Annotated in this window: 56 protein-coding genes, 3 tRNA genes and 2 pseudogenes (1 of these 61 only partly in view); 22 read left to right on the top strand and 39 right to left on the bottom strand. The window is 52.7% G+C overall.

All coding sequences use genetic code 11. From position 1 onward, the window contains the following. The first annotated feature begins 403 nt into the window (after window positions 1-403). Complete coding sequence (locus tag SD961_RS12250; RefSeq protein WP_318790640.1) at window positions 404-958, top strand: cytochrome b; 555 nt, start codon at window positions 404-406, stop codon at window positions 956-958. Between the two features lie 23 nt (window positions 959-981). Then, window positions 982-1554: a YceI family protein gene (locus SD961_RS12245; protein ID WP_318790741.1), complete on the top strand. Its 573-nt coding sequence runs from the start codon at window positions 982-984 to the stop codon at window positions 1552-1554. 61 nt (window positions 1555-1615) lie between these two features. Here SD961_RS12245 and SD961_RS12240 read toward each other — a convergent pair whose 3' ends face one another. Next, a complete protein-coding gene (locus SD961_RS12240) occupies window positions 1616-2665 on the bottom strand; it encodes a rhodanese-related sulfurtransferase (protein WP_318790639.1) in 1050 nt (349 codons plus the stop codon). 215 nt (window positions 2666-2880) lie between these two features. Between SD961_RS12240 and SD961_RS12235 the strand changes: the two genes are divergently transcribed. The 3 genes from SD961_RS12235 to SD961_RS12225 all read left to right on the top strand — a co-directional run bounded on the left by SD961_RS12235 (window position 2881) and on the right by SD961_RS12225 (window position 5846). Further along, on the top strand, window positions 2881-3975 hold the full coding sequence (locus SD961_RS12235) for an NADH:flavin oxidoreductase/NADH oxidase (RefSeq protein ID WP_318790638.1): 1095 nt from the start codon (window positions 2881-2883) through the stop codon (window positions 3973-3975). Window positions 3976-4131: 156 nt separating this feature from the next. Next, window positions 4132-5052, top strand: a complete 921-nt coding sequence (locus SD961_RS12230; RefSeq protein ID WP_318790637.1) for a Kdo(2)-lipid IV(A) acyltransferase — start codon at window positions 4132-4134, stop codon at window positions 5050-5052. Between the two features lie 395 nt (window positions 5053-5447). Continuing rightward, window positions 5448-5846 carry a MysB family protein gene (locus tag SD961_RS12225; RefSeq protein WP_306206450.1) on the top strand — a complete coding sequence of 133 codons (399 nt, stop codon included), beginning with the start codon at window positions 5448-5450 and terminating at the stop codon, window positions 5844-5846. A gap of 50 nt (window positions 5847-5896) precedes the next feature. Here SD961_RS12225 and SD961_RS12220 read toward each other — a convergent pair whose 3' ends face one another. The 3 genes from SD961_RS12220 to SD961_RS12210 form a co-directional block, all read right to left on the bottom strand. Then, window positions 5897-6136, bottom strand: coding sequence for a YceK/YidQ family lipoprotein (locus tag SD961_RS12220; protein ID WP_318790636.1), 240 nt, complete (start codon window positions 6134-6136; stop codon window positions 5897-5899). 165 nt (window positions 6137-6301) lie between these two features. Then, window positions 6302-8860, bottom strand: a complete 2559-nt coding sequence (mdoH, locus tag SD961_RS12215) for a glucans biosynthesis glucosyltransferase MdoH (protein ID WP_318790635.1) — start codon at window positions 8858-8860, stop codon at window positions 6302-6304. Further along, a complete protein-coding gene (locus SD961_RS12210; RefSeq protein WP_318790740.1) occupies window positions 8853-10391 on the bottom strand; it encodes a glucan biosynthesis protein G in 1539 nt (512 codons plus the stop codon). Before SD961_RS12210 ends, mdoH begins: the two co-directional genes overlap by 8 nt. A gap of 270 nt (window positions 10392-10661) precedes the next feature. On the opposite strand from SD961_RS12210, the gene mdoC reads away from it, so the two are divergent. Continuing rightward, window positions 10662-11786 carry a glucans biosynthesis protein MdoC gene (mdoC, locus tag SD961_RS12205; protein ID WP_318790634.1) on the top strand — a complete coding sequence of 375 codons (1125 nt, stop codon included), beginning with the start codon at window positions 10662-10664 and terminating at the stop codon, window positions 11784-11786. Window positions 11787-11839: 53 nt separating this feature from the next. On the opposite strand, the gene SD961_RS12200 is transcribed toward mdoC, so the two are convergent. Then, window positions 11840-13312, bottom strand: a complete 1473-nt coding sequence (locus SD961_RS12200) for a phospholipase D family protein (RefSeq protein WP_318790633.1) — start codon at window positions 13310-13312, stop codon at window positions 11840-11842. A 154-nt stretch (window positions 13313-13466) separates the two neighbouring features. Here SD961_RS12200 and SD961_RS12195 point away from each other — a divergent pair, with 154 nt between their 5' ends. Further along, entirely contained in the window at window positions 13467-14651 is a 1185-nt protein-coding gene (locus SD961_RS12195; protein ID WP_318790632.1) for a beta-glucosidase, read from the top strand. 30 nt (window positions 14652-14681) lie between these two features. On the opposite strand, the gene SD961_RS12190 is transcribed toward SD961_RS12195, so the two are convergent. The 22 genes from SD961_RS12190 to SD961_RS12085 all read right to left on the bottom strand — a co-directional run bounded on the left by SD961_RS12190 (window position 14682) and on the right by SD961_RS12085 (window position 36730). Next, a complete protein-coding gene (locus SD961_RS12190; protein ID WP_318790631.1) occupies window positions 14682-14822 on the bottom strand; it encodes a hypothetical protein in 141 nt (46 codons plus the stop codon). 365 nt (window positions 14823-15187) lie between these two features. Then, window positions 15188-17395 (bottom strand): TonB-dependent siderophore receptor, encoded by a 2208-nt coding sequence (locus SD961_RS12185; RefSeq protein ID WP_318790630.1) that lies wholly within the window; start codon window positions 17393-17395, stop codon window positions 15188-15190. A gap of 875 nt (window positions 17396-18270) precedes the next feature. Then, window positions 18271-19503: a beta-ketoacyl-ACP synthase gene (locus SD961_RS12180; RefSeq protein WP_318790629.1), complete on the bottom strand. Its 1233-nt coding sequence runs from the start codon at window positions 19501-19503 to the stop codon at window positions 18271-18273. Continuing rightward, on the bottom strand, window positions 19500-20231 hold the full coding sequence (locus tag SD961_RS12175) for a 3-ketoacyl-ACP reductase FabG2 (RefSeq protein WP_318790628.1): 732 nt from the start codon (window positions 20229-20231) through the stop codon (window positions 19500-19502). The genes SD961_RS12180 and SD961_RS12175 overlap by 4 nt, the downstream gene beginning before the upstream one ends. Then, complete coding sequence (locus SD961_RS12170) at window positions 20228-20701, bottom strand: hotdog family protein (RefSeq protein WP_318790627.1); 474 nt, start codon at window positions 20699-20701, stop codon at window positions 20228-20230. Before SD961_RS12170 ends, SD961_RS12175 begins: the two co-directional genes overlap by 4 nt. Then, complete coding sequence (locus SD961_RS12165) at window positions 20694-21851, bottom strand: beta-ketoacyl-[acyl-carrier-protein] synthase family protein (protein ID WP_318790626.1); 1158 nt, start codon at window positions 21849-21851, stop codon at window positions 20694-20696. Before SD961_RS12165 ends, SD961_RS12170 begins: the two co-directional genes overlap by 8 nt. After that, entirely contained in the window at window positions 21848-22417 is a 570-nt protein-coding gene (locus SD961_RS12160) for a DUF3261 domain-containing protein (RefSeq protein ID WP_318790625.1), read from the bottom strand. The genes SD961_RS12165 and SD961_RS12160 overlap by 4 nt, the downstream gene beginning before the upstream one ends. Continuing rightward, complete coding sequence (locus SD961_RS12155; RefSeq protein ID WP_318790624.1) at window positions 22414-24732, bottom strand: MMPL family transporter; 2319 nt, start codon at window positions 24730-24732, stop codon at window positions 22414-22416. The genes SD961_RS12160 and SD961_RS12155 overlap by 4 nt, the downstream gene beginning before the upstream one ends. Further along, entirely contained in the window at window positions 24704-25303 is a 600-nt protein-coding gene (locus SD961_RS12150) for an outer membrane lipoprotein carrier protein LolA (protein WP_318790623.1), read from the bottom strand. The genes SD961_RS12155 and SD961_RS12150 overlap by 29 nt, the downstream gene beginning before the upstream one ends. Next, complete coding sequence (locus SD961_RS12145) at window positions 25300-25722, bottom strand: thioesterase family protein (protein ID WP_318790622.1); 423 nt, start codon at window positions 25720-25722, stop codon at window positions 25300-25302. The genes SD961_RS12150 and SD961_RS12145 overlap by 4 nt, the downstream gene beginning before the upstream one ends. Then, window positions 25716-27422: a glycosyltransferase family 2 protein gene (locus tag SD961_RS12140; protein ID WP_318790621.1), complete on the bottom strand. Its 1707-nt coding sequence runs from the start codon at window positions 27420-27422 to the stop codon at window positions 25716-25718. Before SD961_RS12140 ends, SD961_RS12145 begins: the two co-directional genes overlap by 7 nt. Beyond that, window positions 27416-27763 carry a hydroxymyristoyl-ACP dehydratase gene (locus SD961_RS12135; RefSeq protein WP_318790620.1) on the bottom strand — a complete coding sequence of 116 codons (348 nt, stop codon included), beginning with the start codon at window positions 27761-27763 and terminating at the stop codon, window positions 27416-27418. Before SD961_RS12135 ends, SD961_RS12140 begins: the two co-directional genes overlap by 7 nt. After that, a complete protein-coding gene (locus tag SD961_RS12130; protein ID WP_318790619.1) occupies window positions 27750-29159 on the bottom strand; it encodes an AMP-binding protein in 1410 nt (469 codons plus the stop codon). Before SD961_RS12130 ends, SD961_RS12135 begins: the two co-directional genes overlap by 14 nt. Continuing rightward, a complete protein-coding gene (locus tag SD961_RS12125; protein ID WP_318790618.1) occupies window positions 29123-29683 on the bottom strand; it encodes a hypothetical protein in 561 nt (186 codons plus the stop codon). The genes SD961_RS12130 and SD961_RS12125 overlap by 37 nt, the downstream gene beginning before the upstream one ends. A 10-nt stretch (window positions 29684-29693) precedes the next feature. Further along, the gene (locus SD961_RS12120) at window positions 29694-29942 is read right to left on the bottom strand and encodes an acyl carrier protein (RefSeq protein WP_318790617.1); all 249 of its coding nucleotides are present in this window, start codon (window positions 29940-29942) and stop codon (window positions 29694-29696) included. Window positions 29943-29964: 22 nt separating this feature from the next. Further along, window positions 29965-30231 (bottom strand): phosphopantetheine-binding protein, encoded by a 267-nt coding sequence (locus SD961_RS12115; protein ID WP_318790616.1) that lies wholly within the window; start codon window positions 30229-30231, stop codon window positions 29965-29967. 25 nt (window positions 30232-30256) lie between these two features. After that, a complete protein-coding gene (locus SD961_RS12110; RefSeq protein WP_318790615.1) occupies window positions 30257-31036 on the bottom strand; it encodes a lysophospholipid acyltransferase family protein in 780 nt (259 codons plus the stop codon). Further along, entirely contained in the window at window positions 31029-31757 is a 729-nt protein-coding gene (locus SD961_RS12105) for a beta-ketoacyl synthase chain length factor (RefSeq protein WP_318790614.1), read from the bottom strand. Before SD961_RS12105 ends, SD961_RS12110 begins: the two co-directional genes overlap by 8 nt. A gap of 372 nt (window positions 31758-32129) precedes the next feature. Next, a complete protein-coding gene (locus SD961_RS12100) occupies window positions 32130-33506 on the bottom strand; it encodes an efflux transporter outer membrane subunit (RefSeq protein WP_318790613.1) in 1377 nt (458 codons plus the stop codon). Next, window positions 33506-34600, bottom strand: a complete 1095-nt coding sequence (locus tag SD961_RS12095; RefSeq protein WP_318790612.1) for an HlyD family secretion protein — start codon at window positions 34598-34600, stop codon at window positions 33506-33508. Before SD961_RS12095 ends, SD961_RS12100 begins: the two co-directional genes overlap by 1 nt. Then, window positions 34600-36297, bottom strand: coding sequence for an MFS transporter (locus SD961_RS12090; protein WP_318790611.1), 1698 nt, complete (start codon window positions 36295-36297; stop codon window positions 34600-34602). Before SD961_RS12090 ends, SD961_RS12095 begins: the two co-directional genes overlap by 1 nt. A gap of 1 nt (window position 36298) precedes the next feature. Continuing rightward, the gene (locus SD961_RS12085; RefSeq protein WP_318790610.1) at window positions 36299-36730 is read right to left on the bottom strand and encodes a MarR family transcriptional regulator; all 432 of its coding nucleotides are present in this window, start codon (window positions 36728-36730) and stop codon (window positions 36299-36301) included. A gap of 218 nt (window positions 36731-36948) precedes the next feature. Between SD961_RS12085 and SD961_RS12080 the strand changes: the two genes are divergently transcribed. From SD961_RS12080 to SD961_RS12055, 6 genes and pseudogenes are all read left to right on the top strand, one after another. Continuing rightward, entirely contained in the window at window positions 36949-37785 is an 837-nt protein-coding gene (locus SD961_RS12080) for an AraC family transcriptional regulator (RefSeq protein ID WP_318790609.1), read from the top strand. Between the two features lie 52 nt (window positions 37786-37837). Further along, entirely contained in the window at window positions 37838-38245 is a 408-nt protein-coding gene (locus tag SD961_RS12075; RefSeq protein WP_318790608.1) for a DUF2000 domain-containing protein, read from the top strand. A gap of 228 nt (window positions 38246-38473) precedes the next feature. Further along, window positions 38474-39166: a hypothetical protein gene (locus SD961_RS12070; protein WP_318790607.1), complete on the top strand. Its 693-nt coding sequence runs from the start codon at window positions 38474-38476 to the stop codon at window positions 39164-39166. A gap of 238 nt (window positions 39167-39404) precedes the next feature. Next, window positions 39405-39494: pseudogene (locus tag SD961_RS12065) on the top strand (type VI secretion system tube protein Hcp); the annotation flags it as partial. A gap of 176 nt (window positions 39495-39670) precedes the next feature. Then, the gene (locus SD961_RS12060) at window positions 39671-40363 is read left to right on the top strand and encodes a hypothetical protein (protein ID WP_318790606.1); all 693 of its coding nucleotides are present in this window, start codon (window positions 39671-39673) and stop codon (window positions 40361-40363) included. Between the two features lie 241 nt (window positions 40364-40604). Next, window positions 40605-41084, top strand: coding sequence for an Hcp family type VI secretion system effector (locus SD961_RS12055; protein ID WP_318790605.1), 480 nt, complete (start codon window positions 40605-40607; stop codon window positions 41082-41084). 322 nt (window positions 41085-41406) lie between these two features. Here SD961_RS12055 and SD961_RS12050 read toward each other — a convergent pair whose 3' ends face one another. Then, complete coding sequence (locus SD961_RS12050) at window positions 41407-42009, bottom strand: helix-turn-helix domain-containing protein (protein WP_318790604.1); 603 nt, start codon at window positions 42007-42009, stop codon at window positions 41407-41409. A 43-nt stretch (window positions 42010-42052) separates the two neighbouring features. Here SD961_RS12050 and SD961_RS12045 point away from each other — a divergent pair, with 43 nt between their 5' ends. The 3 genes from SD961_RS12045 to SD961_RS12035 all read left to right on the top strand — a co-directional run bounded on the left by SD961_RS12045 (window position 42053) and on the right by SD961_RS12035 (window position 44558). After that, on the top strand, window positions 42053-42754 hold the full coding sequence (locus SD961_RS12045; protein WP_318790603.1) for a B3/4 domain-containing protein: 702 nt from the start codon (window positions 42053-42055) through the stop codon (window positions 42752-42754). A 425-nt stretch (window positions 42755-43179) separates the two neighbouring features. Further along, entirely contained in the window at window positions 43180-43869 is a 690-nt protein-coding gene (locus tag SD961_RS12040) for a hypothetical protein (protein WP_318790602.1), read from the top strand. Window positions 43870-44078: 209 nt separating this feature from the next. Next, entirely contained in the window at window positions 44079-44558 is a 480-nt protein-coding gene (locus SD961_RS12035; protein WP_318790601.1) for an Hcp family type VI secretion system effector, read from the top strand. Window positions 44559-44597: 39 nt separating this feature from the next. On the opposite strand, the gene SD961_RS12030 is transcribed toward SD961_RS12035, so the two are convergent. Continuing rightward, window positions 44598-45386: a tail fiber domain-containing protein gene (locus SD961_RS12030; protein ID WP_318790600.1), complete on the bottom strand. Its 789-nt coding sequence runs from the start codon at window positions 45384-45386 to the stop codon at window positions 44598-44600. A 50-nt stretch (window positions 45387-45436) separates the two neighbouring features. On the opposite strand from SD961_RS12030, the pseudogene SD961_RS12025 reads away from it, so the two are divergent. Next, window positions 45437-45775, top strand: a pseudogene (locus tag SD961_RS12025) (integrase); the annotation flags it as partial. Window positions 45776-45921: 146 nt separating this feature from the next. Here the strand turns inward: SD961_RS12025 and SD961_RS12020 are convergent. The 6 genes from SD961_RS12020 to uvrY form a co-directional block, all read right to left on the bottom strand. Beyond that, window positions 45922-46007, bottom strand: a tRNA-Leu gene (locus SD961_RS12020). A gap of 12 nt (window positions 46008-46019) precedes the next feature. Then, window positions 46020-46093, bottom strand: a tRNA-Cys gene (locus SD961_RS12015). 39 nt (window positions 46094-46132) lie between these two features. Further along, window positions 46133-46208, bottom strand: a tRNA-Gly gene (locus SD961_RS12010). Between the two features lie 158 nt (window positions 46209-46366). Further along, window positions 46367-46915 carry a CDP-diacylglycerol--glycerol-3-phosphate 3-phosphatidyltransferase gene (pgsA, locus tag SD961_RS12005; protein WP_318790599.1) on the bottom strand — a complete coding sequence of 183 codons (549 nt, stop codon included), beginning with the start codon at window positions 46913-46915 and terminating at the stop codon, window positions 46367-46369. A gap of 71 nt (window positions 46916-46986) precedes the next feature. Beyond that, window positions 46987-48819: an excinuclease ABC subunit UvrC gene (gene uvrC / locus SD961_RS12000; RefSeq protein WP_318790598.1), complete on the bottom strand. Its 1833-nt coding sequence runs from the start codon at window positions 48817-48819 to the stop codon at window positions 46987-46989. Continuing rightward, window positions 48812-49471: a UvrY/SirA/GacA family response regulator transcription factor gene (uvrY, locus tag SD961_RS11995; RefSeq protein ID WP_318790597.1), complete on the bottom strand. Its 660-nt coding sequence runs from the start codon at window positions 49469-49471 to the stop codon at window positions 48812-48814. Before uvrY ends, uvrC begins: the two co-directional genes overlap by 8 nt. Before the next feature lie 237 nt (window positions 49472-49708). Here uvrY and SD961_RS11990 point away from each other — a divergent pair, with 237 nt between their 5' ends. Then, on the top strand, window positions 49709-49933 hold the full coding sequence (locus SD961_RS11990; RefSeq protein ID WP_318790596.1) for a DUF2594 family protein: 225 nt from the start codon (window positions 49709-49711) through the stop codon (window positions 49931-49933). A gap of 74 nt (window positions 49934-50007) precedes the next feature. Next, window positions 50008-50346 (top strand): GlpM family protein, encoded by a 339-nt coding sequence (locus SD961_RS11985; RefSeq protein ID WP_318790595.1) that lies wholly within the window; start codon window positions 50008-50010, stop codon window positions 50344-50346. Here SD961_RS11985 and SD961_RS11980 read toward each other — a convergent pair. The 3 genes from SD961_RS11980 to SD961_RS11970 all read right to left on the bottom strand — a co-directional run bounded on the left by SD961_RS11980 (window position 50343) and on the right by SD961_RS11970 (window position 53315). Beyond that, entirely contained in the window at window positions 50343-50969 is a 627-nt protein-coding gene (locus tag SD961_RS11980; protein ID WP_318790594.1) for an autoinducer synthase, read from the bottom strand. The genes SD961_RS11985 and SD961_RS11980 overlap by 4 nt on opposite strands. Window positions 50970-51097: 128 nt before the next feature. Continuing rightward, window positions 51098-51820, bottom strand: a complete 723-nt coding sequence (gene sdiA / locus SD961_RS11975) for a transcriptional regulator SdiA (protein WP_318790593.1) — start codon at window positions 51818-51820, stop codon at window positions 51098-51100. A gap of 796 nt (window positions 51821-52616) precedes the next feature. Beyond that, on the bottom strand, window positions 52617-53315 hold the full coding sequence (locus tag SD961_RS11970) for an extensin family protein (protein WP_318790592.1): 699 nt from the start codon (window positions 53313-53315) through the stop codon (window positions 52617-52619). Window positions 53316-53522: 207 nt separating this feature from the next. On the opposite strand from SD961_RS11970, the gene cycA reads away from it, so the two are divergent. Further along, window positions 53523-54917, top strand: coding sequence for a D-serine/D-alanine/glycine transporter (gene cycA / locus SD961_RS11965; protein ID WP_318790591.1), 1395 nt, complete (start codon window positions 53523-53525; stop codon window positions 54915-54917). Window positions 54918-54950: 33 nt separating this feature from the next. Here cycA and rutR read toward each other — a convergent pair whose 3' ends face one another. Then, complete coding sequence (rutR, locus tag SD961_RS11960) at window positions 54951-55610, bottom strand: HTH-type transcriptional regulator RutR (protein ID WP_318790590.1); 660 nt, start codon at window positions 55608-55610, stop codon at window positions 54951-54953. 279 nt (window positions 55611-55889) lie between these two features. On the opposite strand from rutR, the gene rutA reads away from it, so the two are divergent. After that, window positions 55890-56981: a pyrimidine utilization protein A gene (gene rutA, locus SD961_RS11955; protein ID WP_318790589.1), complete on the top strand. Its 1092-nt coding sequence runs from the start codon at window positions 55890-55892 to the stop codon at window positions 56979-56981. Beyond that, window positions 56981-57671 carry the 5' portion of a pyrimidine utilization protein B gene (gene rutB / locus SD961_RS11950; protein ID WP_318790588.1) on the top strand. Its footprint extends 56 nt past the window's final position, so the window shows 691 of its 747 coding nt (coding positions 1-691); it begins with the start codon at window positions 56981-56983; its stop codon lies beyond the right edge, outside the window. The genes rutA and rutB overlap by 1 nt, the downstream gene beginning before the upstream one ends.

Raw genomic sequence — 57671 nt, 5'->3', positions numbered from 1 at the left:
GCATGCGCTCCTTTCATCGCTATATCTGGCGTAATCCTCTTTTTGCCGCGTTGGTCAAACCTTTCCTCTCCTCTGCTATGTGTTCTCTGCTCCCTTTAATGAGTTAAATTAACCATTCACGGCGCTCAACGCTGACATAAAGTGACAAATCACTGACAAAAATTTATATTTATATCAAATTTACCGACAAATTATTTTTTATCCATCCTCGACTTAACCGACTGTTTAAACCGGATAAATAAGATGAAATGTTTAAAACTGACAATAATTATGTTCATTATTTCTATACTTAATCAATTATTTTGAATTAAAGGCATTATTTACTTACATCATGTAATAATTGATTGCTTTTATGTTTTGGCCCGGTCAGTCTTGGCAAAAAATAACCGGGCAGAAAATAGCTATGCTGTTAAAAAATACCTCTACTCGTTTTGGCTCTGTCAGCCTGCTGCTTCACTGGCTGGTAGCGCTTGCGGTTTATGGCATGTTTGCGTTGGGCCTCTGGATGGTTACGCTGGGCTATTATGATAGCTGGTATCACCCTGCGCCGGAGCTGCATAAAAGTATCGGTATCACGCTTTTTGTCGTGATGATCTTTCGGGTAATCTGGCGTTTTTTCTCGCCACCACCCGCTCCCCTTAGCAGTTACTCCTCCCTGACCCGTATCAGCGCCCTGGCAGTCCATCTGCTGCTGTATGGCATTTTGTTCGCCATTTTTATCAGCGGCTATCTGATCTCTACTGCCGACGGTAAACCTGTTGAAGTTTTTGGCCTGCTGTCTGTGCCTGCCACGCTGGAAGGATTTGGCGAGCAGGCCGATCTGGCCGGTGATATTCATCTCTGGCTGGCCTGGAGCGTGGTGATCCTCTCCGTGCTGCACGGCTTAGCTGCATTGAAACACCATTTTATTGACGGCGACAGCACGCTTAAGCGAATGCTGGGTAGCCGTGTTGATTAACCTCTGAAAAGGAACACACTATGTTGAAGAAAAGCCTGACAGGTTTGACCGCCGCAGTTTTACTGGTGAGCAGTGGTGCGGCTTCCGCCGCCGAATACAAAATTGATAAACAGGGGCAGCACGCTTTTGTGCAGTTCCGCATTCAGCACCTGGGTTACAGCTGGCTGTATGGCACCTTTAAGGATTTTGACGGCAGCTTCACATTTGACGAGGCCGATCCCACCAAAGATAAGGTGAACGTTACGCTGAATACCAACAGCGTGGATACCAATCACGCTGAGCGCGATAAGCACCTCCGCAGCGCAGAGTTCCTCAACGTGGCAAAATTCCCACAGGCGACCTTCGTCTCAACCAGCGTGAAAAAGGATGGGGATGAACTGGATATTACCGGCAACCTGACGCTGAATGGCGTCACCAAACCCGTGACGCTGGAAGCGAAAAAACTGGGCGAAGGCAAAGATCCGTGGGGAGGCTATCGTGCAGGATTTGAAGCAGAAACGAAAATTGCCCTGAAAGATTTCAATATCACTACCGATTTAGGGCCAGCTTCTCAGAATGTAGAGCTGATGATCTCTGTTGAGGGGGTCCGTCAGTAGCTGAGAGAAAATAGCCGTAAAATGAGTTTCGGGCCGGTTGCAGTCAACAGGCCCGAACTATTTATTCCCCGGAAGGAATTTTCAGCGTCATGCTGAGCTTGCCGCGAGACTTATTAAAAATCTTATTGCCATTTTCCCGGCCCGCGCGACGTGCGCGCTGCTCTTCCGGCGTCAAGGCCAGCTCTTCCATGCAGATTGGGCTACAGCAGGCCTGATACTTTTCTGCACAGCTGTCGCACTGAATAAACAGCAGATGGCAGCCATCATTCTTGCAGTTGACGTGGGTATCGCACGGGGTGCCACACTGATGGCAGTGTGCAATAACATCGTCTGAAATACGTTCACCCATCCGCTCATCAAAGACAAAGTTTTTCCCCCTGAAGCGCACAGGTAAACCCTGCTCACGAGCGCGGCGTGCGTACTCAATAATACCGCCCTCAATGTGATAAACGTTTTCAAAGCCGTTATGACGCATCCACGCGCTGGCCTTTTCACAACGGATACCGCCCGTGCAGTACATCACGATTTTTTTATCTTTATCCTCTTTCAGCATCTCAACCGCCATCGGCAGCTGATCGCGGAAAGTATCGGCGGGGATCTCCAGTGCGTTGTCGAAATGCCCCACTTCATATTCATAGTGGTTGCGCATATCCACAAACACCGCGTCCGGGTCATCCAGCATGGCATTAACGTCACCCGCCTTCAGATAGCCCCCGACATCGCTTGCATCAAAGGTTTCATCGGTAATGCCATCCGCCACGATACGCTCACGCACTTTAAGGCGCAGCACCCAGAACGACTTTCCATCATCATCCAGCGCAATGTTCATGCGGAGATTATTCAGCGCCGGGTGGAAAGCGTAGAGCATCGCTTTCATCGCTTCGTACTGGCTGGCTGGCACGCTGATTTGGGCGTTGATGCCTTCGGTAGCCACATAGACGCGGCCAAAAACCTTTAGTTTGGTCAACGCCACATAGAGCGCATCACGAAAAGCTTTCGCATCGTCGAGGGTAAAATATTTGTAGAAAGAGACTGTGGTACGCGGTTCGGCTTCGGCCAGCATGCGCGCTTTCAGCTCTTCATTGGAAACAAGGTTATGTAACACTGGCATGGTGTACGTTCCTGCGTTCAAGAGAGAAATTTTGCGGGCGCTATCATACCTGATTGCCAGAGGATGCAAACCGAAAAATTTATGCCGCAGCGGTTGTTTTACGGGCAAAAAAGCGCCAGTCAGCCGGTTAAAAGCATACCCTGTTCAACATCACAAAAAATTTTACCTATAGTTAGCCTTTAGCGTCAGTCTGATAAACCCACCGGAGAAATTGCATGAGCCAACTTTTTACGCCCATTACGTTGGGGAAGTTAACGCTTGAAAACCGTATTACCATTGCCCCTATGTGCCAGTACTCTGCAGACGCGGGTAAAGCTACGGCCTGGCATCGCATCCATTTAGGGAATCTTGCGCTCTCGGGAGCCGGCTTACTGATTATTGAAGCCGCTGCCGTTGAAGCCGCGGGGCGGATTACACCGCAGGATTTAGGTCTCTGGAATGATGAGACTGAACAGGCACTGGGCGACGTGCTGAAGGATGTGCGTCACTACTCTCCTATGCCTGTTGGTATTCAGCTGGCTCACGCCGGTCGCAAAGCCTCTACGGATGTGCCATGGCGTGGCGGCGGCTTCCTGAAGCCGGAACAGGGCGGCTGGCAGACCTCCGCTCCCTCGGCGCTGCCCTATAATGATGAAGACGGTAAGCCAGAAGCACTGACCAAAGCGCGTATTGAAGAGATCAAGCAGTCGTTTGTGGATAGCGCTGTACGAGCCGATCGTATGGGCCTGGATCTGGTCGAGGTGCATGCTGCGCACGGCTATTTGCTCCATCAGTTCCTTTCCCCTCTCTCTAACCAGCGGGAAGATGAGTATGGCGGCACGCTTGAGAACAGAATGCGTCTGACGCTTGAAGTTTTCCGCGAAGTTCGCCGTGTATTCCCGGCTGATAAACCCGTTGGAGTCAGAATTTCCGCCACGGACTGGGTTGAGGGCGGCTGGGATCTGCAACAGTCGATTGAGCTGAGCAAAGCGCTGGCTGCGGAAGGCTGTGCCTATATCCATGTTTCCAGCGGCGGCCTGTCGCCTGAACAACAAATTGCAGTAGGGCCGAACTATCAGGTGCCATTCGCCGAAGCGATCAAAGAGGTAGTGGATATCCCTGTTATCGCCGTTGGATTGATTACCGAGCCGGAACAGGCTGAAGCGCTGTTGACCAACAAGCAATCCGATATGGTCGCTCTGGCGCGCGGAATGCTGTATGACCCGCGCTGGCCATGGCATGCGGCAGCTAAACTGGGTGCGAAAGTTCACGCTCCTGAACAGTACTGGCGCTGCGAACCTCATGAGGTCAAAGGGCTGTTTAACCAGTAGCCCGGTCGCCGCTCTCCCGGTTGTGGCGGGCGGCGTCACAAAATAGCTCTCCTGTTGCGGGTTATTTCAGTTCAATGCCAAAAAATGGCACAATAGGGCATAAATAAAAAATCACGGGCAGCATAATGATGCCCCTTTTTTTCGAACTGGAAACTCATGACTCAGTTGCCTCAATTTACGCGTGCGTTGTTGCATCCCCGTTATTGGTTTACCTGGTTAGGTATAGGTTTCCTCTACCTGCTGGTCCTGCTGCCCTACCCCGTGCTCTATCACCTTGGCTGCGGTCTTGGCCGACTTTCCATGCATTTTATTACGCGCCGTGTAGAGGTAGCGCGCCGTAATCTGGAACTCTGTTTCCCCAGCATGCCGGAAGCGGAACGTGAAGCGATGGTAGTGCGTAATTTTGAATCGGTCGGCATGGGCCTGATTGAAACCGGTATGGCCTGGTTCTGGCCTGACTGGCGCATCAGAAAATGGTTTCATGTCAGCGGTCTGGAGCATATTGAAAAGGCGCATCGGGAGGGCAAAGGCGTACTGCTGATCGGCATGCACTTTCTGACCCTGGAGCTGGGCGCTCGCATTTTTGGTATTCATAACCCGGGCATTGGCGTTTATCGCCCGAATGACAATGCGCTTATCGACTGGCTGCAAACCTGGGGCCGGATGCGCTCCAATAAAAGCATGCTGGATCGCAAAGATCTGAAGGGCATGATCCGCGCCTTAAAAAATGGCGACATTATCTGGTATGCGCCCGATCATGATTACGGCCCAAAAAGCAGCGTTTTCGTTCCCTTCTTCGGCGTGGAAAAAGCGGCGTCCACCAAAGGCAGCTATCTGCTGATCCGTAGCGGTCAGCCTGCCGTTATCCCTTTTGTGCCGCGCCGTCTGCCGCACGGCAAAGGGTATGAAATGGTGATTTTGCCGGAAGAGCAGGCGATGCCGCTGGATGATGAGGCAGCCACCGCTGCGCGCATGAATAAGGTCGTTGAGCATGGCGTACTGATGGCACCCGAGCAGTATATGTGGCTCCATCGCCGCTTTAAAACTCGTCCGGCTGGCGAAGCCTCACTCTATTAGTTCTTATTCTCTGCGTATCCTGAGAGTGGCAGGCTGATTGCTGTCACGCTCAGGAGGCGGATAAATGATCCCGCAGGCTACAGAGTGAACTATGCCGTCTGCTAAACGCCTCTCTCACATCACCTTACTGGCAAAAAATTTGTTCGTTGCCAGCTTCAGCCCGCTGCTGCCTTTCTACCCGTACCTTCTCTTGCCGGGAAGCCGGACTGTAATCTGCCTCTGCGCCCCGTCTGCTGTAAATCTGATCATCGGCTTTTCCAGTCGTGACCGCATCAGTAACTTACTGAAACATCATGATAAAATCATCTGATAACTTTTTTTGCTCTCAGGTTTTCCCCTGACCAAACTTCGACTATCCTTCTAAAACCTGAAAATGAAGTTATGGAGAAATCCCCATGAGCATGTTTGCAACGCTGGAAGAGGCCATAGACGCCGCGCGTGAAGAGTACCTTGCGGCAAACCCGGAAGTGGAAGAAGCTGATGCTTCGGTTGGTCAGTTCAACCTGCAGAAGTATGTGATGCAGGATGGCGATATCATGTGGCAGGCCGAATTCTTTACCAATGAAGGTGACGAAGGAGAGTGCCTCTCTCTGCGCAGCGGCGAAGCAGCTCAGGCTATTTTTGATGATGACTTCGACGAAATTGAACTGCGTCAGGAGTGGTTACCTGAAAATACGCTGCACGAGTGGGACGAAGGGGAGTTTCAGCTTGAGCCGCCGCTGGATACGGAAGAAGGCAAGGCCGCAGCGGACGAATGGGAAGATGATAACAGCGATTCTGATCGCTACCAGTAATCCTGCCCGATAGCGCAAGCCTGTCAGCCCGGTAAATTCTGCCGGGCTACTTATTCGTAAGGGCCATGTTGAGCATCAACAGGCAATAACAGCGTATCAACAACCAGTGACAGCGGCAGATCGATAATTGTCAGAAAGCGCCAGGGCGTGTCACGAACGTCCCACTGCACGCCGGGATAATATTGATTACCATGCCCCTGGCCTGGAAAAGTGCGGCTGATAATGCTGCCACAACCGCTCAGCACCAGCACGCTCAGGGCGAGCAGCAGGCTGCGGAATAGTATCTTCATCACCCTTATACCTTTATCTGTAAAAAACACGCTATTGTAGAGTAACCCGGCCCTGCCGTTCAGGCAAAACAGGTAAAATTTCCGTCAGTTTTTTGTCATTCTTTCCGCCGGGAAAAACATAAAAAAAGGCCGGGAGAGCTTCCCGGCCTTTATGCTTTTCAACCTTTAAGGTTTTGACTGAATCGCCTGCGGATTCATTTTCAACGACTTATAGTAATCGAACCAGTCGTGATACTTGTCAGCATGCTGCCACAAGCGGTAATGCATCCTTGAGAGCATCACCGGATCGCTGAGCAGCGTCAGGCGACGATCGCGGTCCAGCTTCGCCGGTGATTCACTTAACGCCTGATCGACCTGACGATCGCGGGCGAATTCCAGCACATCACTTTTCTGGTGGCGAGAGGTGGCCATCGCGCTGGCGAGGGCATTAAATGACGGGTTAAACACCGCGTGCATAAAGCCATCCTTCAGCGCGCGCTCGCGGTTCAGTTCGAGATAGCGGTCAGTATCCATCAGCTCTTTTGGCGGCTCATACTCTTCCGGGATCAGGAACAGATTGGCGCGTTTAGAGGCGTTACCTGTTGTAGAGCGGCTTGAGTAGACCGAAACAAAAGGCGACAGGATCAGCGAGAAGACGATCGGTGCCAGCCACCACAGGAAGTTCAGGTCAAGCCAGCCCATTCCTGCTGCCCAGACGATACCCAGCGCCATCTGCCAGCCGTGGCGCTTGAACGCTTCGCTCCATGGCGTGGCATCATCATCACGCTGCGGTGAATTCCAGACCACTTCCCAGCCCAGGAAGGCGCTGACCACAAAAATGGTATGGAACAGCATACGCACCGGTGCCAGCAAGACCGAAAACAACATCTCCAGGAACAGAGACAGAGTGACACGCATCACGCCGCCATACTGTTTCGCACCTTTAAACCAGATCAGCATGATACTGAGCAGCTTCGGCAGGAACAGCAGAACCATGGTGGTCGAGAAGAGTGCTATCGCCAGTTCAGGACGCCACTGCGGCCAGACGGGGAACAGCTGCCGGGGCTGCAGGAAGTACTGCGGCTCCATCAGCGTGTGCACCACCTGTAGCGCGGTTGAGAGCGCCAGGAACATGAACCACAGCGGCGCAGAGAGATAGGACATTACCCCTGTCAGGAATACCGCACGGTGAACCGGGTGCATTCCTTTTACCAGGAACAGGCGGAAGTTCATCAGGTTACCGTGACACCAGCGGCGATCTCGCTTGAGCTCATCCAGCAGGTTTGGCGGCAGCTCTTCATACGAACCGGGCAGATCGTAAGCAATCCACACGCCCCAGCCCGCACGACGCATCAGCGCCGCTTCCACGAAGTCGTGGGAGAGGATGGAACCGGCAAACGAGCCTTCACCTGGCAATGGCGCCAGCGCACAGTGTTCAATAAACGGCGCAACGCGGATAATGGCGTTATGCCCCCAGTAGTGGGATTCCCCAAGCTGCCAGAAATGCAGACCAGCGGTAAACAGCGGGCCATATACGCGGGTAGCAAACTGCTGGCACCGGGCATAGAGCGTATCCATACCTGAGGCTTTTGGCGAAGACTGGATAATACCGGCGTTCGGGTTGGCTTCCATCATGCGTACCAGACCGGTCAGACACTCACCGCTCATCACGCTGTCCGCATCCAGCACCACCATGTAGCTGTACTGGCTGCCCCAGCGGCGGCAGAAGTCATCGATGTTGCCGCTTTTACGCTTCACACGGCGGCGGCGACGGCGATAGAAAATGCGCCCTTCTCCGCCCACGTCACGCACCAGCTCCATCCAGGCTTTCTGCTCGGCCAGGGCGATATCGGCGTTGTAGCTGTCGCTCAGGATATAGACATCGAAATTCTGCTGTTCGCCGGTTCTGACCACCGATTCCCAGGTGGCGCGCAGACCCGCATATACGCGTTCCACATCTTCATTACAGATTGGCATGATCAGCGCAGTACGGTGCTCCGGGTTGATCGGCTCATCACCGTTCAGACCGTAAGAGATACTGTACTTATCCTTGCCCATCATCAGTTGCAGAAAGCCCATCAACGCCGTCCAGAAGCCGGCAGAAACCCAGCAGAACAGCACCGCGAACAGGAACAGGATCCCTGTTTGCAGCACGTAAGGCAGGATCTGCAATACCGACTGCTGCCAGTTCTGATTGGTCATCTCCATAGGATCGATCAGCGCCCAGCCCTGGTAAGGAAGAATGGTTTTCATATACCAGGTCGCTACAACAGTCTGTGCAATGGTCAGCAGCAGCAATATATAGCGGCGGATCGAGCCAACATGTCGCCACTTATCTTCCTGCCGCTGCTCTTCAGCATTGGCATAGCGATGGGTAGATTTGCGGCCACGGACGGAATCCCAGGCGCGCGCAACCGGGTTGGTGCGCCAGGCTTCCGGATACATGGAGGAGCGGGTGTGACGAGGCATCGCCTTCAGCGTGGTGCGGTTGAGTTCATCAGTGTCGAACTGTTCCCCGTTGCCCAGTGAATCTGGCCAGCTCATCTCAATACGTGATTTGACCGACTCCAGAGGCGCGTCGTCAGGACGCGCCTCTGCAGGGGCGCCTTGCGCGAGCGTATGGTGCAGCTGAACAAACGCCTCCTCGGGCTGTTCAGGCAGCGTCTCACGCAGCGCCCCTTTCCGCTCCGGGGAAAGGGGCAGCGCATCAATATAGTCAGTGGGTAGTGCAGTAGGCTTATTCATTGGCAGGCAACTGATAGCTCCAGGTTTCTGTCAGCGTCTTATCACCGTTCATCAGCGCAGCACGCATTTCGGTAGCTTGCTTGTTGTCTTTAATGCGTAAACGCATAACGAGACGCCAGCCTTTAGTGACCGGATTATAGCGCACGCTATTTTCCACCAGCTCACCGTTGTTACCGATGCTGACCTGCGGCGTAACCTGGGTAGTATCCGGCAGCTTACTCATCTCCTGACCGGTAAAATCAACCACAAAGGCTACGGTGCCATCAGGCTGGCGGACCAGGTTAGACTGTTTCACGTCGCCCGTTGAACGCAGCGTATCTTTCACATAAGCCATATCTGGCGAATGCAGCTGGCTCTCGTCGCGGGTGAAGTGCAGACGATATTTAAAGTTCATCTCTTTGCCAGGATCGGGCAGGTTTTCCGGCGTCCAGAACGCAACGATGTTGTCGTTGGTTTCGTCGGCCGTTGGGATCTCAACCAGCTCTATGCGGCCTTTACCCCAGTTACCCTGCGGTTCAATCCAGCCACTTGGACGGAGATCGTAACGATCGTCCAGATCCTGGTACTGGTCGAAGTCACGTCCGCGCTGCAGCAGCCCAAAGCCTTTCGGGTTCTCGACGGTAAAGGTGCTGACCGCCAGATGTTTCGGATTGTTGAGCGGACGCCAGATCCATTCGCCGTTGCCGGCATGGATAGAGAGACCGTTGGAATCATGTAACTGCGGACGGAAGTTCAGGTTTGGCGAAGGTTGGTTCGGCCCAAACAGGAACATACTGGTCAGCGGCGCCACTCCGAGCTTGCCAACTTTGTCGCGCAGGTAAACTTTAGACTGCACGTCTACGGTGCTCTCTTTACCTGGGGTAATCAGGAAGCGGTAAGCCCCTGTTGCCCGTGGAGAGTCCAGCAGTGCATAGATCACCAGATGCTTATCAGAAGGTTTTGGACGTTCAATCCAGAACTCTTTAAAGCGTGGGAACTCTTCACCGGACGGCAGCGCCGTATCGATAGCCAGACCACGAGAAGAGAGACCGTAAACCTGGCCTGCACCAATAACCCGGAAATAGCTCGCGCCCAGGAAGCTGGTGATCTCATCATCTTTCTTATTTTTACTGTTTAGTGGATAAAGCACCTTAAACCCGGCAAAACCGAGGTTTTTCACCGTTTCCGGATCGTGTTTTACGTTGCCAAAGTTAAAGTAATCGGGTGAATATTTAATTTGTCGAACCGTTGAAGCGGTGACTTCATTAATCTGCACCGGCGTGTCGAAGTACATTCCTTGATGATAGAACTCAAGCTTGAATGGGGTCTTCAGCTTACTCCAGTAGGCTTTGTCACGATTGAACTGAATCTGCTGATAATCCGCATATTTCATCTCGCGCAGTTGGGAAGGCAAATTGCTTTTCGGCGCTTCATACCCTTTCCCGGCCAAATCTTTTGCCTGCTTTGCTACATCATCAATGTTGAATGCCCAGCTTGAGCTGGCATACATTGACAGCAAAACCGTTACGCCTAACCAGCGCAATTTCATCAGTTTTGGCTTATTTTTCATTTTAATCAGCACATCCCCCCCTTTCGTGTGCTTAAATCAATCCTATCCATCTTAATGGATTATTCAGCATTCCGACAGCTCGGCAATGATTTAGTTCCTCGCCTTCTCTGCTGTAAGCGCCCTATTCTCAAGTGCTTAGCGGATACAGATTAGCCTGATAGTATACTCGCCAATTCTCGCCTAAAGTGAGCGTTAAGCTTTAGCGTGGTTCAGGGTGAACCACTGCAATAACGTGTTGAATACTGGATGATTATGACGACAAAGAAACAGGAAAGAGAATATTTTTTTGATTCAATCAGGGCTTATTTAATGTTGTTGGGCGTGCCCTTTCACGTCTCCCTGATTTATTCCACGCAGCTCTGGTCGGTTAATAGTCCAGCACCTTCTGAATGGCTTACCCTGCTAAATGATTTTATTCATGCTTTCCGCATGCAGGTGTTTTTCGTCATTTCCGGCTATTTTTCCTACATGCTCTATCTGCGCTACAGTTCCGGAGAGTGGCTGAAAGTGAGGCTGGAACGCGTAGGTATCCCTATGCTGGCGGCCATCCCTCTTCTGACGGTGCCGCAGTTCTTTATGATTAAGGCCTGGACCAGCAAGATAGGTGACTGGCATGGCTTCTCTCTTTACCAAAAATTTAACGCCCTTGCATGGGATTTGATTTCGCACCTCTGGTTCCTGCTGGTGCTGGTGGTTCTGACCACCCTCGGTCTGTGGTTATTCAAATGGCTGCGTGACGGTAAAGGAGCAAAAACAGAGTATTCCGAGGTTACCTGGACGAAATTAACTTTTGCCATTCTGCTTTGCGCCCTCGCGTGGGGAGCGATTCGCCATCTGTTGTTCCTTTATGCTCCGCTAATGCTGAGCGACGGGCTGTTTAACTATGCGGTAATGCAATCCCTGTTCTTCCTGCCGTTCTTCGTGCTGGGCGCCCTCTCCTGGAAATATCCGGCGCTTAAGGCGCTGTTTGTCAAACCTGTGCCCTGGACGTTTATCGGCTCCGCTCTGGCTTTCGTTGCCTATGTTCTGAACCAGACTTACAGCAAAGGCGAAGGGTGGCTCTATGAGATTGATGCCATTGTTTCCATGACTATGGGTCTGTGGATGGTGAATGTGGTCTTCTCACTGGGCCACCGCCTGCTTAATTCCCATTCGCCTCGCGTGACTTATCTGGTCAACGCCTCGCTTTTTATTTACCTTGTGCACCATCCGCTGACCATTCTGTATGGCATCTTCCTGGTGCCCCATATCACCAGTAACACCCTGGGCTTCTTTACCGGGCTGCTTTTTGTGTTTGGCATCGCGTTTCTCCTTTACGAGATCCACCTGCGTATTCCGTTTCTGCGCTTCCTGTTCTCAGGTAAACCGCAGCGCTGAATAGAAAGGGCGGATAATTTCCGCCCTTTTCTTTTACCCGACCCACCGCCTGCCTAAAGCAACCACTCGATAGGCAAACGCCATACCAGTCGCACCAGCAGCCGCTGCATAAAGCGGGTACGGGGTTCATGTTTATGAACCTGTTCTCTTTCACCTTCGCCAGGGTATTCCACCCAGTTCACCCGCCCCCACTTATCCAGGCGCAGCGTCCAGGCACGTTCCTGTATCTGTTTAATAAAGCGTTGGTGAATGCTGCTGGCCAGCGTTTCGCTCTCGATAACAAAACCCATCTCGGTGTTCAGCATGGCTGAACGGGGATCAAAATTGAACGATCCGATAAAGACTTTTTCGTTGTCCACGCTGAAAGTTTTGGCATGCAGGCTGGAGCCTGAATTACCGGTGAGGCCACGGTCATGGGGCGCTTCACGCGTGTCGGAGTGCGGCTTGAGTTCATAGAGGGTGATGCCGTGCCGCAGCAGCTTCTTACGCCATTTGGCATAGCCCGCATGCACTATAGAGACATCATTCGCAGCCAGAGAGTTAGTCAGAATGGCGATCTTTACGCCGTTTCTCACCAGCGAAAGCAGTTGCGCCACACCGGCGCGGGTCGGCACAAAATAGGCGGAGATGATATCGAACTGCGACTGAGGTTTGCCAATCACTTCCAGCATGCGCTGCGGCAGTAACGATCCCGCTTTAGCCTTACCCAGCCCTTTACGGGGATCGTCGCTCAGCAGACGCGTTTGCGCCCAGACCAGCGGCAGATCGCCCGCTTCCAGCTGCGTAACAAAGGAGGAAGCGTGGATGCGTTCAAGATAACGTTCTACCTGCGGATCGTTGCGCCAGGCTTCGGGCAGCCTGACGGCGGCTTGTGCCAGCTCCTCATCAATATCAACCACCTTGTTAAAAGGTTCAACGGCACGGCTCATCCAGTAGCGTTCAAAATCTTTTTCAACTTCCCCAACCACCGGCCCGATGGCCAGCACGTCCAGGTCAGAAAAGAGTGGCGCTTCGCCCGCTCCAAAATATTCATCGCCCACGTTGCGTCCGCCGACAATGGTCGCTTCCCCATCTACGGTGAAACTTTTGTTGTGCATACGGCGGTTGAGCCGGGCAAAATCGGTCAGATAACCCAGCGCCCGCAGCGTACGAAAAGAAAAGGGATTAAAGAGGCGGATCTGGATATTTTTATGTTTAGAGAGCTGACTTAACGTCTCATCCAGCCCCATGGTGTTGTTGTCATCCAACAGCAAACGGACCTGAACCCCCCGATCGGCAGCCTCCAACACGGCGCTGAACAGCAACCTGCCAGACATATCGTTCTGCCAGATATAGTACTGAATATCCAGCGTATGCTCTGCCATACTCATCAACAGATAGCGGGCGGCAAAGGCATCAAGCCCATCTTCAAGAGGATGGATGCCGCTGTGTTCAGGGTGATTTTCCACCAGCGGCGATACGGCACGGGTCAGCCGGGAGTGCTCAAAGGCTGGCTCGTAGGGTTCCGGGGTGTAGGCTTCAGCCATCAATTGTCCTTAGTTCAGGGAAATTCCTGCTGGATCTATTATCAATGCAGTTGAGTGACTTTGTCATGCGACTGTTCTGATTGCGGTCAGTTTAGCCAGGTAGTCTAGACTTAGCGCAGTGCGTTGCGATAGCCCTTGCGAAGAGGAAGATGCCATGAATACCGACACGCTAACCCCTGCCACCCAGCGCCACCAGCCAACGCTGTTCAAAAGCTTCTTTCAGGGCAGTTTTGCCTGCTCAACCGCCTGTCGTGACGAAGGCAAGCGTGTGGACCTGGTGGTCAACAGCGGTCACGATACGCTACTTAATAAAGATTATGCGCAACTGGCAGCAGAAAATTTGCTGACCGCCCGGGACGGTGCCCGCTGGTATCTGATAGAGAAACAGCCTGGCGAATATGACTGGTCTACCTTTTTGCCGATGTTACATGCAGCAAAAAAACACGAAATAGAGATGATCTGGGAGCTGGCGCATTTTGGCTGGCCCTCGGGGCTGGATATCTGGCAGCCGGAGTTTATAGATCGTTTTGCCGCTTTTGCCCGCGCGGCCGCCTGCCTGATGCGTGATGAAGGATTTGACGCCCCCTTTATCACCCCAATGAACCAGATCTCTTTCTGGTCCTGGGCCGGAGGTGACGTAGCCTGGTTCAATCCTGGCGTAACGGGCCGTGGCAGAGAATTAAAGCAGCAGCTGGTTCGTGCCTCTCTGGCAGCTATGCGCGCCATTCGGGAAGAGTTGCCAGCGGCAAAATTCGTGCTGACCGATCCGCTGGTTCATGTAGCGACTGCGGAACATTCGGACGCCAGCCAGCAGAATGCCCGTCAGCAACATGAGGCGCAGTTTGAGGCGTGGGATATGCTTTGCGGTCGTCTGCAACCGGAATTAGGGGGCGATCTTTCCCTGTTCGATGTTGTAGGGGTGACCTGGTATCCCGATAATCAGTGGTATATCACGGGTGAACCGCTTGAGCCGCATCAGCCCGAATATCGTTCACTCGCCTCTTTACTGGAGGAGATTTGGCAGCGTTACCAGCGCCCATTGCTGATTGCGGAAACGGGCGCCGAGGGTGACAAGCGCGTGCCCTGGCTGAAATATGTTGTAGAGCAAACGAGCGCGGCACTGGATAAAAGCGTGCAGGTGGAGGGCATCTCTCTTTTTCCAGCCGTTGACTATCCTGCCTGGGCGGACGCGCGGCGTTCACCCGGCGGCCTGTTTGGTCTGCCCGATGCTAACGGCAACAGAACGATTTATGAACCTTATGCCCTTGAGATCCGCAGTCAGTTAATCAAGATGAAGCAGGCCGATCGGCCCTCATCCTCTGAATCCAGTCCTGAGTGAAGGCCATCTTAACCATGGGCAGGCGGTTGGTCAGGTCATCCACAGGGTGATGATCAACACAAAAACGATCAGCGTAAATGACGTGAGGGCGAGAGCAACGATAGCGAACTGAGCATCGTCCAGCGATAAGTGGGGCTCTTCGGAAAAATCGTGTTCAGAACGGTTGTTCATTTTTTATCATCATCTGCTGGCCCAACGTCCCCTGTCTGAAGCCAGTATATTTTATAGGCTCGCCTTCATTGGGCGAAACCGGATGATCCATAATTTATTCAGGGGATTACAAAAATTTCGCAGCAAAATTTTTGCTTTGACTTTTCCCTGTCAATCGATTCCCTCTCCCCTGATATCAGGAAGACTGTACTATAGCATAGTCTGACCCTGATAAAATGGTCAGTCTGCTGAGAAGCCGGAAATAAAAATTTTTCGCAGAAGGCCAGACTTAAGCGCTTAAATTCAGCCGTTGAACCGGCTTATGTCGCTATTCCGACGCATTTCTTTCTGGTAATAAAATGGGCCGCTGGTGCGGCCCTTCAGGATCAGAAATCGTAAGAGAGCGAAAGCTTTAACTCACGCGGATCTCCCTGATAGATGTAGGTGCCATAGCTCTCCACCCCCGACCAGTACTTTTCGTTGGTGACGTTTTCCACAGCCAGACGCCAGGTCAGTTCATTCTGCTGCACTTTCATCCGGTAACGCATACCCAGATCCAGCGTGGTATAACTGTCGAGCTTTTTCGTGTTCGCTTCGTTAGCATACTGCGAGCCGGAGTGGGTCAGCCGAGCCAGCGCCGTCAGGCCTTCCACAGGTTTGATATCATACTCCGCACTCAGCACGGTGTAGAAATTCGCCACGCCGACAGCATTTTTGCCGTCATAGGCGCCCCCTTCTGTTTTACTCATCTCAGGATCAAGCCAGGTTGCGCTGCCGTTTAACCGCACGCCATAGAGAGGCTCGCCGAAGACGTTCAGCTCAACGCCGCGGTTACGCTGTTCACCATACAGGCCAAAAACATTCGTTTGCTGGTTGATAATGCCTTTCGGCTTTTTGATTTCAAACAGTGCCAGCGATCCGCCAATATTACCGTAATCGACTTTCATGCCGATTTCGTTCTGTTTAGAGAGTGAAATCCCGGTGACTTGTCCGACGTTGACCGCCCCCGTAGAAGCAGTTTCGCCAGGCTGTAAGGCCTCGATATGGTTCGCATAGAACGAGACGGTTTCCCAGGGCTTCACCACCAGGCCATAGCCCGGCGTCCAGCGAGACTGGGTAAAGCGTGCATCCGTGTCTTCAGCTGCCGTGCCGTAAGCATAGTTACGCACCACAACTTTCTGATGGCGCGCGCCAACGGTTAACAGGATTTTGTCATCAACAAAGCCCAGCGTATCGGAAAGCAGCAAACCTTCCGTGCGGATACGGCTGGTTGGACGAGGGTCATCAAGGTCGCCGCCGAAGAAGGTGTTAGCCGGAGCCGCTACCGCCGTGGTGTTGTAGATATTGGTGGCTGAAGAGGTCAGCGCCATACCATAAGCGGTTTTTTCGCGTTTGGTCTGAGCGGCATAACCAACATTAACGCTGTGGCTGACCACGCCCGTGTCGAATTTACCGCGGATCCCCGCCATGCCGCTGAAAGCATCGACAATTTTGTTGGTGTCCATGCGCCCAATGGTGGCTGAGCCGTCTGCATCGGTGAGTTTCGGCGAGGCATAAGCGCCCGTTTCATGCGAGTGCTGTCCACCCGTTGCGCCATAGATCGTCCAGTCCGGCGTAATATCATATTCGGCACGCGCCATGCCGAATTCGCTTTCCAGATCGCTGTAGACCCAATCCTGGCTGTAGTTGCTGGTAGCGCGAGGAACTTCCGGTATGAAGTCCACACCGCTGATGTTTACGCCCAGTCTTCCGCCGTGGTAAGCCTGTTTTTGATAACCCAGATCCAGCGAGGTTCGCAGTTTATCGCCACGATAATCCAGTCCTAATGAGGCAAGGGTAGCCCGGCGTTTTTCATTATCCACTGCCGTTTCGCCTTCACGGTGCATCAGGTTAACCCGTACGCCCCACTGATTGTTATCGCCAAAGCGGCGACCCGTATCCAGCGTGGTCCCCACCTGCGACGAAGAGGTGTAATCCACTCCCAGACGCGTCAGCGGGATCTCTTCAGCATGTTTAGGTTCAAGGTTGATCATGCCACCGACGCCAGAAGAGGCGGAACCATTGATTAAAGCATTCGAGCCTTTGAAGACTTCAACGCGATCGATCATTTGCGTGGAGACAACCTGACGAGGCATCACGCCCGGTAATCCACCCAGCGTCATATCATCGCCATCCAGATCAAACCCACGGATGCGATAAGTTTCCGCAAAGTTACCGTAGCCCTGCACGTTCTGTACTGATGCATCATTGGCTACCACATCTTTCAGTGTTGTAGCCTGCTGATCCTGGATCATTTTAGAGGTGTAGCCAATAACGTTAAACGGTACGTTTTTGGCTTCCTGTTCGCCCAGCATGCCCAACCGCCCACCGTTAGCAACCTGGCCATCCAGATAAGCAGGTACCAGTTGGTCGCCGCCAGCTTTGAAGCTCTCATCCGGCGTAGCCACTACGGTCATGGTGTCTTCGGGATTTTCCGCTTTTTTCGCGGCAGAACCGTCACTGTTCGCTGCCCAGGCAGGCGCAGTCACGGCCGCAATAAAGGCAGCCAGTAGCGTTAATTTAAAACCATTCTGATGTGAAGAGAGGGTCGCCATTACAATTCCCTGATAATTAATACAATTGATAATCATTATTATTCGGATTGCGATTATCTCCAGAAGTGTCTTAATTGCAAGTCAAAAATGCAGCATTAACGGGATCGGAAGTGACCAGTTTTTACCGGATATGCGGGGAAGATGTTTCAGCAGTAAGGCGCAATGACCGAATGTTTTGGTGATAAGGTCAGGCGTAAGGGCACGTTATCTGGAGGAAGTGGTGGCACGGTTCGGGACGATGGGAGTTATGTGGCTTGAGGTAAGGGTATGTTGTCTGGGTGAACTGGTGGTACGGTTCGGGATGATGGAGTTTTATATGGCTTGTTTTAAAGGCACGTTGTCTGAGGGATATGTAGCCAGGTCAGGGAGAGGGGGCTGAACACAAAAACGCCGTGAACCCCTCCGTGGGGGCTGCGAAGCGGCGTCCATGCCGCTTAGCTTTTGCTTATCAGCCCCCTCTCCCTTCCCCACGGCATTGGTGTTGCCTGTTACAGAAAACCAACGTCCAGGTCCAGGCCCAGGTCCAGGTCCAGGTCCAGGTCCAGGTCCAGGTCCAGGTCCAAAACTAAAACCAAAACTAAAACCAAAACCAGCTTCAAATCTGGTTTTAACCTGTGTGAACGCCAGGCCCACCAACAGCACTGAATTCAATGGGTGGCACCCCGGAGTGCATTAGCCGAGTGTATGCCGCAGGGATGCGGCATCCAGGCTTGCGCTAATGCCGCGCAACATATCAAAGTTAACCTTTCGCACTACGGCGTCTCGGATAAGGCACTCCGGGGCGACACCTTTGCACCGAACCCGGTTTTGACCTGTGTGACCGCCAAACCCACCAACAATGCCGAATTCAATGGGTGGCATCCCATATTTGATCTCTATTCCGCCCAGCGGCGGAAAATGAGCGAGGTATTGATGCCGCCAAACGCGAAATTATTCGACTGCACATAATCGGTTTGCAACTCACGCGGCTGGTGCATGATGTAATCCAGCTTGCCGCAATCTTCAGCAGGATCGGTGAGATTCAGCGTGGGCGCAAACCACCCTTCCCGCATCATTTCAATGCTCAGCCAGGCCTCCAGCGCACCACAAGCGCCCAGCGTATGGCCGAAATAGCTCTTGAAGGAAGAGATCGGCGTACCGTTACCAAAAATTGCCGCCGTGGCCAGGCTCTCGGCCACATCACCCCGATCGGTTGCCGTACCATGGGCGTTGATATAACCGATATCACTGGCAGTTAACCCGGTCATTTTCAGCGCGCCTTCAATACAAATCTGCATGGTTTCACGCTGAGGTTGCGTAATATGCGCCGCATCACAGTTGGTATAAAACCCAACTATCTCCGCATAAATCGTCGCACCACGAGCCTTTGCATGCTCCAGCTCTTCCAGCACCAGCGTACCTGCGCCCTCGCCTATAACCAGACCATCCCGCTGTTTATCGAAAGGTGAAGGAGTGGTTTCTGGCGCATCGTTGCGTTGGCTGGTAGCAAACAACGTATCGAAAACCGCCGCTTCTGACGGACAAAGCTCCTCTGCCCCGCCTGCCACCATCACCGTCTGATAACCATGTCGGATCGCTTCCCATGCATAGCCTATGGCCTGGCTGCCGGATGTGCAGGCACTGGATGTCGGGATCACCCGCCCACGCAGCCCAAAGAACAGACCGGTATTCACCGCAGCCGTATGCGGCATCATCTGCACGTAAGTGGTGCCGGTAATGTTATTGGTATGCTTCTCGGTCAGCATGGTGGCAAATTCGCTCACCGGGCCAGTACTGCCGGTTGATGAGCCGTAAGCGATACCGGTCTCGCCGTTGTTCAGCACGGGATGTTCCAGCAGTCCGGCCTGCTCCAGCGCGAGTTCACTGGCGCGGGTTGCCATCAGTGAAACCCGACCCATTGAACGGATGCGTTTACGTGTGTAATGCTGCGGCAGGGTGAAATCATCAACCGGCGCGCCTAAAAGCGTATTAAGCCCATCATAGACCTGCCATTCCGGCATCTTGCGCACCGCATTACGCCCGGCACGCATTCTCGCGGAAATTTCCGGCCAGCTGTTGCCGAATGCCGTCACACCGCCCATTCCCGTCACCACAACCCGGCGGATCACAACATACCTCCATTGATCGAGATGACCTGACGGGTCACGTAGCCCGCGATATCCGACATCAGATAGCTCGCCAGACCAGCCACTTCATCAGCCTGCCCCATCCGTTTCATCGGGATCATTCTCATCGCCTCTGCAACCGCCTCCGGCTCTATCTGGATCATCCCGGTATCGATCAGACCCGGTGCGATACAGTTCACGGTGATTTTGCGTTTTGCCAGCTCAATCGCCAGCGCTTTGGTGGCACCAATAATGCCCGCCTTAGCCGCGCTGTAATTGACCTGACCGCGATTGCCCATCAGCCCGGAAACGGACGACAGCGTAATAATACGTCCCCCTTTGCGCAGACCTATCATCGGCATGATACAGGGGTGAATAACGTTGTAGAAACTGTCCAGATTGGTATGGATCACGCTGTCCCAGTCCTCTTCGCTCAGGGCAGGAAACGCGCCATCGCGGGTAATCCCCGCATTGCTGACCACGCCGTAATAGGCGCCAAAATCGGCAATGTCCTGCTCTATCAGCGTGCGGCACTGCTCTCTGTTGGCGATATCAAAACCCAGAGCGCGCCCTTCGCCGCCCGCCTGTTGCATCTGGCGCAGCGTCTCTTCGGCTCCCGCACGGTCGCTGTGATAATGCACAACGACGTTAAAACCTTCGGCAGCCAGACGCAGAGCTATCGCCCGGCCAATGCCTTTGCTGCCACCCGTGACCAGTACAGAACGTGTCATTGGTTATTACCCTGTTGCATAAGTTGGTTGAGTTCTTCCCGGTCAGGCTGATAAGTGTTCAACCTGCCGCTGGCGTAGCGTTCGCCATTAATCGTGATGGCACCCTCGAAGCTGCCAATTTTCTCATCGCGCATTAAAAGCGTGACGGTGACTTCAAGCGTGACCCCTGCGGGGAAAACGGCCGCCTGGCAGCGGTATCCCCTGCCGCCTAACAGCATTCCCGGAGAGGGCTTATACTCATTTTGCGTACGCCCGTGCCAGCCGGACCAGACGCCAATGGTCTGAGCGATGATTTCAATGCCAAACCAGGCAGGCAGATCACCCTCAGCATTCAGAAAAGGCGACAGCACGCCCTCACCCACTGTTACCTGGCAGCAGGCACTCTCTTCGCTTACCCAGAGAACCTTTTCCACCAGCACCATTGGCGCATCATGCGGCAGATAGTCAGCCGCCCGTTTATAGTCAACCATTATGCTTTCCCAGAATCAGGCAGGTATTGTTGCCTCCAAAGGCAAAAGAGTTACTCATTATCGCGGAGCCGGAGAGTGGGCGAGCCTGGCGTAACAGCCCACACTCTGCCAGGGTATCATCCTGAACAGAGAGGGTGAAATTCTGCGGCGGCAGCGGCACAGGCTGAGTAAGCAGCAGCCAGCTTATCGCCGCTTCGCAAATGCCCGCTGCGCCCAGCGTATGCCCTGTCAGATGCTTGGTGGAACTACAGGGAACGGTGTCGCCAAAGATCTGGCTGACCACATCCGCTTCGATCCGATCGTTCAGCCGCGTGGCGGTGCCGTGCAGATTGATATAACCCAGCGCGCCAGGCGCCAGATTCGCCTGCTTAAGCGCCATCCTAATCGCCCGAATTGCCCCTTCGCCCTGAGGATGTGGCGCGGACATATGGTACGCATCAGAAGATTCACCCACGCCCAGGATAGCAACGGCCTGAGGCGTTTTGGTCAGCACCATCAATGCCGCGCCTTCGCCAATGGTAATGCCGTCCCGTTGCTTGCTGAACGGGGCGCATTGCGTCGGCGAGAGCGACTCCAGGCTGTCAAAACCGTTAACCGGCATGCGGCTCAGCGTATCTGCACCGCCAACAATCGCCACATCCGCCAGTCCGGCCTCTAGCAACCGCTGCCCGCTGATCAACGCCCGGGCGCTGGAGGAGCAGGCGGTGGAAAGCGTGTAGGCGGGGCCAGCGAGCGCCAGATAGTTCGCCAGAAAACGCGCCGGATCGCCCAACTCCTGCTGATAATAGTGATAATTTTCAGCCTGCTCGGCGACCCGGTTATCCGCTTCGTTCAGACCGGAGGTGCTGGTGCCAAGCACAACAGCGATACGGTCACGGCCAAAGGTGGCGATCGCCTCATCGACCTGTGGCTGGATTTGTTGCAAAGCGGCCAGCAGTAGCTGGTTATTCCGGCTGCGGTGCGCGGCAAAGGGTTCAGGTATCTCAGGCAGATCGGCATCCACCTTACCCGTCCAGCAGGGTTTACCATGCAGCAGCCAGCCGCTGTCCGGACGCATGCCGGGTGCGAAATTCCCCGCCAGATTAATAGCCGTAGTCGCCATATCGTTTCCCAGCGCACTGAGCATGCCCACCGCCGAAATGTAAATCATTGCGCATCCAGATGTTGAATAAGTATTTGATAGCCAAACGCAAACTGCTGAATGCTGACAGGTTCACGCCTGTCGCCGCGCTGCAGATAGCGGATTTCGGTAACCAGTTTGCCCTGCGGGTCGCGCAACTGGCGGCGCTCCTCTCCCTCTTTCAGCGTCCAGCCTGCTGGCAGGTGGGATTGCCATGCCGCTATGGGCCAGTGGCTCAGCATGATATCTGCCAGCACCTGGCTGGCTGGCGGCATCTCTGGCAGAACAATCGACTGTTCAGTATGAATGCCGCTGCTGTCGTAAGTTACCCTGAACAGCCGGATCCCCAGCGAGGAAAGCCCTGCCAGCGTCAGTTGCTGACTCTGTGCGCTAAGCAGCACCAGCAGGGACTGTTTTTTGCCTTTAAAAGTCCCGGTCAGCAGCTGTTGCTCAGTGAAGGCGGGTTCAATGCCCGGCGCGGGCAGCGTCACCCTAACGCCAGGCTTCAGCCAGGCTTCAGGACGGGTTTCATCAGGTTTGCTGGCACAACCCGCCAGCAGCAGCAGGGCCAGCGCAGCCACGGCAGTCGCTCTCATCTCTTTTTCCTTTTAGGCGGCATAGCAAGGGGAGCCAGTAAAAATGCGGTAAAAATGCCGCTGCATAACACAATGCCAAAGCTGGCGATGGCCTGAGTGCTGCTGAAAACCAGCATGCCCAGCGTCAGTAAGGTTGTCGCCATGGCCAGCGTCACCGCCAGCAATGAGGTTATCGGCGTGCCACGGGGATTACTGAAGAACAGGGTGTAATTAATGCCAATCCCCAGTACCAGAACCAGCGCCAGCAGAGAGAAGAGGTTCAGTGAATGCCCTGAAAGCGACAATGCAGCAAGTCCTCCTCCCAGCGACAACACCGAGGGCAGCACGCTGATTGCCCCCTGCCGTAAGCCCAGCCGTAACATATAGCTCAGCGCGATGGCGATCAGCGCCGCGGCAAGCAGCCAGCCCAGCAGCGTGCGGTAAAAGGCAAAGAGCCGATCAAAGGTGGCTTTGCGATCGATCCAGCTGACGCCCGGCATGCTTTTAGCCAGCGCGGCCAGTGCGGCGCTGTTGCTCACCCCTTCTACCGGCACCAGCACACCGCTACGCCCTTCCGCAACAGAAAGCCAGAGCAGACGCCAGCCCTCGCTGTTTGGGCTGTTAAGCCATTGCTCTGGCGTTACTGTCATGGCTGAAAGATCCGGCGCGGCAATCTGTACACCCGCCTGCCGCAACTGCGCCATCACCTGAGGCGCGGCCTTGCTGAGCAGAAGGTTATCCTGGTGCTGCTGTTGTAAAGAGGCGAGCGGCAACAGACGATACTGTTTCAGCCACTGGTGCGATTTGGCCTTCTCCAGTTCAGGCGCAAGCGCCTCCAGCCGTTGCAGCGTCTGCTCCGGCGTGTCGCCATATACCACCATCCAGGTCTGATCGGCGCTTTGTCCGGTCAGCTGCGTTACCTGTTTCTCCTGAGCCAGCAACGCTGGCGGCAGAGCCTGTAGCTGCGAGATATCATCATTCACCTGCAGCTTTGCCAGACCGAGGAGTGAAATGGCCGCCACCAGCAACGGCAGGCCAAGGCGCATCCGGAGATCTCTTCGCCAGCTTCCCAACCAGCGCCCCATCAGGGCCAGCTGCGGGACCGGACGAACCGGCAATCCTTTCACTAACAGGGGATACCAGCAGATCACCGTCAGGCAGGAAGCGGTCAGCCCCACGGCCGCGAAGACCGCCAGCTGACGAATTCCCGGAAAGGGTGCGAAAACCATAATCAGCCAGGCAATGGCCGTGGTGCCTAATGCCAGCAGCAATGCGCGGATCACTTTTTGCAGGCTCTCTGCAGGCGTGGCCTCCATGCCATGAACCATCCGTTCCGTCAGATAATACAGGGTGTAGTCAGCCGAGATACCGACAATGCTCAGGCTCATCACCAGCGTCATCAGATGCAGTTCGCCAAACAGTAACAGCGTTACGACGATCCCGGCCAGCGCCCCAACGCCTACCGACAAAGCGCAAAGCAGCAGCGGACGAAACGAGCGAAACACGGAAAATACCAACAGCAGGACGCCGATAACGGTGGCAACCCCCAGTGTGGAAACATCGTGTTTTGCCTGCTGGCTGGCATAATCACTGAACCAGACCGTGCCCCGCGCCAGCAGCTGCGCCTCTGGATACTCTCTCTTCAGACGACTTTTAAGATCGGCAAGCTGCGCCACAATCGCCCGGCTTTGCTGCATATCGAAGGAGCTGCCGCTGAGTTCAGCATGCAGGAAATACCATACCCTTCCCTGCTTATCGGTGGTGGTCAGCCAGCCCTGGCTCAGGCCAAGTTTTCCGCTGTTTTGCTGTAGCGCCAGCTGCGCACCGCGCACCAGCAGCAGCGGGTCGTGCGACAGCTCCTGGCCACTGACGCCCGCAAAGGCCGAATAGAGCTGTCCCAGTACCCAGTCGCCCTGCGCCGAACCGCCGTTTTCCAGCCTGGTGCGGGTGAGCGGATCGATCAGGGCATTGCGGTGCTGCCAGGCAAATTTCCCCCAGGCCTGCTGCCTGTCAGCCGCCATTGGTCCCTGTACATTCTGCAGCATCGGCAGCGCCTGTAGCTGCTTCAGATACCAGTTGGCTACGGCAGGATCGGGAGTTTCGCCAGCGCTGACCAGCCAGACAAGCTGGCGATCCAGCCGCTGCATAAAGCCCTGTTGCAGCTCGGGAGGAATATCCCCCATCGCCTGTTCCGGCAGCAGCGCCAGCACGCTGCTGTTAATGGTCGCTCTGGGCAAAAGCATCACCAGCAAGGCGACCAGCAGCAGGCAGATCGTCAGCCAGCCCAGAGCAAGACGACGTGGCGTATCAGAAAACAAAACGCTGTTGCTCCTCACTGGTCAGACTGGCCGTCGTCCGCTGATTGTTGAGAGAAATTGCCGTTTTATCACCCTGACGGTCGTTCAGCTCAATTGCCTCCAGCCAGGCTGCGCCCTGCAGGGTAATGGTATTAAACAATTTATCCAGCGGTGAGGTTTTTGGCGTCAGAACCAGCTGCCATTTCCCCTGCCCGCGATCCTGAAAATCCAGCGCAAAGTTTTGCTCCAGCACCTGGCGATCGGCCCGGAACAGCGCACGCAGCAGATGATTAAACTGAAACATCTGTGGGTTACTCTCTGCCGTGACGATCTGCGGTGCCTGGCCGTTCATCACCTGCATCATGCGCTTGTCATCCAGCACCAGCGTCAGGGGGAAAGGCCTGGCCTGATGCCACCACAATCCCTTATCCTGGGCAATCAGCAGCTCGCCGCTGGATTTAAGCGGTGCCATCCCTTTGATTTCCCGCAGCTGGGTGAAATCAGCCCGCACGACCGCCTGGCTGGCAAAACGTTGCTGAAGATCGTCAAGCGTAACCGCCTGAACAGCAGCGCTTAACAGCAGCAGTCCGGCAAGCAGAAAGCGGATCATAACTGCACTCCCAGACGTTCAAACAAGATGGGAGGCGAGACAAAACTCATCTCCTGGCTGCTCTCTTCCACCGCGACCTGAATGGTATAACCAGTGGTAAGGCGCTTACCGCTCCGGGCGTCAAAGATCTGATAGGCGATACGCAACCGGTTCTCTATCTCTTCCAGCGTGGCACGCACGCGAATAGTCTGTTCAAAGGTCAGCACCGCGCGGTATTTCACCCGCGTATCCACCACCGGCCACAGGTAGCCGGAGGCTTTCATTTCCCGATAGCCATAATTGAATTTTCGTAGCAGCGCTTCGCGGGCAATCTCAAAATAGCGGAAATAGTTGCCGTGCCAGACAACGCCCATGGCATCCACATCATGAAAAGGAATGCTCATTTCCACTTCAACAGAAAAACGCGGGTCGTTTAACACTGTGATTCCTCTTTCTCATCCGTTTGCGATTGCTCCGGCAGTTGCCAGAAATCGAAAAAATTAAACCAGTCCAGCGGCGCCATCAGCGCATGGTGCGCCAGCCTGTCGGCATAGCTGTCCACAACCTGCTGTAATGCCTGCTGGCGCGTAGCGCGGGGTAATACCAGCGGGTCGGCAAAGGGTTCGCAATGCAGCCGCAGCTTTCCCTCTTCCCGCAGGGCAAACATCAGCAGCACCGGGCAGCGCAGGGCAGCTGCCAGCACGAAAGGCCCCTGTGGAAAAGGGGCGGGCTTGCCGAGAAAGTCGCTCCAGATCACCCGTCTTACTCCGCCTCGCTGACGATTAACGGCTGTCCGGTCACCGACTATCGCTATCCACTCTCCGGCATCCAGCTTCTGCTTCAGCAAAATGGCGGTTTCCGGGCCAATGTCCGTAACCGGCATTACATGCCTGCTGGCCTCTGGCGCTATCTCATCCATAACCTGCCGAAAACGCTGCGCGTTGTCGGTAAAGACCAGCGCATTGATCACCAGCCCGCTCACCTGCTGTGCCAGCGCCCGGCAGGCTTCAATATCACCAAGATGCGAGGCCAGAATCACTCTGCCGCCTGGCTTCCCGCTGGCGATGACCTCTTCCGCGCCGGGGGCAAAATCTATCTCTTTTCCCCAGCGGAGATCGCCCCGCCAGCTGGCAATCTTCTCCAGCATTGATTCGCCAAAACGAAGATAGTGATGGAAACTGTTTACCCGGCCGGGCAGCGTGCGATGTTGCTGGCGGGCATACTGGCGAATATGTTTGATCCACTGACGGGAAGCCGCCCGCTGGGGGCCGCCGGTAAGCCAGTAAAACCCGATAACGGGCCAGAGCAAACAGGTGAATAACCCACGCCCGAAGAACCGATAAATCCACAGCATGAATTTCAGGCCCGCCAGCCCTTTACGCTCTTTTATGCCCGCCCAGTGCTCTCCACGGCGGCGCTTAAGCAGCGATGGGATGCGTGGCAGCATGCCGAAAAACAGACGCGTATGCATCCAGGAGATCCGCAAATTGTCATGAAGCGCATCGAAATGCGATACACCATCAACAGGATAGGTCACGCGCGTGGGAATAAAACGGCCTGGCGTGCCGCGCCAGTAGAGGCGCACCATGACTTCAGTGTCAAAATCCATCCGCTCTCCGATGGGATGCCGTGTCGCCAGTGCCAGCGTCGGCGCCAGAGGATAGACGCGGAATCCACACATGCTGTCCCTGATGGAAAACGACAGGGTTTCCACCCATACCCAAAAATGGGTGATGTAACGGCCATAGAGACGAGATTTGGGGATCGAGTCGTCATAGATCGGCTGCCCGGAAATCAGGCAGTCCGGATGCTGACGCGCCTCTGCCAGCAGCGCAGGGCTGTCTTCAATCTGATGTTGACCATCAGCGTCAACCTGTAGCGCATGGCTGAATCCGGCAGCGGCAGCCGCCTGTAGCCCACGCATCACTGCCGCGCCCTTGCCGCGATTCTGCGGCAGGCGGATAAGCGTAACGTTCTCGTGATCTACTGCTGCCAGGCAGGCCTGCGTCGCCTCATCGCTGCCGTCGTCGATGATAAACACCGGCAGGCCAAAAGGCGCCAGCCTTGCCAGCACTGAAGCCATCGTCGCCCCGTGGTTATAACAGGGGATCACCACGCAGGGGGAAAAGTTCGCTAGCACAGCGTGATCTTCCCACTGCTGGCCCGCTGGGGCTGTTCGCCATCCACAATCTGGTAGTCGAACTGCAGGCAGCTTTTCTCACTCTGCCAGCTCAGCGTCAGTTTCAGGGCATGGCCCGGCAGGATCGGCTGCTGAAATTTGATATTCTCAACCGCTGAAAACTGCCTGCCGGGTGCCAGCAATGCCACGCCGTAGTGCATTACCCAGTCAAGCTGGGCAACGCCGGGCAATAGCGGTTGCGTGGGGAAATGACCGCGGAACCAGAACAGATCTGGCTCAACCTTCAGTAAAAGTTCTGCCTTTCCAGCCTGTAGCTGACAGGAAAGCTCAACGGGCAGCATAAAATAGCTCCTCTATTTGTGGCCAGGCACGCTTGCTTTGGCTGTTATGCGGGATACTGTTCACAATTCGCCAGTACCTCGGGATGGCAACCGGCTCCAGCCAGCGACAGAGTTCCTGCCGCCATTCGCGCTTCATCTGCGCCAGCGTTTTCTCATCGTAGTCGGCATCCAGCACCAGCACCACGCCAATGCCGCTGCGTTCAGGACGGCGGACTGCCAGCGCTACGACGTCCATCACCTGCGGCAATGCCAGCAGCCGTCGCTCAATTTCACTCAGCGAAACGCGCTTATCTTCAACTTTTACCGTGCGATCGTAGCGGCCACCGAGCTGGAAGCCTGCACTGGTAAACGCCAGTTTATCGTCCAGCTGCAACCCTTGCTGCCCGGGGATCAGCGGCGACCTGGCCCACCAGCGCTGCTGTGCATCCTGCGAGAAATTTACGCCATCAAAGGGCTGCCACAGCTGCTTTTCGGAGGTGCGGCTACGCACCGCCAGCACGCCGGTTTCGGTGCTGCCATAAATTTCTTCCACCGGCTGCTTCAGCCAGCTATTGACCTCCTGCGCACAGGACCAGGGCAGCTCACCGCCAGCGGAAACGATCAGCTTGCAGCGCGGCGCAGGCAAGGTGAGGTCGAGTCGGCGTAAAAAGGCGGGACTGCTGATCAACACGTAATCTTCTGAATCCGCCAGGGCAGAGAGCTGCTCGCTATAGAGTATCTGGCGACAGTCAAAGGGCTGTCCCAACGCCAGCGGCAGGATCAGCCGGAAGGTGAGGCCATAGAGATGCTGATGGCTGACAGTTGCGATCACCGTGCAGCCCGCCAGGCGATCTACCCAGTACTCCGCCAGACAGCGGGCCTCGGCATCAAGACAGCGCACCGGCTTGATCACTTGCCGTGGGGCGCCGGTAGAGCCGGAGGTAAACAGCACGACAAAAGCATCGGAACTCAACGCTGGCAGAGCGGAGTAGCAAGAGGCTTCTGCATTGGCAGAGAGGGGAAGCTGGAGGATTGGAGAATTAAGCGTAAACCAGCCGTCGGTTAACACGGCGTCAAACTCGCTGCTTTGCTCCTGTAAAAGCGACTCGCGGCAGTGGCCGGGGATAACAGGCACTTTTCCGGCATGCAGCGCGGCCAGCAGGGCCACGCTGAACAGATAACTGTCGTCAAAGCAGAGCGCCCATCTCCGGGCGGGATGCGCCAACAGACGATGGCCCAGCGCGGTCACCTCCTGCTGCCACTGCTGACGGCTGAATAGCTGCGTGCCAAGTCGCGCCACTGGCCCGCCATAAGGGGTGCTCAGCCACTGCGCCACCGGCAGAGTGCTCATGCCTGCTTTCTCATTCGCTGCCAGCGTGCTCATGCCTGCTTTCTCATTCGCTGCCGCAGCAGCCATTCGCCCGCCATCAACAGCCCCATCAACAGATAACTGACCAGCCCGTTCCACCACGTCCACCAGAGAAGATTGTTCATCAGGCAGGTCGCCAGCGCGACGCTCCCGTTAACGATAAAAAACAGAGACCAGATCTGCGTCACCCGCCGTGTCCAGCGCACCCCTCGCGGCGGCAGTTCAGGTTCACGCAGCCGGGCCAGGCGCTCTACCAGCGGCATACGGCTGAATAATGAACCGCCAAACAGCATCAGCATCACTGCGTTGACCATCACCGGATACCACAACAGCAGACTGTTTTCCCGCAGAAATAGCGTGCTGAGACTTAAAGCAGCGCCGGTCAGCGCCAGCCATTTTACCAGCAAAGGCAGAGCGCCCTGCCGCCCTCGGAGCATCAGCCAGCGCAGAATAAACAGCACGGCGGCAAAAGGCAGCAACCAGCGCCAGGCAGGATGCGTTAGCGAGAGCCAGACCATAAGCGGCCAGGCGACCATCATCAGCGCGCTGGCACCCTGCAACACCTTGAACATCGTCCGGGGATTACTCTTCGCGGATCAGCTGATCGACCGCATCGACCACATCCTGCACGGTGCGGACGGCTTTAAACATCTCAGGCTTAATTTTACGCCCGATACGTTTTTGCAAATGCACAACCATGTCCACCGCATCAATGCTGTCCAGTTCCAGATCTTCATACAGCCGTGATTCAGGCCTGATAGCTTCCGCGTCGACTTCAAAAAGTTTCACCAGCAGGCCGGTGACTTCCTGATAAATTTCATTCTTATCCATAAATAACTCGCGATGTTGTGGATCAGGCACCCAGCTTGCGCTGAGCCAGAATAAATGCCGCCAGCGCAGAGACGGAGTAAAAATGTTGACGCATCTCTTCGCTCTCAGCCGAGAGCACCACGCCATAGCGATTCTTCACCGCCAGACCAAGCTCCAGCGCATCAATAGAGTCCAGCCCCAGCCCGTCACCAAATAGCGGGGCATCGCTCTCTATATCCTGCGTGGTAATCTCTTCCAGATTGAGGGTGTCGATAATCATCTGTTTTATTTCAAGCGCCAGCTCTTCCATACCTGTTTCCGAATAATTATTGATGTTACGGGGTTAATGCCTGCTGCAAAAATTGGGTCAGATGACGGGCCGCCAGCGGCTGCGCATCCTCATTCCCGGCCAGAAAGTGTTGGCTCTCTATCCGTTCACCTACCGTCACGGTAAACAGCGGCTTTTCCGGAGGGACCTGGTACCAGCGGCTCTGTTTATCAAGCATCCGTTGGGTGCAGCGGATGTGCACAATACGCAAGTCACAGCGGCAACGCACGGCAATATTCGCCGCGCCGCGTTGAAGCTTTAGCGGCTCGCCGTAGCGGGTCCGGGTGCCTTCAGGAAAAATCATGATCGCATCGCCGTTGTCCAGCCGCTGCTGACAGTCTGGCAACAGCGTTTCGGCCTGACTGTTAATCAGGTAGCTGGCCGAGCGTATCACCCCGCTGACAAAAAAATTCCGCTGCAGGTCAGCTTTTACCAGGCAGTCCACATCCGGCATCACGGAAGCCAGCATCACGTAATCGATAAGGGAGGGATGATTAGCCACTACCAGACATCGACGATCGCGCCTCAGCTCTTCAGCCCCCACAATGCGATAGTCCAGCACCCCCAACGCACGGGTGGTACGCAAAAAGCAGCGAAAGCTGAACGAAATAGTGCGCCTGGCCCACTGCCGACGCCGCAGTGGGTTGCGCTGTACCAGCAGCAGCAAATTGAACCACACCACCGACAGCAGCAGTCCTCCCAGGCCAAACAGTGAAAAGCAGACCCCGGTCATCATGATTCGCCAGAGCCTGTTTAATGAAGCCGCGCACCCTGTTTTCTCACTCATCACGGCGCGTCCACTGCCAGTTCAGCCTGTCGCCCTTCAGAGTAAAGGTGGCCGCGTCAGCCAGCACGGCATGTAAAAACAGCAGACTTTGCGGCAGCTCCCCCTCTTCTTTCTGCGCAACGGGGGTGGATTCACAGCGGTAACAATCGCCAGCAGCCAGTAACAGCGCGACGGCATAGGGGCTGCGTAACATTTCTGCGGGAAGGTGTTGATGGTAAAATTCGGGGATAGCGCCATCGAAATCGACCAGCAGCACCTGCTGATAACCGGCGGCGTGCAGCGCGGTCACTTCAACCAGCCCCTGCTGAAAAGAGTCTACGCCCGCCGACAGCGAGGTGCTGACCAGCGCTTTTGCAGCAGCAATAGTCAGGCTGCCCACGGCGGCATTGTGCACGGACATGGCGAAATCGGTAGGAGAAAGATCTTCTTCACGAGCCAGCGAGGTCAGAATGCGCAGATTACGCTCCAGCTCGCCGTGGCGACTGCTGAACACGATGGCATCCACGCGCTGGCGCTGCAACAGGGCCAGGCCGCTTTCCACGGCGGCGCGGCTTCCGCCCATTAAACGACGGGCCGTCATCATCGGCAGAAAGCGCGTTTTGGCCATCGGCTGGCTGACATCGATCTCCGGGGGGCCGCCTGCCCACTGTTGCCAGTCGGCCTGCTCATTCAGTCCCGGCGCCATCGCCTGCCAGTCAAGGAGTGTAAAAGCTAATCTCATACGTCAAATCTTCTTAAAGCGTCCCTGCGGCGATGCGGCAAAGGCATTGCGCTACAGCTTAGCGTCCGCCTGGCCTCATTAGCACTCAGATTTACCCGCAATTGCGAGCCATCCCCGGTTTTGTTCTGTGAGCGGGTATGAAGGGATTGTCGGCAGAGCGGAACGAATCTTTAGCTTCCCTGAAGCTTTTGCGCCAGAAAAAGGGTTGCTTTAACAGCCCGAAAGGCGAGACGCGGCTATATCCTGAGCAAGCGAGGCAATCCAGCGAATGTTATTAGGGTGCCTCACCGTCAGTTCTTACGCTTAATGGCACTGTTGCCGCGCATAATAGCACTCGTTGCTAAACAATGCGACGCGCTGAAGCGCCTTTTCTCAGGGCGTCCAGCCGCCGCCCAGCGCGCGATAGAGGTCAATCTGCGCCTGCAGTAAATTATTTTTCACCTGGACCACGTTTAACTGCGTAGTAAACAGCGTCCGCTGCGCATCAAGCTCGTCCAGATAAGAGGCATAACCATTTTGGTAACGATTGCGGGAAATACGTAACGCTTCGCTGACCACCTGCTCCTGCTTTTGCAACTCGACCAGCTGTTGCTTGTAACGCTCAATGGCATCGAGATCGTTATTCACTTCGCTGAATGCGTTGCGTACCACTTTTTCATAGCTGTACAACGCCTGGTTGCGGGTCGCCATTGAGACATCCACCTGGGCCGTCAGCGCTTCCCGGTTCAGCAAGGGTGCCAGCACGCTGCCGCCAATGCTCCATAAGCGGAAAGGATTATCCACCAGTTGATGGAGCACGGAACTTTGCATTGTGCCGGTGGCGGTCAGATTAAGCGCAGGCAGGAGCTGGGCACGGGAAGATTGCAACGTACCGTCTGCTGCCAGCAGCAGTCGCTCGGCCTGCACAATATCGGGCCTGCGCTGCAGAAGCTGCGACGGCAGAACGGCGGGAAGCTTCTGCGGCGCTATATGATCGAACTTGCTCTGACGCGCGATCTCCCTGGGATTCATGCCCACCAGGATACTCAGCGCGTTTTCCTGCTGCGCAATCTGATGTTGCAGAACCGGAATTTGCGCTTTCGCCGTCTGGTATTCTGATTCAGACTGAACCCACTCCAGTTTGGAGGTATAGCCCGTTTCATATTGCCGCTGGGCCAGCTTCAGCGAATTCATGCGCGAGGAGAGCGTAGCTTGTGTGACGCGCAGTTGCTCATCCAGCGATACCAGCGTCATATAACCGGAAGCCACCGAGCTGGCAACGGTCAGTTCGGCAGCAGAGGCGGCGGCCTGTTGGGCGGCGAGCGTGGCTTTTGCTGCATCAATACTGCTGCTGCGCGCTCCCCATAAATCGACATCGTAGTTGGCCTGGAGCAATCCCTGAAACACCGCACCTTCATGAGGCTGGCCCGTCGCGGAAGAGAGTGACCGGGCATGGGAGGCGGCAACGCCTGCATCCAGCGTCGGGAAATTATCCCCCAGCGCGCCGCGCAGCTCAGCCCGATACTGGTCAACGCGCGAACGCGCGGTCAGAATATCGGGATTATTGCGCAGCGCCTGCTCAACCAGCCGGTTAAGATCTCTGTCGCCAAATGCCCGCCACCAGTTAGCCTCAACGGCGGAAGCTGGCCCCACCTGATTCCGCCACTGCTGCGGGATAGGCAAAGAACCGGGAGCTTTCTCCACTTCTGTGGCGCAGCCGGAAAGCGTTGCGGTCAGTAACGCTGCCAGCAATGAAACAGACCAGCGCATTACTTTTCCTCCCCTTTCCGGGCCGCATCGGCGGTATCAATATTGACCTCAACGGACATGCCAGGCCGCAGGTGCGCGACGTTATCACTGGTGATTTTGATGCGAACAGGAATACGCTGGGCAATCTTCACGAAGTTGCCAGTAGCGTTATCTGGCGAAATGGCGCTGAACTCCGAACCGGCAGCCGGAGAGATATATTCAACCTCTCCTGTAAAGCGCTCTTCGTTCAGGGCATCAACCGTAAAGGTTACCGGCAGGCCTGGTTTCACCCGCGCCATCTGCGTCTCTTTCATGTTGGCAACCACCCACATCTGCGCCGGTACAAGGGAAGTCAGGCGGGTTCCCGCCGTGACGTAAGCTCCCTGACGAACTGCAATCTGACCGAGCTGGCCGTCGCGCGGAGCAATAATTCGGGTGTTATCCAGATCGATTTGGGCCAGCTCCAGTGCCGCCTGTGCGCTCTCCACGTCTGCTTCAAGAGAGGCCCGATTGACGAGTACGGTTTGCAAATCCTGGCGGGAGACGTCCAGCGTCGCCTTCGACTGCTGAACATCGGTCAGGGTCTGGCTGTTGCTGGCGCGTGAGGCATCTCTTTCACGAATCGACAGGGAGCCGTCGGAGACCAGATTCTCTACACGCTTCAGATCAAGCCCGCTTTTTACCGCCTGGGCTTTGGCATTCTCCAACGCGGCCTGATTACGCTCAATGACCGCCTGCGCGCTGCGCCGCTGCTGAATATTATTGGCCAGCGCGGCTTTCTTCATCGCCAGCTGAGCCTGCGCCTGATGCACCTTCTGCTTATAAATACGGTCATCAATAGTCATCAGCAGTTCACCCTGTTTAACAGGCTGATAGTCCAGGACTTCTACCGAGGTCAGATAGCCATTCACCTGCGGACTGATAAATGTCACCTGTCCGCGTACATAGGCGTTCTCTGTTGACTGGATCTGGCTGGTAAAAGGAGGAAGCTGCCAGGCGTAGAGGATCACCAGTACCCCCACTACCGCGATGCTCGCACCAAAGGCGATAGATAAAATACGCAGTTTATTGTTTCGTTCCTGTTCAGAGCGCTGGCTCTCTTCCTGCTGACTCATTAATGCCCCGTGCTGATCGAAGTGGTTGGATGTTGCATGGCCCGCTGCTCGGCTTCCGCTTCACGCTTAGCCTGAAGCCAGTTGAGATAACGCTGACGTGAAAGACGCCACAGTACCCAAACCAGGGTGATAAAAGCCATGCCTGCGGTCAGTAAATAGGTGTCGTTATAGGCGAGTACGTTAGCCTGCAACGTGGCAACCGTTTGTAGCTGCGCCGTCCCCTGCGCGCCGCGAAGAACGCTGTCGCCGATAAAACTGTTAAACAGACTGGTGTACTGGCTGAGCCTTTCGGTGACGTTGGGATTAAGGTAAGAGAGCTGATCCGCTATCAGACTGGAGTGATATTTTTCGCGCCACGTCTGGAAGGTGCCTAATATCGCCGATCCCATCAGCCCGCCCAGGTTCTGACACATGCCAAACAACACCACCAGACTTACCATATTTTTGGGTTGTGTCACCACGCTGCCGATATTCATAAGTAACGCGGGGGCAACAAAGAAAGTGCCGCTAAACCCCAGTAAAAACTGGCTGAAATACATATTATTAGCGCGTGTCAAAGGACTGGACTGGGCGTCCATTAACGAAGCCACGATAATCAGTATCAGCGATAACACCATGGGCCAGCTCAGATGCTTAACGTTAATCGTCAGTGCGCTTACGACAATGCCGGCGAGAACGCCAAGCAGGATCGCCAGCGACAGGTATTGCATTTGATCGTTAAGTAAGCCGACCTGCTGTAGGTAACCAATCGCTCCGGTGTTCTGCTCCGCCAACGTTACGCGCAGCATAATCATGACCAGGCCAAGACGCAGGATTGATCCGGTGCCCAGCCAGCGAGTATTAATCAGCGGATTGCTGCGGTTATGTTCAAGCACTATGGCGGCAATAACCAGCACCAGCCCGATAGCGAGACAAACACCCAGCCATGGGGTGCTGGTCCACCATTCAATTCGTCCCTGTGAAAGCACGGCACAAAAAAGGGCTATGCCCGGCGCCATTAAAAAGAAGGTGAGAAAATCTTTCTTTTCAAAAACTCTGATGCGCTCGCCCGGCGGCAGTTTCAGGATCAGTACCGCACCAAGGCAGATCATTGCCAGGCCCAGTTCGAAAAGATAAAGCCCCCGCCACTCATCAAGCTGTAAAAGCCGACTGGAGAACATACGTGCCAGCGGAACGGCCAGCTGGGATACGCTTATTCCAATAGTCAGAGCCTTGAGGCGATGTTTCGCCGGCCAGGCCTGGATCTGATAGTAGATGCCTAAAGAACTCAGGGCCGCCCCCACCATGCCATGGGCAGCTCGCACGATGATTGCGGAACTGAGGTCGTTAACCAGCAGGTGGAAAAACGCCACCAGAACATAGAGCACCAGAAAGGCTTCGGTAAAAATTCTCAGGCCAAACTGCTGGCGAAACTTTACCAGTAGCAGGTTAATCGAGATATTCCCCATAACATAAACCGCCGGCAACCAGGCAATTTCATTGCTATAGGCACCAAACACGCCCTGAAGGTTAGTGAGATTTGCCGTAACCAGCGCATTACTCAGCGAGCCGGTAAGCGAAATCAGTAAACCGATAATAGCGAAAGCAACACGCCTTTTTGCAGGATGCAGCGGCGTTGAAGGCGAACCTGGCATCATCGGCTTTTCGCCGGGTGCCCATTCTCGCGGGGCGAACGGGTCGGGTCGGTTACCACTCATGCTATTTTGCCTCGGTGGCTTTCAGCAGTTGCTGCAATACCCGCTGGGTAACAGCCAGCTCATCGCGGTTGATCCCTGACAGCAGTTCGGTTCTTAACCTGTCAGCCTCGATTTTGAGTTTTTGATAGAGCGCTTCCCCTTGCGGCGTAACGTGCAGAAGACGCTTACGACGATCCTCCTCCGGCTGAATACGCTCCACCAGCTGCTGTTTTACCAGACGATCTATCAACGGCACCACGCTGGCATCCTCCAGCCCAAGCGCCTGAGCCAGCTCTTTCTGGCTGATTGGCGCTTCCTGAATGGCAATTGTGGCTACTGCCATCCAGCTGCTCATGCTCAGCCCGTCATCTTTCATGCGGCGATCGACAGCCTGACGCCATGCGTGAGCCGTCAAATGGAGTAAACGAGAAAAATTGAGTTCCTGAGCATTCAAAATGTAGAGGCCTGATAATTAGAGGTCTAACTAAATTAATGGGGTAATTATAAACAAGGATAATAGACGTCAGGAAGAGAGAGAGGGACAAAAAAGTAAAAAATCGGGTGGGTTTACTCTGAAATTGCGTACCACTTTCCGGAAGAATTTTCGCAGGATTGCGAAATCTTCTGCCCTGGTTGTATCCTGAGAGCAGAGCTTGCCTGAGGGATCGGCTGATGAATAAACCTGACTGGGTAGAGATTTCCAAAGATGAAGAGATGCCGGTGGAAGCCATTCGCGCCCATTTTACCGGACACGCCTACGATCCTCACTGGCATGATAGCTGGCTGGTTGGCGTCACTGAGCAGGGGGTGCAGCAGTTTCACTCCCGTAAAAAGAAGCATCAAAGTTACCCAGGTACGGTGTTTCTGCTGGAGCCAGGGGAACTGCATGACGGCGATGCCGTTGACGAAAGCGGTTTTACTTACCGGATGCTCTATATTGACGCCGCATTTATGCAACAGCAGCTAAGCACGGTGTTCAGCTCCGTTCCCGACAGCTTTGAGCTGAATTTTGCCCGCACGCTTTCTGGCGACCGCAAGCTGGCGCACGCGACCTTTCATGCTTTTCAGTGCCTGCACGATCGGGAGCTGAAAATTGTGAAAGAGACGGCCATGCAGCAGCTGTTGGCAGCGCTGACGCAGCACCAACACTGGCGAAAAGCGATTATAGTGCCGCAGCACGAAAAAACGCTCGCCCTGAAAACCAGAGAGTATCTGCATGACCATTTGCATGAAAATATTGGGCTGAGCGATATTTCCAACGCGCTTGGCGTAGATCGTTTTCGTCTCTCCAGGGAGTTTCAGGCCAGGTTTGGTCTCCCCCCTCACGCCTGGCTCGTTCAACTACGGCTGACCCATGCCCGCAGATTATTATCCCAGGGTAAAGATCCTGCTGATGTGGCCGCGCAATTGGGTTTCGCCGATCAAAGCCATCTGGGACGCTGGTTTCGCCGCGCTTATCAACTGACGCCTGCCTGGTATCAACGCTGCTGCACAAATCTTCCAGACTGAGCAGCACTCTTCTCTTACCCTGCTGGTTTTCAGCCTTAAGGAGAAGTGCCAGATGAACGATCTGCGTTGCGTTGTGATTTTGAATACTGAACTACCCGTGGGAAAAGCGGTGAATGCAGCCGCCGTGATCTCATTAACATTAGGCCAGCGACACCCCGGATTTGTAGGTTCGCAACTGGTAGATGGCAGCGGTCAATCGTACCCCGGCCTGATCCCGGTAGGCATCCCGATCCTTGCTGCCAGTAATGATCAGCTGGTGACGCTGGTTAATGAGTGTGGGGAGCAGGCTTTTGATACCATCCTTTTTCCCGTAGAAGGACAAATGACCGTAGATTATGGCGCGTTTTGTGAAGCTGTCCGGCAAATCCCAACCTCAAACCTGCAGCATCTTGGTTTGGGCATCGTGGGTGAGAAAAAAGCGCTGCGCAAACTCACAGCAAAACTAAAATTGTTTGGTTAAATGAAAGCCACAAAAAGTTTTGCCCCTGAGCGGTTTCACAGACCAGGCGCCAAGAAGCGATCTTGCTTTAACGTAACGAGAGCGATTTGACTATTTACAACACGAACAAATAACCTTAATTTAATTACGGGTAACCGCTCTGCTTTTTACGAGTAACCAGGCAGGAATACCTGGCGAGCGGTTAACTTCTTTTTCAGAAAAGAGGTCAGAAACCAAAAGGATTAGGTTATGTACTACCGCCAGGAAGTCATCAGTTATTTACAGTCAAATAAAATCCTCGCATTAAAGCTCGAACATGCTTTATCGGGCGTCGCAGAGTCGGTATCAAACCACCTTACGATGATACAGGCAGGCGCAAAACGCGCGCTCTATTACACCTCCTGCTTTACCGACGAATACCAGGATGTCTGCCAGCAACAAAAAATCGAGGATATTCGATTTACTAAAGGAATTTATTACCTTTTGCAGCACGGCGATGTCGTTTACGAAATGCTGAAAATTTATTTCGAAGAAATTTTCAAATACAAAACATCCGATCAACTCGAACAGATCAAACAAATGCTTATGGCTGTTAATGTCCATATTGCAGCCAGCTCACTCACAAACATTGGTTTTGCATTAGCTACAGCATCTGCGGTCGCTATTGGCATGAATCTTAATCTTGAAATCAGCGCGCTGACGGGCCGGTGGGCTATGAGGGGAGCGATGGCTGTTGGCACATATGGCGTTGTGCAGAAGGCCGCAGAAAGTGCCATTCGCCTCAACATAACTTATCCTGCATATTACGCTGCGCTATATGCTCAAGAGCTGGAAATGATGTACTTCCTGATAGATCCACTGTTTGAAAGAGCTGAGGCGCTTAGGGCACAATGGATATCGGATGATGGTATTGCTGACATCATCACCAGGATGATTAGATAATGATTATAGATCTGATCAAAAGATTCTTTAAAAGAATATTTAAGTCACTGATTTCAATATATGGACCTTCTGTCCTGACAATTATATTTGCCGTAGCCCAACAGGCTTTTTTTTCCAACACACCAATCTGGCTAATCCCTTTATTTTTATTATTTACCCTGATTATCTTTGGCCGCTATGTTAAATGGTAATATTCTGGCAATTAGCATTATTTGAGATCAATTTATCAGGAAATCACATGTCAACACCCGCACACTTATGGCTTGAAGATGAAAACGGCTCTCCAGTTGTCGGTAGCTGTACGATGCCGCTGCGCTCAGGCTCCATCTCTAGCGGGCTTTACCGCATGGTTAAAACATTATGTCAGGCGGATTCTGGAAATAATTAAGATTAAGAAAGCATGATTATTCAGGCATGTGACAACTTATATGTTTACATAATGAACAGACGCCATTATCTTTTGTATGGTTAGTTTAAAAGGCTAATGACCAAAAGGATGAGGTTATGTATTACAACAGTGATGTTATAACTTTTCTGCAAGTAAATAATATACTCGCGCTAAAGCTCGATCATGCATTGGCTGGTGTGGGCAAGGTCGTTTACAGTCAGATTGATTTCGTAGCAGCAGGCGCAAAACGCACATTGTTTTACACATCATGTTTTACGGATGAATACCAGGATATCTGCCAGCAACAAAAAATCGAGGATATTCGATTTACAAAAGGAATTTATTACCTTTTGCAGCACGGCGATGTCGTTTACGAAATGCTGAAAATTTATTTCGAAGAAATTTTCAAATACAAAACATCCGATCAACTCGAACAGATCAAACAAATGCTTATGGCTGTTAATGTCCATATTGCAGCCAGCTCACTCACCAGTGCCGGCTTTGCTTTAGCTGCTGCATCAGTTGTAGCCGTCGGCATGGATCTAAGTCTCGATATGAGCGTTTTAGTAGGAAGCAGGGCAACAAAGGTTCTGGCAGGGGCTAGCCTGTATGGCATCGTTCAGAAAGCAGCAGACAGTGCACATCGCCTTCACTTTACCTACCCCGCTTACTATTCTGCGCTATACGCTCAAGAACTGGAAATGATGTATTTCCTGATAGAGCCATTGTTCGAGCGGGCCGAGGCCTTAAAGGCACAAAGGGCAAGTGCTGGTGAAATTGCAGACATAATCATAAAAATGATTCGATAAGCACAATGACGATGAATATATTTAAAAGATTATTTAAACGAATATTTAATTCCCTGATTTCCTATTATGGCCCTGCTGTATTAACACTATTGTTTGCAATGTTCTTTTTCCAATTGTTCCCGAATGGGCCTTTATGGCCTGTGCCTCTATTTTTCATTTTTATGGTTTTTTGTTTTGGATAACGGAAAAATTAAACTCAGTACTAATAACACTATTCAAATCTCTCTTATAAGGAAATCACATGTCAACACCCGCACACTTATGGCTTGAAGATGAAAACGGCTCTCCAGTTGTCGGTAGCTGTATGATGCCGCTGCGCTCAGGCTCCATTGAGCTCAAGTCATTCTCTCACGGTGTGACCATTCCTGTAGATCCCAACTGGGGAAAACTCACCGGAACGCGTGTTCACCGCCCTATAACTATTGTTAAAGAATTCGACCAAACCACCCCGCTACTGTACCGCGCGGTCTGCGAAGGCCGAACCATGAAGAAGGCGACAATCAAGATGTACCGTATTCTGGAATCAGGCATCGAGGCCGAGTATTTTAATATCATTCTGGAAAACGTCAAAATCACAACGGTTTCGCCTTATCTGGCGCCAAATGGCATAAGCAGCACTCATCTGGAAACGCTCGAATTGCGCTATGAGGCGATCACCTGGAAGTACACGGAAGGTAATATTCTTTACCGCGATTCGTGGAACGATCGCGCTACGGCTTAGAGATGAAAAAGCCACGCATAAGCCTGTCTGGATGTCATGCAGAAATAGCAGGCACAAAAGACTCACCCTCAGGCGGTTCCATGACGTTGCACAAAATCATTGCTTTTATTGCTTTTTAATCGATAGAAATAATGGTGTTGAGGCGGGATTTGCACCCGCACAGCCATAAGCTGAGGGATTTGAAAATTGCATGCCATATCCATATTTATTAACACGGGAACAGATGATCAGCGTTTAAGAGCAGCGGCCGTTGCGCAGGTACTCTTTGCAAGCAGCCTTTTTATTAAAAAGATCGGCTTATCGGGAGAGCGGCTCTCGCTTCTTAACGAATTAACTCTGCCACAGCCATGGTGAAAACTACGATTTCGTCACTTTTATTTGAGTAGGCATGCGGGATATCCGTATTAGCCACTGCTGAGCACCCCTGCCCGACCACGTGTTCATTATTGTTGATGGTCAGCGTCAGGTTTCCCTGCTCCACATGAAGTAATTCAAGCGTTCCGGCGGAATGGGCCGTCGCCTGATAATATTCCCTGGGGAACATCTCCCAGCGCCATAGCTCAATCATGTCCGGGCCACGGGTGCCTGCCAGTAAGCGTGCCGATCCCCCCTGGTCTCCTCTCCATAATACTGGAATATCATCAGAACTGATCACAGTGACAGTGGGTGCGCTGCTAACGTTAACAATATCCGCCACAGACAAACCCATTGCTGTCGCCAGCTTACACAGGATGGCGATGCTTGGATTCGCTGCACCCTTTTCCAGTTCAACCAACATTCCTTTACTGATCCCTGCCAGACGACAGAGCTCATCCTGTGAAAAACGGCGTGCCTTCCGGAACGCTTTGATCCTTTCTGATACCGCACTATTGATATCCTGTATCGCCGTATTCATCTGCAAGGGCTTATTGACTTTACTCTTCATCGGTCATTATCATGAACTAAATTAGTCGTTAAAGGATTATCCGATGTTTATTGTCCACCCGTCAATAGCCCCTTCCATTGCTGATATAGCGCCGGGATTTCGCGCCCTGAGCATCGTCGTTGAAGCAGCGCCAGTCACTCACCCCGAAGTCGGTTCACAGGCGCTGATGAAAGCCTGTGGATCTGTAAAAACAGGCGAGCCAGCCTGGGCTGATGCGCATCTTGAAAGCTGGGCGGAAGTATTCAGAAAATTTGGCGCTAAGCCCAAACGTACGCCCTGCTCTGCGGAAGCCTTGCGGAAACGTATACTGCGCGATGGAAACATGGCAGGCATAGATCCGGTAGTCGATCTCTATAATGCCATCAGCATCGCCTATGCCGTTCCGGTGGGTGGCGAAAACATGGCTGCCTATTCTGGCGCACCTCGACTGGTAGTAGCTGAGGGCAATGAAGTGTTTGATACCATGAAAGAGGGGCAGCCATCGCACGAGTCTCCGGAGCCAGGAGAAGTTGTATGGCGTGATGATATGGGTGTGACATGCCGCCGCTGGAACTGGCGTCAGGGTGTCAGAACCAGGTTAAGTGCTCAGGATAAGCAAATGTGGTTTATTCTTGAGTCCCTTCCGGAGATGCCGCTGGCGAAATTAATCGAGGCGGGTGAAAAACTGACAGAAGGATTAGAAGCAATGATGCCAGGATCGGTCATTACCCAGGAGCTGGTAGGGTTTGGCATTAATAAAGAGTGAATTTTGCTTTCAGCTAGTCAGGGTTCGTTTGATCTTCAGATATTTTCTTAATGTGGCTTGTAAAGGCCACATTTGAAACTTAGCTGACAGTCCCTGAGCCGGGCTTAGCAATGGAAACAAACATTGCCTGGAGAGTTCCGCTAGTCGGAAGCCAGTAGGAGAATTTTATTCAGTCTGCAAAATGGATTTTAAATTGCGTTAAAATTCTTATTTATCAAAAAGATAAGCTAATTTCGCCTGGCATTCACACAAATTCCCATCAGCTTTAGCAGGCTTTTTCGCATGGTTAAAACGTAATGTCAGGCGGATTTTGGAAGTATTTAAGCATAGCTATTCAATTATATGAACCACCTGGATGTTTACATGACGTAAAGATCCCATTATTGTTTGATTAGTTAAGTAGTAATAATCAAAAGGATAGGGTTATGTATTACAGCAGCGATGTAATCAGTTTTCTGCAAGCAAACAACATACTTGCGCTAAAGCTCGACCACGCATTAACAGGCATTGGAAGGGTGGTATCTAATCAAATTGATGTGACAGGAGCAGGCGCACAGCGCGCGCTGTTTTACACATCCTGTTTTACTACTGAATATCAGGATATTTGTCTGCAACAAAAAAAAGAAGATATTCGGTTTCAACGTGGCGTTGTACATCTATTCGAACACGGTAATGTCATCCATGATATGCTTAAAATATATTTCGAAGAAATATTCAGATATAAAACAAGTGACCAATTAGACTTTATCAAAAAAAGTTTAATGACGGTCAATGTTCACATTGCCGCTAGCTATCTAACAAACGCCGGCTTTGCTTTGGCTGTCGCATCTACAGTTGCTATTGGCATGAATATAAGCCTTGATATGAGTGCTTTAGTAGGTGGCAGAGCTGCCGGTCTTATCGGCATTGCTGGTATATATGGAATAGTCCAAAAAGCTGCGGATAGCGCACGCCGACTTTATTATTTAGCGCCCAGTTATTATGCCGCGCTATACGCTCAAGAGTTAGAAATGATGTATTTTCTAATTGAACCTTTATTTGATAGAGCTGAAGCATTCAAAAATGGAGTATCAGACAGCGATATTATAAATACGATAAAAAAGATGGTTGGATAAATGCGCAACATTTTCAAAAGATTCATTAAACGAATATGTAGATCTTCACTTACTTATTACGGCCCAGCCGCATTAACAGTTATTTTCTCATTCACCTTTCTACATTTCTTTCCAAACGGGCCTTTATGGCCAATACTTATATTTATTGTATTAGTAATAACTCTTGTGAAATGGTAACTTCTGGAACAACATATTTATAAGGAATTAATATGTCTACTCCCGCACACTTATGGCTTGAAGATGAAAACGGCTCACCAATTGTTGGTAGTTGCTTGATGCCACTCCGGTTAGGCTCAATCGAATTAAAATCGTTCTCTCACGGCGTAACCATTCCTGTAGATCCCAACTGGGGAAAACTCACCGGAACGCGTGTTCACTGCCCTATAACTATTGTTAAAGAATTCGACCAAACTACCCCGCTACTGTACCTCGCGGTCTGCGAAGGCCGAACCATGAAGAAGGCGACAATCAAGATGTACCGTATTCTGAAATCGGGCATCGAGGCCGAGTATTTTAATATCATTCTGGAAAACGTCAAAATCACAACGGTTTCCCCTTATCTGGCTCCAAATGGCATAAGCAGCACTCATCTGGAAACGCTCGAATTACGCTATGAGGCGATTACCTGGAAGTACACGGAAGGTAATATTCTCTACCGTGATTCGTGGAACGATCGCGCTACGGCTTAGGATAAAAAAGCCCGGCATTAGCCGGGCTGGTGTTGGCAATTACGTCGTTTTGTTGCGTTGCGCTTGCGAACCTTCAGCCGCAGCTTTCAGTTCTGATACTTCTTTTTCCAGCTGATCTGTTCTCTCTTTTAAGGCTCTTACATACATAACCAGATCAGCGACAACAGCGGAATGTTCCCAGCCCCACGGCACATCGTCGGCTATTGGTGGCAGTGCATAGGCTTCACTAACCTCGTTCAGCTCCTGTGCGATGAAGCCCCGGCGCTGGCGGGTTCTGTATTCCCTCGTTACGGCATCTTCCGGCAGCCCTTCGCCTTTCCAGTTAAATTCGCGGGGGCGCAACTTTTCAACACGGCTAATTGCATCATCGGCGTTAACGTCATTGATGTTTGTCTTCAGGTTGGCATCAGACGCGGCGAACGCTACAAGCCCCTTAGACGTTTGAATATCTCCTGATGATTTAAACCGGAAAGTAATATTCCCGTTAGCCGCTTTGCTGGCGATTACATGAATAGCCGCATCAGGATTAGCATTACCCGCAGGCGTGACAAAACCGAAAGAGACGGCACCAGACCAGCCACTCATGGCGAATTTCTGTTTCAGCATCGGCACATAAGCATCGTATCCGATCGTTTGGTTTCCACCGATGTAATAGGAAGCCAGCGAAGAGTATTGCCCAGCCCATGAACCCGCTACTACGAAACTACTCACGATTTGCCGATCCACGCCGATGTTCCCGGCAGCTTTAATATCGATCCCGCCGCCGTGCAAAGCGATTTCCGGGACGATGCCCACACGCCAGACAACATCGCTACTATTCGCCGTCACTTTACCGAATGACCATTCAGCGACATTAGCAGGGGTACGCCCCGAAAGATAAAGCGTGGTCAGCTCATCTGCGCGCGGCGATCGCTCTGGCCGACGAACTGCCCCTGAAATCAGGCCTGAGTAGCCTGTATGTTGTGCATCAGACTAATGGTAGTAAATACACGCGCGATGGGTTTAACAGTGCCTGGGTAAAAGCACGCGCAGCTGCTGAAGCCGTTCACCCTGAATTACAATTTGATTTCACGTTTCATGATATCAAGGCCAAAGGAATATCAGATTTGGAAGGCACGCTTCAGGAAAAACAGGATATTTCAGGACACAGAACCATTACGCAAACAGCACGCTACGACCGTAAAGTTAAGATTGTGCCGGTTGTCGGAAATCAGTAAGGGAGAATTTTTATTCAGTCTGCAAAAAATGATGTCAGGCGGGATGTCAGGCGGAGGTTTTCAGGCACAAAAAAACCGCCCTTGGGCGGTTCGACGACATTGCACAACGTGCTTGTTTTTATTCGTTTTTAATCGGTAGAAAATAATGGTGCCCGGGGCGGGACTTGAACCCGCATAGCCATAAGCCGAGGGATTTTAAATCCCTTGTGTCTACCGATTTCACCACCCGGGCATGGGTGTAAAGTGGAGGCGCGTCCCGGAGTCGAACCGAGGTTCACGGATTTGCAATCCGCTGCATGGCCACTCTGCCAACGCGCCAATCTTGCTGTGCCACCAGAGCCTCTGGTGACTAAAATTTGGAGCGGGAAACGAGACTCGAACTCGCGACCCCGACCTTGGCAAGGTCGTGCTCTACCAACTGAGCTATTCCCGCAAACACCAACTTGTCATAATCGACTGAAGCTGCTGATTTACTTTATCTTCTGACAGACCAGCTGCCTTTCGATGCGTTGCATTCTACTGTTCTGGCGAAATGAGTCAACATAATTATCCCGACTTCTTTCTCGTTTGCTGCTTTTTAAATCGCATCGATCACTGTTCAAACAAATCCTTACGCGAAGCGTTGAGATATTGAAACATTGACCAGAAAGTCAGCACCGCTGCGACGTATAACGCGACAACACCAATTGCCACTACGGTGTTATCCGGGCGCCAGAGCAGCGCAAACAGTGACAGCATCTGTGCAGTGGTTTTCACCTTGCCAATCCAGGAGACGGCAACGCTGCTGCGTTTGCCGATTTCCGCCATCCACTCGCGCAGGGCAGAAATGATAATTTCACGGGCAATCATGGTCGCCGCAGGCAATGTAATCCACCAGGAGTGGAAATACTCTGCCACCAGCACCAGCGCCATCGCCACCATCACTTTATCCGCAACCGGATCAAGGAAAGCACCAAAACGGGTGGTCTGCTTCCAGCGGCGCGCCAGATAACCATCAAACCAGTCGGTGATCGCCGCAAAGATGAAAATCAGCGCACAAGCCAGCGGGGCCCATTCGAAAGGCAGATAAAACGCCAGCACGAAGAAGGGGATCAAAACGACACGAAACAGGGTTAGTAACGTCGGAATGTTAAAATGCATAGTTATGCTAACTGTCTGGGCAGAGTAGAATTTGTCCCTATGTTCCTACATTGCTTCGGGGGTTGCAATGCTTAGTGTTTCAGCGAATAAAAGATTTTTTCCGCCAGCAGCTGCGAAATGCCGGGCACCTTCGCTATTTCTTCCACGGACGCGTTCATCAACGGTTGCAGGCCACCCATGTATTTAAGCAACATCTGACGTCTTTTTGGGCCTATCCCTTCAATCGTCTCCAGCGTGCTGGTGTTCTTCACTTTTGCCCGCTTATTGCGGTGCCCCGTAATTGCATGATTGTGAGAGTCGTCACGAATATGCTGAAGAACATGCAGGGCCGGTGAGTCAGGCGGCAGTGAGAACCCCTCGCCTTCCGGTTCGAAGAACAATGTCTCAAGTCCGGCTTTACGATCCGTTCCTTTGGCAATGCCCAGCAGAATGGGCCGCTCTTTATCCCAGCTGACATCAAGCTCAGCAAAAACGGTTTTCGCCTGCCCTAACTGCCCCTTTCCACCATCAATCAGGATCAGATCCGGTATTTTGCTCTCTTCAAGCTCTTTTCCGTAACGACGGCGCAGTACCTGGTTCATCGCGGCATAGTCATCGCCCGGCGTGATGCCGGCGATATTGTAGCGACGATACTCAGAACGAAGCGGGCCGTTGGCATCAAACACCACGCAGGAGGCTACCGTCTGTTCACCCATTGTATGGCTGATATCAAAGCACTCCATACGGTTAATTTCAGGCAGGTCAAGAACCTCTGCCAGCGCTTTAAGTCGCTGATGGATAGTGGACTGTTGTGACAGGCGGCTCACCAGTGCCGTGCTGGCATTGGTCCTGGCCAGCTTAAGGTAGCGTGCCCGGTCGCCACGAGGCTTGCTCTGGATCGCCACTTTACGACCGGCAAGCTCCGTCAGCGAGTCCGCCAGCAGTTCTTTCTCTGGCAACGTGAAGTCCAGCAGGATATCTGAGGGCAAAGTACGCGCCTGGCTCCCCTGCAGGTAAAACTGCCCGACAAAAGTCTGCACGACCTCAGCCAGATCGGTGCCGCCTGGTACTTTAGGGAAGTAGCTCCGGCTGCCCAGTACTTTTCCCTGACGGATGAACAGCACGTGAAGACAGGCCATTCCGGAATCAAAGGCAACGCCAATCACATCGACATCGTCACCATTGTTGGAGACAAACTGACGCTCCGTAACGCGGCGCACGGCCTGAATTTGATCGCGCAGACGGGCTGCCTCTTCAAACTTCAGATTGGTGCTGGCACTCTCCATACGGGCGACCAGCTGATTCAGCACCTGATCATCTTTTCCCGCAAGGAAAAGCCGCACATACTCAATCTGTTGCGCGTACTCTTCTTCACTGACAAGACCAGCAACGCAGGGGCCAAGGCAGCGACCAATTTGGTACTGCAGACAAGGGCGCGTACGATTACGGTAAACGTTGTTTTCACACTGGCGAACCGGGAAGATTTTTTGCAGCAGAGAGAGCGTTTCCCGCACGGCATAGCCGTTAGGAAACGGGCCAAAATACTCGCCTTTAGCATGCTTAGCGCCACGATGACTCGCCAGTCGGGGATGCGGATCCCCACTTAAAAAGATATAGGGATAAGATTTATCGTCTCGTAACAGGACGTTATAGCGTGGCTGATACAGCTTGATGTAGTTATGTTCCAGCAGCAGCGCTTCTGTTTCGGTATGCGTCACCGTCACATCGATCTGCCGGATGCTCTCAACCAGCGCTTCCGTTTTGCGGCTGGCAAGATTGCCGCGGAAATAACTGGTCAGCCTTTTTTTCAGATCTTTGGCTTTACCGACATAGATAACCGTGTCACCTGCATCATACATGCGATAAACGCCTGGCTGGCTGGTAACCGTTTTCAGAAAGGATTTGGCATCAAACTGTTCATTCACTACTGGTTAACGACTCCGCATTGAACAGGCCATGACGGATGGCCAGATGGGTCAACTCAACGTCACCGCTGATGTTAAGTTTACTAAACATGCGGTAACGATAGCTGTTGACCGTTTTAGGACTCAGATTAAGCTGCTCGGAAATCTCCGCCACTTTCTGACCTTTGGTGATCATCAGCATAATCTGCAATTCGCGTTCCGACAAACTGTCGAAGGGAGAATCTCTCTTTTGCGGCTCGATCTGGCTGAGCGCCATTTGCTGTGCGATATCTGAAGCAATATAGCGCTGTCCGGAATGGACCTGACGAATGGCGCTCACCACTTCCTGAGGAGCGGCTCCTTTGCTCAGATAGCCTGACGCGCCTGCCTGCATCACCCGGGCCGGAAGCGGGTTTTCCGTATGAATGGTCAGCATAATGACTTTGCTGTCCGGGCTGAAACGCACGATTTTCCGCGTCGCCTCAAGGCCACCGATGCCCGGCATGTTCATATCCATCAGCACCACATCCACATTATGGTTGCGACACCACTTCACCGCGTCTTCACCACAGTTCGCTTCGCCAATAACCTGAAAGCCTTTAATATCTTCCAGTATGCGGCGAATACCAGCGCGAACCAGTTCATGGTCATCGACAAGAAAAACGCTAATCAACAGGTCTCTCCGGGTGGGCATCAACAAGAGGTGTATGCATGGATTTGAGCAGCGATCTTACCTCTTTTTGCCTGGTGATTGAACTGAAATAATAGGCTCTTCAGCTTGAAAGCTTTTCACGCTGGCTGGTGGCACTCTGCCTTATCTGTGAGGGATATGTGATATACTTGTTAGCGATTTACAATTTCAGCGCGTGTTTACAACCCGTTGAATTAAAGATGACAAAAAGGAGAAATCATGAGCAACACTGACTTTTCAACCAGCGAAGAGACAAAAACCCTGGCGGAAGAGATGGCCTGTATGAAAGCGCTGGTCACCTTCATGTTAAAAGGAATGGGACAGGCTGATGCCGGTAAAGTCATCATTAACATGGAACGCTACATTGACCAGTTGACCGATCAGCAGCAGGCAGACGTTTTCAGCAGCACCATCAAACAGATTAAACAGGCTTATCGCCAATAAATCTGGCAGCTGGCCCATTGCTTTTCATTCGCCATTATAAGATGGTTATCTTTTATCTCTGAATGAATGGAACAATGGGCTTACTTTTCAAAGCGGTATTGGGCGCACTGGTGGTGGTACTCATCGGGATGTTATCAAAGACCCGCAACTACTATATCGCCGGTCTTCTCCCGCTCTTCCCGACTTTTGCGCTGATTGCCCACTACATCGTGGCCACTGACCGTGGTACAGAAGCTCTGCGAACCACGATTATTTTTGGTATGTGGGCCATTATCCCCTACTTTATTTACCTGCTTTCGCTTTGGTACTTCGTGGGGATGATGCGTCTACCTTTTGCCCTCACCAGCGCCGTAGCCTGTTGGTGTCTGGCCGCCTGGCTGCTGATTACGCTGTGGGCCAGATTCCATCATTAGCGGTTGCGCGCGCCCCAGCTGACAGAGACGCCCAGCGTAGGCAGCACCTCCTCCGGGCTGAAGCGGCGGGCACCATGGAACTTCGCCGCCATATGAGGCTGCTTAACAGGGATCCTTACTGCAAACAGATTATCCTCCGACTGAATCACGCCGGCTGTTAACGGTTCATATATTACCTTGTGCTGCTCAAACATCTGTTCCAGCATCGGGGTAGCCGCACTGTAAAGAGAGTCAATGCCAGAGTGCTCAGCAAGCTGTACGCTGTGCCATAAAATAGTAAGCGGCAGTTCTGGATCAATCTCCAGCCTGGCGGAGAAGCGCGACATTTCCCATATGGGATCGGGCTTTTTACTTTTTTTATTCTGCATATCAATGCCCGGGCCAGCTTCCGGATCCTGCCACTGCATTAATCTTGCACAACCGCAAATCCCGTGCTGGGCATGCCAGGCTATCAGCCAGTTCACATCGGAACGATCGAAGCGATCGTACTCCTGGCCGGGCGTACTCAGACGGGAAGGAATAGACCACCCTTCCCCGCGGGCAAAGACGTTGTAGCGATAGCTTCCTAATTCTGCCAGTAATGAGGATGGCATGTCCTTAAGCTTGGTTTGGATAATTTTCATTATTAATCCCCTGTCGCATTCCCTCGTGAACGCCGCTCCTCACGGCTCGATCAGGGTTGCTACCCTGCGCGCAGGGTAGACAACCAACTTGCCCCTTGATACTACCAGATCTGGTAGTTGCATCTTCCTTAAAGGAGCCCGATTGCCGCTGCATAAGAGGCCACTTGCGTTTTATTAAGTGCATTGAACTTCTTCTGCATATTTTTTTGATGAAAATTAACCGTATTTGCGGAAATTGAGAGAATGAGCGATATTTCTGCTGAAGTTTTTCCCTCGGCAGTCCACTTAAGGATTTCTAATTCTCGCTGGCTCAGCTGCATATTCATCACGGACATAGAAATATCTTTAACCCGTTGTAGCGCCTCAAGCGACAGTACCGTCAAATACTGTAGTTTAAGTTGCTTTTCAGGTGTTAACATAATCTTTTCAAAAGCTTTACCTGATGCCATAGACAATATTCCTGTGGCTCGGTTTTCAGCCATAGCCGATGCCGAAAAGCCGGAGTGAATACCGTATTCTCTAGCTGCATCAAACACTTTGCGGCCACTTTTACTTAATTCTTCATCCCACAACAAAATTTTTCCTGCGCTCTGGCAAATTTTGATAACAGGGTCTATGAGCGCCAGTTTTTCTTGTTGGTAATAGCGCACCCATTTCTTCGGATAACTGCTGAAAATAGTTATCTGGGGCCGGGTAAAGGGCACAGGATGACGAATATAGAGTGCATAATAATCGAACCCCAGTTTGCTTGCCTGCTGTCCGATAAGCGTAGTTATACCTTTCGAGTCTGAAACCTGATTGAAGACTAACTGCATTTCATCACGCCAGCTGAAATAATCTACAGATTTCATTCAACCCTCATCCTGACAGTAAGCAATGCTTATAGGTTTATAAACCTTTCTCTTTAGAAGTGAAAAGTGAATAAAAATGTATAAAAAAGAGCTTATTTCCGTTAATTTCCGCGGACGCGAGCATAACTTGTAAATAAATATCGAGCATCCTGAAACGATCAAAAAAGCGGCTCATTAAAAATCCCGGTCGCCCTCAAGGGTTTTAAAAAGCCTCTTCATATCTGTAATTCCTCTCCTGACATCCTGTAAGAGATTACCGTCTCGCTAAGCCCGCGACCCGATTAGAATAGGATTTTTCCTGAAAATATTCAATAAATTTGATGGCTGCCCCTGCCGTATTAGGTTCTAAAGTTTTGCACAATTTTGAGCTGAATGGAGCAAGGGTATGCACTTTGAGAAACATCCCACCCCGCCAAACAGATGATAAAATGGAGTTTATTTATTGAATTTCAACCGTTTGCCTTTTTGATTATTGATTAATTTTTTTGTACAAAATCCGCCTTGTTTGCTTACTCCATTAAGCTGGGCCGACATAACAGACAGATTTTTCGGCGCTTTTAATTAAAAGCCGCCTTTGCTGTTCATTTTCTGAACGTCGTGAAAATAAATTTTTTCACCGTGATGATGTTCAGAGTGCGCTTTTTTACCAGGCACCCGCTTTTCGCTATTCTCCCTGTCAAAACAGAGCATGGAATATTGTTACTGAGCAGAGGCGAAAAATAGCATCTTTGACAGCCTTTCATTTGCCCGATCGGCGAGCAGATTGCGGTTAAAGGGGAAAGTAAATCATTTTCATTTAGCGACATACGCCGAAACCGCGCATGCCAAGGTGAAAATGGTTAGCATGGGCGGCGTTGTAGTCCGGTCCCAACGAGTTGCCATAATAATCACAGCTCTTTTGAAAAACCTGATGCAGCCAGAGGGAATCCGCTTCCTGCCGTGGCCAGGCTTTCAACACGCTAATCTGCTTACCGTTGGCTAACCGGAATCCGGCGATATCCAGCGCGTCTGCGGTTGCGTGCTCACTGAGCCGCCCCTGAGCACGATGATAGATATTGCGACAGGCATAGCTGCCTAAATGATCGATTCGCGTAAGGGGAGAGCCAAGCTCAGCGGCCGCTAAAGGTTTTGCTGCCTGGGTAATAAACATTGTGGAACTCAAAGCAAGAGAACAGCTTGCCAGGAAACTTGAGCTTAATCGCACCTCACCAAAGCTCTGTACACGAACGGGCGCAGGCAACGGGCAGTTGCCGCTGGTGGCGGCTGGCTGGGTAAAGCGCACATAGCCTTCCCGCTGAGCAGAATGTAATACGGCAAGGCAACCGGCCGGATTGTCTGCCAGCCGCTTTATTTTATAACGTGTGATAAAAGTGGGGGCATCGGTCACCCTGAGCGGCGTGAAAGGATTCCATTCGGAGGGAAGATGTTTCGCAAACCACGGCGCTACAGCCAGCAGCAGTAAAATTACCCCGGCCAAAGCCAACAAACCTTTCATCGTATTATTTCCCTCGTAGCCTAAACCCCAGATTTTACAGGGATAACAGTTTGGCAATCCCGAATGAAAAAAGTGTAGCGGCGTTTTTGTGCAATCAGTCTGGTTATACCCAACTTTACCTGTCATCAAAGGGGTTTTACGTTAAGATTTGCGCCGTAAAAGCCTTAAGAGCTTACATAACATCACGTAAAGAACAGGAATCCCGTTATGGTTGACCAATCAAAAGAGACGCTTCTTAACGAAGAAGCCCCGGGCGAGCTCCGGCGCAACTTACATAATCGTCACATCCAGCTTATTGCGATTGGCGGCGCTATCGGTACCGGCTTATTTATGGGGTCTGGTAAAACCATCAGCCTTGCCGGGCCGTCGATCATTTTTGTCTATATGATTATCGGTTTTATGCTGTTTTTCGTTATGCGTGCCATGGGCGAACTGCTCCTGTCGAACCTGGAGTATAAGTCATTCAGCGATTTTGCCGCTGACCTGCTTGGCCCATGGGCTGGTTACTTTACCGGCTGGACCTACTGGTTTTGCTGGGTCGTCACGGGCATTGCCGATGTGGTGGCGATCAGCTCCTATTTCCAGCTCTGGTTCCCCAATTTTTCCATCTGGATGAGCGCCCTGCTCTGCATCTTCGTCTTCCTCTCCCTGAATATTGCCACGGTTAAGCTGTTCGGTGAGATGGAGTTCTGGTTCGCCATTATCAAAATCGTGGCCATTGTAGCGCTGATTGTTACCGGCATCGTGCTGGTGGCGATGCATTACCCTTCCCCTGGCGGCGGCACCGCAGCCATCAGCAATATCTGGGATCAGGGTGGTATGTTCCCGAAAGGGCTGAGTGGCTTCTTTGCCGGGTTCCAGATAGCCGTATTCGCCTTCGTGGGGATTGAGCTGGTCGGCACCGCTGCCGCCGAAACGCACGACCCGAGAAAAGTGCTGCCGCGTGCCATTAACGCTATCCCGCTGCGTATCATTATGTTTTACGTGCTGGCTCTGCTGGTGATCATGGCGGTCACGCCGTGGAACAGTGTCGTGGCCGATCGCAGCCCCTTTGTGGAGATGTTTATGCTGATTGGTCTGCCTGCGGCGGCAAGCATCGTTAACTTCGTGGTACTGACTTCAGCAGCCTCTTCAGCTAACAGCGGCATTTTCTCCACCAGCCGCATGCTTTATGGCCTTTCGCAGCAAGGGGTTGCGCATCGTCGTTTTGGTCTGCTTTCCAGACGAGCTGTGCCCACTACCGGCCTGTTCTTCTCCTGCCTCTGTCTGCTCGGAGGCGTGGCACTGATTTATCTGATCCCGAATGTGATGCAGGTGTTCACGCTGGTCACCACAGTTTCAGCCATCCTGTTTATGTTTGTCTGGACGATAATTCTCTGTTCTTACCTGGCCTACCGCAAAAAACGTCCGGAACTGCATGCAACATCCGCTTATAAAATGCCGCTGGGCATATTTATGAGTTGGGTCTGTATCGCGTTCTTTGCTTTCGTGCTGGTGCTGCTGACGCTGCAGGAAGATACCCGTCAGGCGCTGATGGTGACGCCCGTATGGTTTATTCTGCTGGGAATTGGCTGGTGGTTACGCCAGAGGAAAAAAGCCTGATGCTGAGCGACGGGCCGCCAGGCCCGTTATTATTTAACGCACGCGGATCCCTTCAATCACCATCCGCTGCACATTCTCTACCGTCTGGTTAAAGAAGCTTTCATCGCTCAGGGTCTGACCGGTTACCGCCTCCACCTGAGTTGAAAAGTCTGCATAGTGCTGAGTGGTTGCCCAGAGCATGAAAATCAGATGATGAGGCTCAACGGCCGCCAGCTTGCCTTCCTTTATCCATCCTTCAATCACTGCCGATTTTGCATCCACCAGCGCTTTTAACTCCCCTTCCAGCTCACCCTTAAGCAAGGGCGCGCCCTGCAGCATCTCCATGCAAAACAGACGGGAAGCCTGAGGATGGTCACGTGAGACTTCCAGCTTAAGGCGGATATAATCCCTGATCGCCTCCAGCGGCTGCTGATCCACGCGCAGCGCGCGCAGCGGCGCCAGCCAGACATCCAGAATCTCTTTCAGCACGGCGATGTAGAGCGCTTCTTTGGAAGGGTAGTAATAAAGCAGATTCGTTTTCGAGACGTCAGCGCCTTCGGCTACTTTATCCAGGCTGGTACCGTGTACGCCATATTGAGAGAACAATGCCAGTGCCGCAGTGAGGATGGCCGTACGTTTCGCGGCAACGGCTCGCGAGCGGCGCGTGGGCGTCGGTAACTTATCTGTAGAATTCACTGAGACCTCATTGTCCATGTGGGGTGCCCGGATAATAGCAAAACTCCTGCGGCGGGCCTAATGCACTTAAATAGATCAAGCTGCCTGATTAGTGTGCAGCTATTTTTGACCAAATGGTCCATTTCAGACCACCTGCTCCATAACATTTTAATGCATTTTCTTTAACATGATGATAATCAAACAATTAATTTTGTTGGCACAGCCTTTGCAACTTCATTGCTGAGCGCCGCATCAGGGAGAGTGCAGGATGCACCGCAGCGCAGGAGTTAACCCTAACGCACACCCAGAGGTATCATAATGAAAATCGGTGTATTTATCCCAATCGGTAACAATGGCTGGCTCATCTCCAACAACGCGCCGCAATATATGCCAACGTTTGAGTTAAACAAAGCCATCGTCCTGAAGGCTGAGCATTATCACTTTGATTTTGCCCTGTCGATGATCAAACTACGCGGCTTCGGCGGTAAAACAGAGTTCTGGGATCATAACCTTGAATCTTTCACTTTGATGGCTGGCCTGGCAGCGGTGACGTCACGTATCGAAATCTATGCCACCGCCGCTACTCTGACATTACCTCCTGCCATCGTGGCCAGGATGGCCTCCACTATAGATTCCATTTCCAACGGACGTTTTGGCGTAAATCTGGTGACCGGTTGGCAAAAACCGGAATATGAGCAGATGGGGATCTGGCCCGGCGATGAGTACTTCTCACGCCGTTATGACTATCTGACAGAATATGTCTCCGTGCTGCGGGATCTGTGGGGAACCGGCAAGTCCGATCTGAAAGGCGAGTTTTTCACCATGAACGATTGTCGGTTGAGTCCGCAGCCGCAGAAGCCTGTAAAAGTGATTTGTGCCGGTCAGAGTGATGCAGGCATGGCTTTTTCCGCAAAACATGCGGACTACAATTTCTGCTTTGGCAAAGGGGTAAATACGCCAACCGCTTTCGCCCCTACCGCAACCCGCATGAAACAGGCGGCGGATGAAGCCGGACGCGATGTCGGCTCCTTTGTGCTCTTTATGATCATCGCCGATGAAACTGACGAAGCGGCCCGGGCAAAGTGGGAGCACTACAAAGAAGGTGCGGACGAGGAAGCGCTGGCCTGGCTGACCACGCAAAGCCAGCAGGACAAAAAGTCCGGCAGCGACACCAATGTCCGTCAGATGGCCGATCCCACTTCCGCCGTGAATATCAATATGGGTACGCTGGTAGGATCTTATGCCAACGTGGCCCGCATGCTTGACGAAGTGGCCGCGGTTGAAGGAACTCAGGGCGTGCTGCTGACTTTTGACGATTTCCTGCAGGGCATTGAAAACTTTGGCGAGCGCATTCAGCCGCTGATGCAGTGCCGGAGCAATACCATTGAAGCCGCGAAGGAGGTTGCGTAATGATCGCTAAAGAGCCGGTTGTTTGTACCACTGCCTCCACGAAGAACAGCATCACGCTACCGGCGCGTCCGGAAGCGATCGCTTTCCCTCCTGAACAGACTGCGCTGATTGTGGTGGATATGCAAAATGCCTATGCCACAACGGGGGGATATCTGGATCTGGCTGGCTTTGACGTCTCTGCCACCCGCCCGGTAATCGATAATATCAATATCGCGGTCACTGCCGCCCGCGAGGCTGGCATTCAGATTATCTGGTTCCAGAACGGTTGGGATGATCAGTATGTGGAAGCTGGCGGCCCTGGGTCTCCCAACTGGCACAAATCCAATGCGCTGAAAACCATGCGTCAGCGCCCGGAACTGGAAGGCACGCTGCTGGCAAAAGGCGGCTGGGATTACGATCTGGTCGATCAGCTTCAGCCGCAGCCTGGCGATATCGTGCTGCCCAAGCCTCGTTACAGCGGCTTCTTTAATACCCCGCTCGACAGCATGCTGCGCAGCCGCGGCATACGCCATCTGGTGTTTACCGGCATCGCCACTAACGTCTGCGTGGAGTCCACGCTGCGTGATGGCTTCTTCCTGGAGTATTTCGGCATTGTGCTGGAAGACGCAACTTATCAGGCTGGCCCTCCGTTTGCACAGCAGGCCGCTCTCTTCAATATAGAGACCTTCTTTGGCTGGGTCTCGGACGTCA

Source organism: Erwinia sp. MMLR14_017, from assembly GCF_033657285.1.
Classification (GTDB): domain Bacteria; phylum Pseudomonadota; class Gammaproteobacteria; order Enterobacterales; family Enterobacteriaceae; genus Erwinia.
Note: the sequence above shows the minus strand (reverse complement) of the source record. Positions and strands in the feature narration are given on the sequence as shown.

Bases quoted from the DNA above. Each gene is read 5' to 3' on its own strand.
- SD961_RS12090 (WP_318790611.1), bottom strand. From the start codon at position 36,297: ATGAGTGGTAACCGACCCGACCCGTTCGCCCCGCGAGAATGGGCACCC.
- SD961_RS12055 (WP_318790605.1), top strand. From the start codon at position 40,605: ATGTCAACACCCGCACACTTATGGCTTGAAGATGAAAACGGCTCTCCA.
- SD961_RS12115 (WP_318790616.1), bottom strand. From the start codon at position 30,231: ATGGAAGAGCTGGCGCTTGAAATAAAACAGATGATTATCGACACCCTC.
- SD961_RS12080 (WP_318790609.1), top strand. From the start codon at position 36,949: ATGAATAAACCTGACTGGGTAGAGATTTCCAAAGATGAAGAGATGCCG.
- SD961_RS12045 (WP_318790603.1), top strand. From the start codon at position 42,053: ATGTTTATTGTCCACCCGTCAATAGCCCCTTCCATTGCTGATATAGCG.
- mdoH (WP_318790635.1), bottom strand. From the start codon at position 8,860: ATGAATAAGCCTACTGCACTACCCACTGACTATATTGATGCGCTGCCC.
- SD961_RS12110 (WP_318790615.1), bottom strand. From the start codon at position 31,036: ATGAGTGAGAAAACAGGGTGCGCGGCTTCATTAAACAGGCTCTGGCGA.
- SD961_RS12195 (WP_318790632.1), top strand. From the start codon at position 13,467: ATGAATACCGACACGCTAACCCCTGCCACCCAGCGCCACCAGCCAACG.
- pgsA (WP_318790599.1), bottom strand. From the start codon at position 46,915: ATGCATTTTAACATTCCGACGTTACTAACCCTGTTTCGTGTCGTTTTG.
- sdiA (WP_318790593.1), bottom strand. From the start codon at position 51,820: ATGAAATCTGTAGATTATTTCAGCTGGCGTGATGAAATGCAGTTAGTC.
- SD961_RS12170 (WP_318790627.1), bottom strand. From the start codon at position 20,701: ATGGTTGACTATAAACGGGCGGCTGACTATCTGCCGCATGATGCGCCA.
- SD961_RS12250 (WP_318790640.1), top strand. From the start codon at position 404: ATGCTGTTAAAAAATACCTCTACTCGTTTTGGCTCTGTCAGCCTGCTG.
- SD961_RS11985 (WP_318790595.1), top strand. From the start codon at position 50,008: ATGGGCTTACTTTTCAAAGCGGTATTGGGCGCACTGGTGGTGGTACTC.
- SD961_RS12200 (WP_318790633.1), bottom strand. From the start codon at position 13,312: ATGGCTGAAGCCTACACCCCGGAACCCTACGAGCCAGCCTTTGAGCAC.
- SD961_RS12235 (WP_318790638.1), top strand. From the start codon at position 2,881: ATGAGCCAACTTTTTACGCCCATTACGTTGGGGAAGTTAACGCTTGAA.
- SD961_RS11980 (WP_318790594.1), bottom strand. From the start codon at position 50,969: ATGAAAATTATCCAAACCAAGCTTAAGGACATGCCATCCTCATTACTG.
- SD961_RS12230 (WP_318790637.1), top strand. From the start codon at position 4,132: ATGACTCAGTTGCCTCAATTTACGCGTGCGTTGTTGCATCCCCGTTAT.
- SD961_RS11990 (WP_318790596.1), top strand. From the start codon at position 49,709: ATGAGCAACACTGACTTTTCAACCAGCGAAGAGACAAAAACCCTGGCG.
- SD961_RS12095 (WP_318790612.1), bottom strand. From the start codon at position 34,600: ATGAGTCAGCAGGAAGAGAGCCAGCGCTCTGAACAGGAACGAAACAAT.
- SD961_RS12150 (WP_318790623.1), bottom strand. From the start codon at position 25,303: ATGATCCGCTTTCTGCTTGCCGGACTGCTGCTGTTAAGCGCTGCTGTT.
- SD961_RS12130 (WP_318790619.1), bottom strand. From the start codon at position 29,159: ATGGCTGCTGCGGCAGCGAATGAGAAAGCAGGCATGAGCACGCTGGCA.
- SD961_RS12125 (WP_318790618.1), bottom strand. From the start codon at position 29,683: ATGTTCAAGGTGTTGCAGGGTGCCAGCGCGCTGATGATGGTCGCCTGG.
- SD961_RS12040 (WP_318790602.1), top strand. From the start codon at position 43,180: ATGTATTACAGCAGCGATGTAATCAGTTTTCTGCAAGCAAACAACATA.
- SD961_RS12070 (WP_318790607.1), top strand. From the start codon at position 38,474: ATGTACTACCGCCAGGAAGTCATCAGTTATTTACAGTCAAATAAAATC.
- rutR (WP_318790590.1), bottom strand. From the start codon at position 55,610: ATGGACAATGAGGTCTCAGTGAATTCTACAGATAAGTTACCGACGCCC.
- SD961_RS12185 (WP_318790630.1), bottom strand. From the start codon at position 17,395: ATGGCGACCCTCTCTTCACATCAGAATGGTTTTAAATTAACGCTACTG.
- SD961_RS12240 (WP_318790639.1), bottom strand. From the start codon at position 2,665: ATGCCAGTGTTACATAACCTTGTTTCCAATGAAGAGCTGAAAGCGCGC.
- SD961_RS12160 (WP_318790625.1), bottom strand. From the start codon at position 22,417: ATGAGAGCGACTGCCGTGGCTGCGCTGGCCCTGCTGCTGCTGGCGGGT.
- SD961_RS12220 (WP_318790636.1), bottom strand. From the start codon at position 6,136: ATGAAGATACTATTCCGCAGCCTGCTGCTCGCCCTGAGCGTGCTGGTG.
- SD961_RS12165 (WP_318790626.1), bottom strand. From the start codon at position 21,851: ATGATTTACATTTCGGCGGTGGGCATGCTCAGTGCGCTGGGAAACGAT.
- SD961_RS12105 (WP_318790614.1), bottom strand. From the start codon at position 31,757: ATGAGATTAGCTTTTACACTCCTTGACTGGCAGGCGATGGCGCCGGGA.
- SD961_RS12225 (WP_306206450.1), top strand. From the start codon at position 5,448: ATGAGCATGTTTGCAACGCTGGAAGAGGCCATAGACGCCGCGCGTGAA.
- mdoC (WP_318790634.1), top strand. From the start codon at position 10,662: ATGACGACAAAGAAACAGGAAAGAGAATATTTTTTTGATTCAATCAGG.
- SD961_RS12120 (WP_318790617.1), bottom strand. From the start codon at position 29,942: ATGGATAAGAATGAAATTTATCAGGAAGTCACCGGCCTGCTGGTGAAA.
- SD961_RS11970 (WP_318790592.1), bottom strand. From the start codon at position 53,315: ATGAAAGGTTTGTTGGCTTTGGCCGGGGTAATTTTACTGCTGCTGGCT.
- rutA (WP_318790589.1), top strand. From the start codon at position 55,890: ATGAAAATCGGTGTATTTATCCCAATCGGTAACAATGGCTGGCTCATC.
- SD961_RS12100 (WP_318790613.1), bottom strand. From the start codon at position 33,506: ATGCGCTGGTCTGTTTCATTGCTGGCAGCGTTACTGACCGCAACGCTT.
- SD961_RS12060 (WP_318790606.1), top strand. From the start codon at position 39,671: ATGTATTACAACAGTGATGTTATAACTTTTCTGCAAGTAAATAATATA.
- SD961_RS12035 (WP_318790601.1), top strand. From the start codon at position 44,079: ATGTCTACTCCCGCACACTTATGGCTTGAAGATGAAAACGGCTCACCA.
- SD961_RS12075 (WP_318790608.1), top strand. From the start codon at position 37,838: ATGAACGATCTGCGTTGCGTTGTGATTTTGAATACTGAACTACCCGTG.
- SD961_RS12175 (WP_318790628.1), bottom strand. From the start codon at position 20,231: ATGACACGTTCTGTACTGGTCACGGGTGGCAGCAAAGGCATTGGCCGG.
- SD961_RS12135 (WP_318790620.1), bottom strand. From the start codon at position 27,763: ATGCTGCCCGTTGAGCTTTCCTGTCAGCTACAGGCTGGAAAGGCAGAA.
- SD961_RS12050 (WP_318790604.1), bottom strand. From the start codon at position 42,009: ATGAAGAGTAAAGTCAATAAGCCCTTGCAGATGAATACGGCGATACAG.
- SD961_RS12190 (WP_318790631.1), bottom strand. From the start codon at position 14,822: ATGAACAACCGTTCTGAACACGATTTTTCCGAAGAGCCCCACTTATCG.
- cycA (WP_318790591.1), top strand. From the start codon at position 53,523: ATGGTTGACCAATCAAAAGAGACGCTTCTTAACGAAGAAGCCCCGGGC.